Here is a 55,162-nt window from a genome sequence, read left to right as displayed (position 1 = left end):
GGAGAGCCGGGCCGCCCGGTGGAGTACGGGAGTGGTCCAGTCGAGGACCCGTTGCGTGGTGAAGCCGGCGGCGGATGCCATGCGTGGGTAGCGCTCGTACGGTTCGATGTCGTCGAAGCGCCAGGTGCCGCGAACGAGGCCGTTCGGGTCGAGCGTTCCGATCGGCTGATCCCCGCCGGACGTGACGTCCACGAGGACGAGCCGCCCTCCGGGGCGGAGCAGTCGGAAGCTCTCGCTCAGGAACGACGTACGGCCTTCATGGCCGAAGTGGAAGGCGGCTTCCAGGCAGTGCACACGATCGAAGGAGCCGTCCGGGAGCGGGACGTCCGCCGCCCGTGGCGGCAGAGCCGTCGCGTCGGCGACGGCGAAGCGCGCGCCCGAGCGGCTGCCGAAGCGGCGACGGGCCTGGTCGATCTGCGCGGGCTGGATGTCCACCCCCAGCGCCCGGCATCCGGCGGCGCCGAGCCGCGCCGTGGTGTCACCGCGGCCGCACCCGGCATCCAGCACGAGCTGTCCCGGCCGGGCCTCCAGCAGCGCCAGCGACCGGCGGGCCAGACGGCGCTGGAAGAACACCGGCCCCGCCAGGACGGCGACCGGAAGGGTGGGGAGGGTGAAGTAGCCGATGTTGGCCAGCGTGTCCCAGCCGAGGTGCCGCAGGACCCGGAAGAGCACGCTGTCGTCGCTGTAGGCACCCGTGAGGCTGTTGCTGTCGTCCATCCCGCATTCCCTGCTTCCCTCGGATACGACTGTGGTCCGCTGCCTGTCTCACCGCCCCGACCTGTATCTACACTGAGCTCATTGAGGATGTTCTTGACATACCGGAACCATCATGCGCTGTCAGCGGATGCTCGTACCGGTCCTCACCCTGGTCCTCGTCATGGTGCCCGCGGCCTCCGCGCAGGCACAGGGTGAGGAAGTCCCGCGCGGGCCCACCTTCGCCGCACGCGCTCTGCAGGCGCTGATCGACGGCATCCAGTTCGGAGTGATCATCGCGATCACCTCGGTAGGACTCTCGCTGATCTTCGGCACCATCCACCTGATCAACTTCGCGCACGGTGAGTTCGTCACCATCGGCGCCACCTTCGCGTTCTTCCTCAACGTCTCCCCGGCCGGTCCCGGATGGCACCTGATCCCCGCCGCCCTGGCCGCCGTGGTCTTCGGCGCCCTGCTGGGCGGGGCGGTCGAGCGCGGTGTCTGGCGCCCGCTGCGGGCCCGGGGCACCGGACTGATCAACATGTTCATCGTCACCATCGGGCTCTCGCTGCTGCTGCGCCACGTCGTCCTCGTGCTGTACGGAACCCGGCCCGCCTCCTACGCCCAGTACGACATCCAGAGCGCCCTCGACCTGGGACCGGCCGGTATCACCCCGCGGGACCTCACCGTCACCCTGCTCTCCGTACTGGTCCTGCTCGGCACCGCCGCGCTCCTGCAGAAGACCAGGATCGGCACGGCCGTCCGGGCCGTGGCCGCCAACCGGGACCTCGCCGAGGCATCGGGCATCGACGTACAGCGGGTTGTGCTCTTCGTGTGGATGCTCGGCGGCGGGCTGGCAGCGCTCGGCGGCGTCTTCTTCGGCCTGGTGGAGATCGTCACCTGGGACATGGGCTTCAAGCTCCTGCTGCTCATGTTCGCGGGGATCATCCTCGGCGGCCTCGGCTCCGCCTACGGCGCGATGGTCGGCAGCCTCGTCATCGGCATCGTCGCCCAGATGTCCACCCTGTGGTTCCCGGTCGACCTGCAGTACGCATGGGCGCTGCTCGTCCTCATCCTCGTCCTCCTCGTCCGGCCGCAGGGCATCCTCGGCCGGGCCGAACGCGTCGGGTGAGGGGTGTGCCATGGACTTCCCGGCCATCGTCTCCGACGCCCTGCGCTCGGGAATCGGCCCCATCGCCGCCGTCTACGCCCTCGCCGCGATGGGACTGAACCTGCACTTCGGCTACACGGGCCTGCTGAACTTCGGCCAGGTCGGATTCATGCTGGTCGGCGGCTACGGTCTGGCCATCACGGTGTCGACGTACGACGGCCCGATGTGGCTCGGCGTCCTGGGCGGAATCGCCTGCGCGATCGTGCTCGCCCTGCTGCTCGGCCTGCCCACGCTGCGGCTGCGCGCCGACTACCTCGCGATCACCACGATCGCGGCGGGGGAGACGCTACGGCTCTTCTACCGGTCCAGCTGGGCCGAACCGGTCACCGGCGGGGTGTTCGGACTGCAGCGCTTCGCCAACGACTTCTACGCCCTCAGCCCCATCGAACCCGGCACGTACGGCGTGTGGCTCGTGAGGTTCAGCTCCCGCGACCTCTGGGTGATGATCGTCGGATGGGCGCTGGTGGCCGCGGTCGGGGGCCTGCTCGCCCTGCTGATCCACAGCCCCTGGGGCCGGGTCATCCGGTCGATCCGTGAGGACGAGGTCGCCGCGCGCAGCCTCGGCAAGAACGTCTACGCCTACAAGATGCAGAGCCTCGCGCTCGGCGGCGTCATCGGAGCGGTCGCGGGCATGATGCAGGCCATCCAGGTGCAGTCGGTGAACCCGGACAACTACGACCCGGGCGTCACCTTCTTCCTGTACACGCTGCTCGTCCTCGGAGGCGCCGGGCGGATTCTCGGGCCGGTCGTCGGCTCGGTCCTGTTCTGGTTCGTCCTCAGCTTCCTCGACAGCGCGCTGCGCCAGGCCATCGACGCCGGGCACATCTCGCCGGAACTCATCAGCACCTCGGAGGTCGGCGCCGTGCGTTTCGCCCTGGTCGGGGTCGCCCTCATCCTGCTGGTCGCGTTCCGGCCACAGGGCATCCTCGGCAGCCGGAAGGAGATGCTGCTCAGTGGCCGCTGACCCGGCCGTGCCCCACCCGGGCCGGCCCTCCGCGATCCATCCCGAGCCCGGGGTGCGCAAGCCCGACCCCCTGCTGGTCCTGGACCAGGTGACCCGCACCTTCGGCGGCCTGGTCGCCGTGCGGGTCGAGCACCTGGAAGTGCAACGCGGTGCCATCACGGCCCTCATCGGCCCGAACGGCGCCGGCAAGACCACGTTGTTCAACGTGGTGAGCGGGTTCGACCGGGCCGACGGCGGCCGCTGGTCGTTCGCAGGGCAGCCGCTCACCGGCTCCCCGGCACACCGGGTGGCAAGGCGGGGACTGGTCCGTACGTTCCAGCTCTCCAGAGCACTCGCCCGGCTCACGGTGCTGGAGAACCTGCTGCTCGCCGCGCCCGGGCAACGCGGCGAAGGGGCCCTGCCCGCGCTGCTGCGACCGCTGTGGCGCGGACAGGAGCGGGAGTCCGAGCGCCGGGCCGACGAACTGCTGGACCGGTTCCGGCTCGGGCCCCTGCGCGACGACTTCGCCGGCACCCTCTCCGGCGGACAGCGCAAACTGCTGGAACTGGCCCGCGCGCTCATGACCCGGCCGGTGATGCTCCTGCTCGACGAACCGATGGCCGGGGTGAACCCCGCGCTGGCCCAGTCTTTGCTCGGACACATCACGCGGTTGCGGGACGAGGGGCTGACGGTGTGCTTCGTCGAGCACGACATGGACGTGGTGATGGGCATCAGCGACTGGGTGGCCGTCATGGCCGACGGCCGTCTGGTCGCCGAGGGCCCACCGCACACGATCGGCCGGAACGCCGCCGTCGTGGACGCCTACCTGGGCAGGCGGCACGACGAGCCGGAGGCGACCGGCGAACAGGGCGAGGAGGGGTAGCGATGTCCCTGGAGGAGCAGGCGCCGGTGCTGGCGGCCGACGAGATCGTCGCCGGCTACGTGCCGGGCGTCGACGTACTGCGCGGATGCAGCGTCGAGGTGCGGCCGGGCGAGGTGGTCGGCGTGATCGGTCCCAACGGCGCCGGCAAGTCGACCCTGGTCAAGGCCGTCTTCGGGCTGCTGCGGGTACGCGGCGGGACCGTACGGCTGCACGGTGAGGACGTCACCGGACGGCCCGCGCACGAGATGGTCCGGCGGGGCGTGGGCTACGTGCCGCAGCTGCAGAACGTGTTCCCCACGCTGACCGTCGAGGAGAACCTGCGGATGGGCGTGTATCTGCGGCCCAAGGACCAGGCGCGGCGGGTCGCGGCGGTCGAGGAGCTCTTCCCCCTGCTGGCCGGCCGACGCAAGCAGAAGGCCGGCGCCATGTCCGGCGGCGAGCGCCAGATGCTCGCGATGGCCCGCGCCCTGATGATGGAGCCGCAGCTGCTGCTGCTCGACGAGCCGTCGGCCGGCCTGTCACCCGTGCACCAGGACCACGTCTTCGACCGGTGCAGGATGATCAACAGCGCGGGCGTCGCCGTGCTCATGGTCGAGCAGAACGCCCGCAGGTGCCTGCAACTCTGTGACCGCGGCTACGTTCTCGACCAGGGCCGCAACGCGTACACCGGCACGGGCACGGCCCTGCTGCACGACGAGAAGGTGATCGAGCTCTACCTCGGCACTCTCGCCCGCGTCCGTTGATGCCGGCTGTCCGTCCTCTCCGTCAGTCCTCGGCCCTGCTGGTCTCGGTGCGCAGGGTCTGGAGCTTGCCTTCGTCGTCGTAGCCGTACACCTCGATCGACGCCTGGCCCGGTTCGCCCTTGTCGGTGAAGTCGAGCGGGCCGCTCACACCGTCGTAGTCGATGTCCCTGCCGTCGGCGAGGAGTTCCTTGCAGGCGGCGAACGAGGTGCACTTGTCGCCGTCCTTGGTGATCCCGTTCATCTCCTTCACGTAGTCGCCCGGATCGTCGGACTCCGCCTTCTCGGCGGCGAGCGCGATCGTCGTCACGCAGTCGAACACCTGCGGTGCGAACTGCAGCTCCTTCAGATCCGGCGCGAATTCCTGGAGGTCCTTCACGTACTGCTCGTTCGACGCCGAGGCCGGCGCGGTTCCCTTCATCCCGGAGAGCCGCTCGGGCTGGCCCGGGGCGACGAGCGAGGGCAGTTCCTCGCTGCGCAGGCCGTCGGCGCCGTAGACGCCGATCTGGTCGGGCCCGAGTCCGGACTCGATCATGCCCTGCAGAATCTGGGTGCCCTCCTCGAAGGCGATCACGACGGCGGCTTCCGGCCTGCTGTTCTCGATCTGCTGCACGACCTGGTCGAAGTTGGTCGCCTTCGGGTCGTAGGTCTCGGCCAGCGTCACCGTCGCCCCGCGCTCCTCCAGCGTCTTGCGGGTGGCCTCCATCAGGCCGCGTCCGTAGTCGTCCGCGCGTGCCACCAGGGCCACCCGGTCGTGACCGTCGTCGCGGACGACGTCGGCCAGGATGGGCCCCTGCAACGCGTCGCTCGGGGCGGTACGGAAGTAGAAGCCGTCGTCCTCGTAGTCGGTGAAGGTCGGGGCGGTGTTGGACCCCGAGCACTGCACCACGCCCGCACCGGTCACCCGGTCGATGAACGCCAGCGACATGCCGGAAGCCGCGGCGCCGACGACCGCGTCCACGCCGGCCGCCAGGACCCGGTCCGCCGACTGTGCCGCGACGGCCTCCTGGCCCGCCTCGTCACTGGAGACCACGGCGGGCACCGACTTGCCCAGGACCCCGCCCGCGTCGTTGATCTTCTCTATCGCGAACTTCAGCGACTCGATCTGCGGCGGGCCGAGGTAGGCCAGCTGTCCCGTCTCCGGCAGGACGTAGCCGAACTGGAGCTCACCGTCGCCCGGCTCGGCCTGGGCGGTACCCGTCGTACCGCAGACGGCTATCACAAGAGCGGCCGCGCTCGCGAAGATCGCGGACCGCCGTATCGACGCTTTCATCTCCGCCTCCGCTCGTACAGGCGGCGGTGGTCGACTGGCCGGCCATCGCCCGCCATCTGTACATGAGGTTAGATCTCATTTGCAGTGCGGAACAGCGTGAAACGTACACTTTTTCGATTGGGTGGGTCCTCGCGGCATCGAAGACGTAGAGAGGTGGGCCGGGGTCATGACTCCCGCGCCAGCCGCACGATCGCCGCGACCGACCGGTCGATGTCGGCCTCTGTCGTGGCGTGGCCGGAGACCGAGATGCGCATCAGCCGTCGGCCGCGCCAGGTGGTGGCGCCCATCCAGCAGGTGCCCTCGTGCTGCACGGCCTGCACCACGCGGTCGGTGCGGGCGTCGTCGCCGAAGCCGACGAGGACCTGGTTGAGCGTCACGTCGTTCACCACCTCGAAGCCGGCCGCGGTCAGGCCGTCGGCGAAACGGCGGGCGAGGGAGCAGCAGCGGTCCACGAGCGCGGCGACTCCGTCCCGGCCGAGTTCACGCAGCGCCGCCCAGGTGGCGAAGCCGCGGGCGTGGCGGGACGACTCGACGGTGTAGTCGGCGCCACCGACCGGAGCACCGTCGGCACGGGTGAGGTAGGACGCGGTGTACGCCAGGGCATCGGCGTGCACGGCGGGGCGGGAGCAGAAGGCGTAGCCGCAGTCGTAGGGCACGTTCAGCCACTTATGGCCGTCGCAGGCCCAGGAATCGGCCAGCCCGACACCGTCGACGAGCGGGCGGGTCGCCGGGCTCGCGGCCGCCCACAGGCCGAAGGCGCCGTCGACGTGCACCCAGCCGCCGTGGACGTGGGCGAGATCGCAGACGGTGCGGAGGTCGTCGCAGGCGCCGGTGTTCACGTTTCCCGCCTGCGCGCAGACGATCGCCGGCGTGTCCGGGGCGGAGTCCAGCACGCGGCGCAGCTCCTCGGTGTCGAGGGCGCCGCGTCCGTCCGTGCGGACCGTCTCGACGCAGTCGGCGCCCAGGCCCAGCAGCCGCAGCGAGCGGTCGATGGTGGCATGACGCTCCTCACCCGCGACCACCCGCAAGCGCGGGGCGCCGCCCAGCCCTTTGCGCGCGACGTCCCAGCCGGCCTCGGTGAGCAGGTGCTGCCGGGCTGCCGCCAGCCCTGCGGTGTTGGCCGCCTGCCCGCCGGTGACGAACCCGGCGGACGCCGTGGCGGGGAGGCCGAGCAGGTCTTTCAGCCAGGCGCCCGCCGCCTCCTCCGCGGCGAGGGCGGCGGGGGAGAGTGCGGCGTTGAAGGCGTTCTGATCCCATCCGGCGGCGAGGATCTCCGCGGCGGTGGCCGCGGGCAGCGCCCCGCCGACGACGAAGCCGAAGAAGCGCGGTCCCGCGGTCGCGACGAGTCCCGTCTCGGCGGCGGCCACCAACTCGTCGACCACCACGATCGGGTCGGCGGGGGAGCGGTTCAGGGTGCGGGAGAAGGCGGCGCGCAGGGCCGCGTGGTCGACCGGGCGCGCCACCGGCCGCCCGGGCAGTGAGCGGCGATAGGCGGCGGCATGCTCGGCGGCGTGACGGATGACCCTGGTCAGCTCGTCCATGCCCGGACGGTAACCGCCCGTGCGAGCGGCCGGGAACGGCCAATGGAGGGAGACTGGCCTGTTCGTGAACCGGTTGAGGCGAGACGGTCCGTCTTGTTATGGTGAGGGCATGGCTTTCCTCTTCTTCGTCTGAGTCCGGGCACGGCCGATGCCGCCGTTTCTGCTGCCCGTAGACCTTTCGCATGCCACCAGGGAACGTCATATGCGCGACCGCGCCCGCTTCACCCTGCCCACCGTCGCCCCCGCCGCCATGACCCAGCTGTCGTTCAGGGACGTCACCAAGACCTACGGCACCCGGACCATCCTCGATCAGGTCTCCTTCACCGTCCGCCCGGGCGAGAAGGCCGCCGTCATCGGCGAGAACGGCGCCGGCAAATCCACCCTGCTGCGGCTGCTCGCCGCCGCCGAAACGCCCGACGCCGGGGAGATCACCGTCAGCTTCCCCGGCGGCACCGGCCACCTCGCACAGACCCTCGACCTCGATCCGTCCCGCACCGTGCAGGATGCCGTCGACCTCGCCCTGACCGAACTGCGCGACATGGAGTGCCGGCTCCGTGCAGCGGAGGAGTCCCTCGCCGACGCGTCGGACGAAGAGCTCGCCGCGTACGGTGAACTGCTGATCGCGTACGAGGAACGCGGCGGCTACACGGCGGACACCCGCGTCGACGCCGCCCTGCACGGACTCGGACTCACCGGGGTCACCCGCGACCGCCTGCTCGGCTCGCTCTCCGGCGGTGAGCAGTCGCGGCTCGCGCTCGCCTGCGTCCTGGCCGCCGCCCCCGAGCTGCTGCTGCTCGACGAACCGACGAACCATCTCGACGCGGCGGCCGTGCACTGGCTGGAGGAGCACCTGCGCGCGCACCGCGGCACCGTCGTGGCGGTCACCCACGACCGCGGCTTCCTGGAACGCATCGCCACCACGATCCTCGAGGTCGACCGGGACGAACACACCGTGCGCCGGTACGGCGACGGCTGGGCCGGCTACCGCGCCGCGAAAGCCGCCGCCCGGCGCGCCGCGGAGCAGCGGTACGCGGAGTGGGTCGCCGAGGTGGCCCGCATGGAGGAACTGCTCGACGCCGCGGGCAGACGGCTCGCCACCACCGGCCGCGACCCGAAGCAGGGATTCGGCAAGCACCGCCGCTCCAGCGAGGCGAAGCTCGGCGGGCAGGTGCGCTCCGTGCGGGAGCGCCTGGCCCACCTGCTGCGCCACCCGGTCACAACACCCCCGGCACCGCTCCGCTTCACGACGGCGCTGTCGACAGCGGACGGCGCGGACCAGGGAGCCCTCGCCGAGATCGACGACGTACGAGTCGGGGAGCGGCTGCGTCTGGACGGCCCGCTGACGATCGCGCCCGGGCAGCGCCTGCTGGTCACAGGAGACAACGGTGCGGGCAAGACGACGCTGCTGCGCGTCCTGGCGGGCGACCTCGAGCCGGACGAGGGCACGGCACGCCGCCCTGCCCGGATCGGCTATCTCCCGCAGGAACTGCCCGTGCACTCCCCACGGCTCCCGCTGCTCGCCGCGTTCGCCGCCGGGCGCCCCGGACCGCCGGACGAGTACGCCGAACAGCTCCTGACACTGGGCCTGTTCCGGGAGGAGGACCTCTCCGTCCCGGTCGCAGCCCTGTCCGCCGGCCAGCGACGTCGGCTCCAGATCGCACGCCTGGTCACCCGGCCCGCGGACCTCCTCGTACTGGACGAGCCGACGAACCACATCGCGCCCGACCTGGTCGAGGACCTTCAGGCCGCGCTCGCGGCGTACCGGGGGGCGGTGGTCGCGGTCTCGCACGACCGCGGCTTCCGTGCACGATTCGAAGGGGAGCGGCTGGAGTTGCGCGCGGGGCGCAGGTATTGACCGGAGGAGGTGTGCGCATCATCCGCGCCGGAGCCGCGGCGACGACGGTGAAAGACCAGGACGCGCTTCGGCCGCCCCCGAGCGCCGGTGAGACGCTCGGAGACGGCCGGGGCCGGTCGGACTGCCGGCGTCAGCAGGGCTGCGGGATGCCGTTGCCGATGTGGGTCGGCACCGGATCGGTCTCGCTGTAGATGTCCGTGTCCTTCATCCACCCCCACTTGCCGTTGTCGGCCTGCGTCCAGTGCCACCGGTTCGGGTGCGGGCCGCCGACGTAGGCACCGGTGTCCCTGCGGCACTCGAACCAGCTCGGGGTCGAGTACATCTTGCCGACCGGACGGCTGGTGTCGGGGGTGGCGTAGACCGTGGCCCCCGAGACGTTGTTGCAGTACATGCGCATGCCGCCATCACCCCACCATCAGGGATTGGCCGCCTCTGCCGTGCCGGAGAAGACGGTGGCCAGCGCGGTGAGTGCCACGCCGGTGACGAGGGCCGGGAGCTTGTGCGTGAGAGTCTTCATGGTGATCCCCCTGTGGTGGAGTCGGTGGGCCGTCGACCGGACGGCTGCTACCGGATCCCGCTCTGGACACCGGACCCTAGCGAGGGGACGGCTGCCGAACGTCCTGACAGATGTCAGGGCAACGGCGTCCCCGTTCACGGTGCCCCGTCGCCCCGCTGCCGCTCCTGGTGCAGCACGTCGTCGAGGTCGCCGAGCCGGTCCAGGCCCTGCACCGCGCGCCGCATCCGGGCGTTGCCGGACAACCGGTGCCGGTGCCGGTGGAGAAAAGCCCAGTACCCGGTGGTGAAGGGGCACGCGCGCGGGCCGGTGCGGTCGGCCGGCCGGAAGGCGCAGCCGTCGCACAGGTCGCTCATGCGGTGGATGTAGGCACCCCCGGAGGTGTACGGCTTGGTGGTCATCCGGCCCCCGTCCGCGTACTGGGACATGCCCACCACGTTCGGCACCATCACCCAGTCGTAGCCGTCGACGAAGCAGCGGTGGAACCAGTCGGTGACGGCGCCCGGGTCCCAGCCGCGCTGCAACGCGTGGCTGCCCAGCACCATCAGGCGGGGGATGTGGTGCGTCCATCCGGTGTCACGGACCTGGGCGAGCGCCGTGGCCAGACAGCGGGCGGTGACCGCGTCCGCGTCGAGCTCGCCGAAGTAGGCCGGCAACTCCCGGGTGTGTCCGAGTGCGTTGCCGTTCCGGTAGTCCTCGCCGAAATGCCAGTACAGCTGCCAGACGTACTCCCGCCAGCCCGCCACCTGACGGACGAACCCCTCGGCGCTGTTCACGGGGACGCCACCCTCCCGCCAGGCGCGCTCGGCGTGTTCCACGCACTCGGCGGGGTGCAGCAGCCCCAGGTTCATCGAGGACGACAGCAGACTGTGGGCCATCACCGGGTCGGCGGCCAGCATCGCGTCCTCGTACGGTCCGAAGGAGGACAGCCGGTACGCCACGAAGCGGCGCAGCGCCGACAGGGCCTCGCGCCGGGTGGCGGGGAAGCGGCGGGGGCCGTCCCGGCCGACGAACCGCACGCCGTCCTCGCGCTCCCACCGGTCGAGGTCCTGACGCACCTCTGCGTCGATGTCGTCCTCCCGCGGCCGGTACGGCCCCGGCACGTCCAGTGCGGTGGCGCCGCGCGGCGGAGGCTCGCGATTGGCGTGATCGTGGTTGAACCGGCCCCCGGCCGGGCGGCCACCGTCCATCAGCAGGTCGTGCCGTTCGCGCACCCAGTGGTAGAAGTTCTCCTGGAGCAGCCGCCGCCCACCGAGTCCCTCGGCCCAGCCGGTGAATTCCTCGTGCGAGACCAGGAAGCCGCGGGCGGGCAGCACCCGCACCCCCGGCAGGGAACGCACCAGGCGCAGCGCCGCGTACGAGGTGGGATGGCACACGGTCACCCCTCCGTCGCCCACCGCGCGGCGCAGCCCCGCGCGGTAGGTCTCCGCCCGTACGTACGTCACCCGCTCACCCAGCTCCGCCGCACGGTGCCGCATCGCCGAGAGCACCAGATGGGCCTTGGCGCGGTGGAATCGCCTGCGCCGGAAGACCGACCGTGCCTCGATCATCACCACAGGTGCGGCGCGGTCAGGGCCCTGTCCATGGACGGGCGTGAGGAAATGCGGGCCGAGCTGGTCGCCGAAGAGCCAGTGGGGGGTGGTCATGGCGGGAGGCCTTCTGTGGGGTGCGGGGCATGCGGACGGGCGGACGGTGAGGGGTTCGCCCGCTGGGGCGGTACCGGATGCGGTCGGCCGGCGAGCGTCCCTCGTTCGGGTGCCGGTGGGCGATTCCAGACCGGTGGCAGGTCGCTACGGCGGGGGCGGACGGCCCGCGACGCTGTCCTGACAAGTGTCAGGACGACAGCGGAACCCGGGCGGGTACGTTCCCGGACATGCTTCCTGAGGAAAGGCAAGGCATGTCCATCCTGAAGCGGTACGCATCCCTCGCAGCCACGGCGTTGGCCCTGCTGTCCGTCGGGTGGGCGGGACCGGCATCCGTGGAGACCGCACAGACCTCGGCGGCCTTCGGCAAACAGGCCCACGCTGCCGGCCTCAGCCGGGACGAAGCCGACGCCCTCCAAGCCAAGGTGGACCGCTACCTCGCCCGCCAGGACGGACGGCAGGTCTCGGCGAACGAGATCGTCCTGGCCGATGGCGCCAGGCTGACGGTGACCGTACCCGGCGAGCGCTACGTGCGTGAGATGAACACGTCGGCCACCACCGCAAGCCGGGCCGCCGCGCAATGGGAGTGCGACTACACGTACTTCTGCATGTTCCGCCAGACACTCGGCATGGGCGACCGGCTCGCTCTTTACCACTGCCAGGACTATGCGCTGCAGAACTGGACCGGCGACGGCTCCTACTACAACAACCAGACCCCCGGTACCCGTGCAGTGTTCAAGAACCGGAACCGCAACGTCATCCACACCACCCTGGCCGCTCCCTTCAGCGTCGCGAGCTATGACTGGACCCCCGTCTGGTTCGTGAGGCCCTGCTAGGACGTGGGCTGGGGTCGGCCCGGACCGTCTTGGCTCAGGCCAGCGTGCCCATCAGGGCGGTGACGTAGGCGTCCAGTCGCTCCTCCACAGCCCGCGTCGTCAGCTCAGTCCTCCCTGCCTCCCGCCATGGCTGCGACACCGACTGCACTTCTTCCGAGGCGGCCAATGCGTCCCGCACCAGCCAGTACCGTCGCTCACTCGCGGCCGCGGTCAGCACCCCGCCGGCCTCCTCATACGCCTCGGGGAACCGCAGACCCCACTCCGGTCCGTGCAGCAGTGCGAGATTGACGGAGCAGTGCGCTACATCGAGATCCGCCGGGCCCCAGGAGGTCGCTGCCCAGTCGACGACGCCGGTGATCCGGGCGTCTTCCGGCCTTGAGGGCGGTACGTCGAACAGCACACGGGGCCGGTGCTGGCCACACCAGGGAAGTGCCTTCAACCACTGGAGCTCACCGCGCCCCGTACACCGGCTCCGGCACCCTAGCCTCCGCGAGGAGCTTTAGCGCCGCCTCCCCGGCCCCGGCCGGGGACCACCGGGCGCCCTTGTCCGCTGTGGGACCCGGGCGCCACCCCTCCATGACCGTGATGCGACCGCCCTCCGCCTCGAAGACCCGCCCCGTCACACCGGCCGAGGCCGAGGAGCCGAGCCACACGACCAGCGGGGACACGTTCTCCGGGGCCATGGCGTCGAAGCCGGTGTCAGGTGCCGCCATGGTCTCCGCGAACGTCGCCTCGGTCATCCGGGTACGCGCCGCAGGGGCGATGGCGTTGACCAGGACGCCGTAACGGCCCATCTCGGCGGCGGCGACCAAGGTCAGCCCGATGATTCCGGCCTTGGCCGCGGAGTAGTTGCCCTGGCCGACGCTCCCCAGCAACCCCGCCCCGCTGCTCGTGTTGACGACCCGGGCCGCCGGCGCACGGCCCGCCTTGGCTTCGGCACGCCAGTGGGCCGCCGCGTACTTCAGCGGAAGGAAGTGCCCCTTGAGATGGACACGCATGACGGCGTCCCAGTCGTCCTCGCCGAGGTGCACCAGCATGCGGTCGCGCAGGAACCCGGCGTTGTTGACCAGGGTGTCGAGGCGGCCATAGGTCTCGACGGCGGCGCGGATCAACGAGGCCGCGCCGTCCGTCGTGGCGATGTCCCCGCCGTGAGCGACCGCCTGCCCTCCGCGGGCAACGATCTCGTCGACGACGAGCTGGGCGGGCCCCGTACCGGAACCGGTCCCGTCCAGGCCGACACCGAGGTCGTTCACGACCACCTTCGCCCCTTCGGCGGCGAGGGCGAGGGCGTGCGCCCGGCCGAGTCCGCGCCCCGACCCCGTGACGATCGCGACGCGTTCGCTGCACAGTCCGGACATGCTCAGGGTCCTTCCGCTGGAAGTCGGGGAGCGAGTTCAGTTGTCGGCGGTTGCAGCGTCGAGGAAGGCCGGGCGTTCACCACCGCCGTGGACGAGCAGACTCGCACCGCTGATGTACGCCGCGCGATCGGAGGCGAGGAAGACACAGGCGTCGCCCACCTCGTCCGGATCGGCGAGCCGGCCGAGCGGCACCGTGCGGCCGACGGCCGCGACGCCGTCCTCGTCGCCGTAGTGCAGATGCGACAGCTCGGTGCGCACCATGCCGAGGACGAGGGTGTTGACCCTGATCAGCGGGGCCCATTCCACGGCCATGCTGCGGGCCAGCTGCTCCAGCCCCGCCTTGGCCGCGCCGTAGGCCGCCGAGCCCGGTGACGGGCGGCTGCCGCCGACACTGCCGATCATGACGATGGACCCGCCGCCGGGCTGGGCGCGCATCTGCTCGTAGGCGGCGAGGGAGGCGGTCAGGGGAGCGAGCAAATTCAACTCGATGACCCGTGCGTGCCGTTCGGCCCCGCCTTCGTCGAGCATCCGGTACGGCGTGCCCCCGGCGTTGTTGACGAGGACGTCCAGCCTGCCGTACTCGTCCCTCACGTCCGTGAAGAAGGCGCCGACGGCGTCCGCGTCACGCAGGTCGACCGGGAGGAACCGGGCGGTGCGCCCCGCCGCTCCGACAGGCCGGTCCGCGGGGCGCCGGGCGCAGGTCACCACCTCCGCTCCGGCCTCCAGCAGGGCCCGGGTGATGCCCGCGCCCACGCCCCTCGTCCCGCCGGTGACCACCGCGACACGTCCGCTCAGGTCGGTGATCGTTGCCATGGGGGACCTCCCGCGAAGCGTACTCCGCTGCTACCTTCATGCCTAACAAACGTTTGGTGGAAAGGTAGCTGATGCGCTCATGGGTGTCTCCACCGCAAGCCCCGAAGAGGGCATCGCCGTCATCTCCGTGGACTTCCCACCGGTCAACGCCCTTCCTGTACAGGGCTGGTACGACGTGGCCGCCGCGGTGCGCGCGGCCGGGTCCGATCCGGGCGTGCGCTGTGTCGTCCTGACCGCGACGGGGCGCGGGTTCAATGCCGGCGCCGACATCAAGGAGATGCAGCGCACCGAGGGGTACACGGCGCTCGTCGGCACCAACCGCGGCTGCTACGAGGCGTTCGCAGCGGTCTACGACTGCGAGGTCCCCGTGGTCGCCGCGGTGCAGGGCTTCTGTGTGGGCGGCGGCATCGGCCTGGTCGGCAACGCCGACGCGATCGTGGCGAGTGACGACGCGACCTTCGGCCTGCCGGAGCTGGACCGGGGTGCGCTCGGCGCGGCCACCCACCTGGCCCGGCTGGTCCCCCAGCACCTGATGCGGACGCTCTACTACACCTCGCGCACCGTGACGGCCGCCGAACTGCACCGCCACGGCTCGGTCTGGCGGGTCGTCCCACGCGAGCGGCTGCACGCCGCGGCGATGGAGCTGGCCAGAGAGATCGCCGCCAAGGACGGGCTGCTCATCCGCCTCGCGAAGGCGTCGATCAACGGCATCGACCCGGTGGACGTCCGCCGCAGCTACCGCTTCGAGCAGGGCTTCACGTTCGAGGCCAACCTCAGCGGCATCTCGGACAGGTACCGCGAGGCGTTCGTGTCGTCCCGGGCAGCCAAGCCGTCCGAGCCGCACACGTCATCCGAGTCGTCCGGGCCGTCCAAGTCCTCCAAGTCCTCCAAGTCGTCCCAAGGGGGATCGCGTTGAGCGACAAGACGATGACCGCCGAGCACGTGGTCGGCCGGCTCCGCACCGGCATGACGCTGGGCATCGGCGGCTGGGGGTCCCGCCGCAAGCCGATGGCCCTGGTCCGCGCGCTGCTGCGCTCCGACATCACCGACCTGACCGTGGTGTCCTACGGCGGTCCCGACGTCGGCCTGCTCGCCGCGGCGGGACGGATCCGCCGCCTCGTGGCCCCGTTCGCCACCCTGGACTCCATCCCCCTGGAACCGCACTTCACCGCCGCCCGGCAGCGCGGGGCCTTCGACCTGGTGGAACTGGACGAGGCCATGTTCATGTGGGGCCTGACCGCCGCCGCGCAGCGGCTGCCCTTCCTGCCGGTCCGGGCCGGCCTCGGCTCCGACGTGATGAAGGTCAACGCCCACCTGCGCACCGTCACCTCGCCCTACGAGGACGCCGAGGAACTCGTCGCGGCCCCCGCTCTGCGCCTGGACGCCGCGCTCGTCCACCTCAACCGGGCGGACCCGCAGGGCAATGCGCAGTACCTCGGCCCCGACCCGTACTTCGACGACCTCTTCTGCCAGGCAGCTGCCGCCTCCTACGTCTCCTGCGAGCGGATCGTGGACACCGCCGACCTGCTCAAGGAGGCGGGTCCGCAGACCCTGCTGGTCAAACGGGCCTTCGTGAACGGCGTCGTCCAGACCCCGAACGGGGCGCACTTCACCTCCTGCGTCCCGGACCATGACCGCGACGAGTCGTTCCAGCAGGCCTACGCCCGGGCCGCCCGCGACCCGCAGGCCTGGCAGAGGTTCACCGAGCGGTTCCTGTCCGGCGACGAAGAGGCGTACCAGGCCGCCGTCAAGGCCTTCCACGAGGAGCAGCAGGCATGAGCAGCGGTGCGACGACCACCGGCGTGACGCGCGCCGAGTACTGCGTGGTGGCCTGCGCGGAGGCCTGGCGGCACGCCGGGGAGGTCCTGGCGAGCCCCATGGGCACCGTCCCCGCCATCGGCGCCCGGCTGGCGAAGCTGACCTTCGCGCCCGACCTGCTGCTCACCGACGGCGAGGCACTGCTCATCGGCGACGTCCCGGCGCTCGGTGCCCGCGCCCAGGTCGTGGAGGGCTGGCTGCCCTACCGTCAGCACCTGGCGCTCGTGGCCACGGGACGGCGGCACGTGATGATGGGCGCCGGCCAGATCGATCGCCACGGCAACCAGAACATCTCCTGCATCGGCGACTGGGCCCGCCCCGCCCGACAGCTGCTGGGCGTCCGGGGCGCCCCCGTCAACACCCTGAACAATCCGACCAGTTACTGGGTGCCCAAGCACTCCCCGCGGGTGTTCGTGGAGCAGGTCGACATGGTGTGCGGAGTCGGGTACGACCGTGCGGCCGAGGCCGGCCCGTCGGCCACCCGCTTCCACCACGTCCCGGAGGTGATCAGCAACCTGGGCGTCTTCGACTTCGCCACCCCGGACCACTCGATGCGGCTGCGCTCACGCCACCCGGGGGTCACGGTCGAGCAGATCCTGGAGGCCACCGGTTTCGCCCTCGCCGTCCCGGACGACGTGCCGTGCACCCGTGAGCCCACCGCCGAGGAGCTGCGCCTCGTCCGGGAGGTCATCGACCCGAACGGCGCCCGCGACCGTGAGGTGCCCGCATGAGCGAGACTGCGGTCGCCACGGCCCTCACCGAACTCGTCGGAGTGCGCACCCCCATCGTCCAGACCGGCATGGGCTGGGTGGCCGGACCCCGTCTCGTCTCCGCCGCGGCCAACGCCGGAGCCCTGGGCATCCTGGCGTCCGCCACCATGACCCCGGAGCAGCTCCGCTCGGCGGTGCGCGAGGTCAGGTCCCGCACCGACGCGCCCTTCGGAGTCAACCTCCGGGCCGACGCCTCGGACGCGGGGGAGAGGGTGCGGATCATCCTCGACGAGGGCGTCAAGGTGGCCTCGTTCGCGCTCGCACCGCGACCGGAGCTGATCGCCCGTCTGAAGGACGCGGGTGTGGTCGTCATCCCCTCGGTGGGCGCCCGGCGACATGCCGAGAAGGTCGCGGCCTGGGGCGCCGACGCCGTGCTGGTGCAGGGTGGCGAAGGCGGCGGTCACACCGGCAGCGTCGCCACCACGGTACTGCTGCCGCAGGTCGTGGACGCCGTGGACATCCCCGTGATCGCCGCCGGCGGCTTCCGGGACGGACGCGGACTGGTGGCGGCTCTGGCCTTTGGCGCCGCCGGGGTGGCCATGGGCACCCGCTTCCTGCTCACCTCCGACAGCACCGTCCCCGACGCGGTCAAGGCCCGCTACCTCGCGGCGGGCGTCCAGGACGTCACCGTCACCACCAAGGTCGACGGCCTGCCCCACCGCATGCTGCGCACCGACCTGGTGGACGCGCTGGAGCGGTCCGGCCGTGCGGCTTCCCTGCTGCGCGCCCTGCGGCACGCCTCCGCCTTCAGACGGGAGTCGGGTATGAGCTGGACCGGCCTGGTGCGCGACGGCCTGGCCATGAAGCACGGCAACGAACTGACCTGGAGTCAGGTCCTGCTGGCCGCCAACACCCCGATGCTGCTCAAGGCCGCGATGGTCGACGGCCGCACCGACCTGGGCGTGATGGCCTGCGGCCAGGTCGGTGGGATCATCGACGACCTGCCGTCCTGCGCCGAACTCGTCGACGGCATCATGGCCGAGGCACACGCCACGCTCGGCAGACTCACGACTGCCGTGTGAGGACGGGCCACCGGCTTCACCACACCGCTCCGCCCGCAAGTACCCGGGCCCGGCACACGGCCGGAGTGCCCCAGGCGGTGCGCAGGGGGCGGGCCTTGCGGATCCACAGGGACAGGTCCGGTTCCTCGGTGTAGCCGACGGCGCCGTGGAGCTGGAGGGCCGTACGCGCCGCCCCGTACGCCGCTTCGCAGGCCGACAGCTTCGCCGCGGCCACCTCCCGGCCCGCCGCCGTATCGTCCGCCGCCAGGGCCAAGGCGGCGGCGTAGACCAGCGGCTGGGCGAACTCCAGGGCGATGAGCGTGTCGGCCAGACGGTGCTTCACCGCCTGGAACGAGCCGACGGCCACCCCGAACTGGGTGCGCTGCCGCACGTACTCCACCGTGCGTTCCAGCAGTGCCCGACCCAGCCCGAGGGCCTGGGCCGCTGTCGCCAGCGCCGCCGCATCGGCGGCGTACGCGGCGGCCGCCGTCACCGCGGGCCCCTGCGCGAACACGACGCCGCCGAGCGGGCGGGCCTGCCTGCGCGCCGGGTCGGCCGACGGCTGCACCGGGCCGTGCGAGTCCGCGAGCCGTACGGTGTCGCCGTCCACGACGAACAGCGCGTCCGCGGCGTCGGCGTCCAGCGCGTACGGGCTGCCCCCCGGCGACAGGACGCACAGGGACACCACGGCCTTGCCCGACGCGAGCTGCGGCAGCCAGCCGTGGGCCGTATCGCCCCCGAGCCGGCCCAGCAGGGCCCCGGCGGCGACCGTCTCCGCCAGCGGACCGGGCACGGCATGACGGCCCAGCTCACCGAAGGCGACGGCCAGTTCGACGGGCAGCATCCCCACACCCTCGTGCTCGTCCGGGACGGCGAGGGCGAATACGCCGGCTTCCGCGAGCCTGGCCCACAGGGCACGTCCGGGTCCGTGGTCGCCGGAAGCCCAGGCCCGTACGACGCCGGGTGTGCCGGCCGATGCCAGCATGCCGTCCAGGGTGCGGGCGAATTCCCGCTGCTCGTCGTCGAGAAGGAAACGCATCACCGGCGTCCCTTCGGCAGGCCGAGCAGCCGCTCGGCGATGATGTCGCGCTGGATCTCGTTGGTGCCGGCGTAGATCGGCCCAGCCAGCGAGAAGGTGTAGCCCTCGGCCCAACTGCCATGCTCCGGCGCCTCGGTGGCCTCGTCGGACAGCTCGCCGCAGGGGCCGAGCAGATCGAGGGCGGTCTCGTGCAGGGCGATGTCCAGTTCGGACCAGAAGATTTTGTTGAGGCTGGACTCGGCGCCGATCGAACCACCCGCGACGATGCGCGAGGCATGCGCGTAGGTGAAGAGCTGGTAGGCCCGGGCGCCGATCACCGCGTCGGCGACCCGGTCACCCAGTGCGGTGCCACCGGAGCCGGGGTCCGTGGTGGAGTGCCACAACGAGGCGAGCCGGTCGGCCGCGGCGGTGAAGCGCCCGGGGCTGCGCAGGGTCAGGCCGCGCTCGTTGCCGCTGGTGCTCATGGCGACCCGCCAGCCCTGCCCCGGTTCACCGACGACGTCCTCGTCCGGCACGAAGACGTCGTCGAGGAACACCTCGGCGAAGGCGGGCTTGCCGTCCAGCCGTCCGATGGGCCGCACGGTCACCCCGTCGGCGTCCAGCGGGAACATCAGGTACGTCAGGCCCCGGTGCGGCCGGTCCGCGTCCGGATCGCTGCGGAACAGCCCGAACGCGCGGTCGGCGAAGGCCGCCCGGGACGACCACGTCTTCTGCCCGCCGATGCGCCAGCCGCCCACGGTCCGTACGGCCACGGACCGCAGCGAGGCCAGGTCGGACCCCGCCTCGGGCTCGGACCAGGCCTGCGCCCAGATCACCTCACCGCTCGCCATGGACGGCAGGATCCGCGCACGCTGCTCGGCGGTCCCGTACTCGAAGAGCGTGGGGGCGAGCAGGTTGATGCCGTTCTGCGAGACCCGGCCGGGCGCGCCGGCCCGGTAGTACTCCTCCTCGAAGATCAGCCACTCCAGCAGGGAGCAGCCCCGGCCGCCGAACTGCTCGGGCCAGGAGACCACCGACCAGCGGTCGGCGAACAGCGTGCCCTCCCACTCCCGGTGGGCGGCGAACCCCTCGGCGGTCTCCAGCGACGGCAGCGGAACGCTCGGCACACGGGCGGCGAGCCAGTCCCGGGCCTCGGCGCGGAAGGCGTCCTCGGCGGCGGTGAAGTCGAGGTCCATCAGCGGCGGGCCTCCTTCATCGCGCGCACGTCCATCCCGCCGAGCGAATCGTCGCCGGTCTCGGCGTTGTGGGCGTGGGCGAGATGATGCAGCCCGAAGACCGAGTCCAGCCCCGAGTGCAGGCCTTGGAGGTCCTCCGCCTGATTGACGGCACGCTTCGTCAGCGCCAGTCCCATTCGGGGCATCGCCGCGATCCGCTCCGCCAACTCCAGGGTTTGCTCGGTGAGTTCCTCGCGACGCACGACCCGGTTGACCATGCCGACCTCGTAGGCGCGCCGCGCACTCATCCGGTCGCCGGTGAAGAGGAACTCCTTGGCGATCCGCGGCGGCATCACCCATGGGTGGGCGAAGTACTCGACTCCGGGGATGCCCATGCGCACCACCGGGTCGGCGAAGAAGGCGTCCTCGGAGGCGACGATCAGATCACAGACCCAGGCGAGCATCAGACCGCCGGCCACGCACGCGCCCTGGACCGAGGCGATGACCGGCTTGGGCAGCTCGCGCCAGCGCCGGCACATCCCCAGATACACCTCGGACTCGCGGGCGAAACGGCTCTCGGCGCCCGGCTTGTCCGAGTGGTCCCACCAGAGTCCGGCCCTGCGGTCGAACGGCAGGTGTGCGTCCCGCTCAGGGGTGCCGATGTCGTGGCCGGCGGAGAAGTGCTTCCCCGCTCCGGCGAGGACCACGGCCTTCACCTCGTCGTCGTCCGCCGCACGGTAGAAGGCCCGGTCCAGGGCGTAGGTCATCGCGGAGTTCTGGGCGTTGCGGTACTCGGGCCGGTCCATCGTCACCAGAGCGACGGCGCCACGGCGCTCGTAACGGACGGGTTCGGGGGGCGCAGTGCGGGGGGCGGACATCCGCAACCTCCTTCCCTAACAAGTGTTTGGTAGGTTAACGTACGGGTCGTCAGCCGTCGAGAGCGGCCGGCAGCCGCGCGTGAGCACCGCGGAGGAGGTCGGCGCAGCGGCCCCGGGCCCTGATGCGGATCACCCTCACCGGCGCATTCGTCGCCCGGCGAAGCCGCGGTGAACCGGTGCCGGCGCCGATGCGCCCTCGGCCCGCCGAAGGAGGTAGGCCCATGACCTCGGCCCCACCGCCGTACCTGCCCGGCCACCGGCTGCTCACCGGCCGCTCCGCCGTCGTCACGGCCGCCGCCGGTGCCGGGATCGGCGGCGCCACCGCCCGGCGGCTGCTGGAGGAAGGCGCACGGGTCGTGATCTCCGACGCCCACGCCCGTCGCCTGAAGGAGTCCGGGGCGGAGCTGGCCGCCGAGTTCGGCCCCGACCGCGTCACCGCACTGCCCTGCGACGTCACCGACGACGACCAGGTCACAGCGCTGTTCGCGCACACCGAGGAGCACCATGGGCGCCTCGACATCGTGGTCAACAACGCGGGCCTCGGCGGAACCGCCGACCTCGTCGACATGACCGACGAACAGTGGGACAAGGTCCTCGACGTCACCCTCAACGGCACCTTTCGCTGCACCCGCGCCGCACTGCGCCGCATGAAGGCCGAGGGCGCCGGCGGCGTCGTCGTCAACAACGCCTCGGTGATCGGCTGGCGCGCACAGCGGGGACAGGCCCACTACGCCGCCGCGAAGGCCGGCGTCATGGCCCTCACCCGGTGCGCCGCCGTGGAGGCCGCCGCCTACGGAGTGCGGGTGAACGCCGTCTCCCCGAGCCTGGCCATGCATCCGCACCTCGCCAAGGTCACCACCCCGGAACTGCTGGAGGACCTGACCGCCCGGGAGGCCTTCGGGCGCTGTGCCGAACCGTGGGAGGTGGCCAACGTGATCGTGTTCCTGGCCAGCGGCTACTCGTCGTACCTGACCGGCGAGGTCCTGTCGGTCAGCAGCCAGCACCCGTGAGGCGAGAATGGCCCCGTGCCGAAAAGCAGCAACAGCGCCCACAAGAAGACCACGGTGAGCCCGCCCGAGCGGCGCGAGGAACTCCTGGCCATCGCGGCCCAGGTGTTCGCAGCGCAGGGCTACAACGCCACGACCGTCCGGAAGATCGCGGACGCGGCCGGGATACTGGCGGGCAGCCTCTACTACCACTTCGACTCCAAGGAGTCGATGCTGGACGAGATCCTCTCCGGCTTCCTGGACGAGCTCTGGGCCCGCTACGACGCCGTACTCGGCGCCGGGCTCGGCCCCAGGGAGACGCTGGAGGCCCTCGTGACCGAGTCCTTCCGGGAGATCGACCGGCACCTCGACGCGGTCGCCATCTACCAGAAGGAGTCCAGACACCTCGGGACCCGGCCCCACTTCGCCTACCTCGTCGAGTCGCAGCAGAAGTTCGAGAAGGCGTGGCTGGGCACCCTGGAGCGCGGAGTGGCCGCCAAGGTCTTCCGTGCAGACCTGGACGTACGGCTCACCTACCGCTTCGTGCGCGACACCGTCTGGGTCGCCGCGTCCTGGTACCGGCCGGGCGGCAGGCACAGCCCCGAGGAGATCGCCCGGCAGTACCTGTCGATGGTGCTGGAGGGCATCGCACTGCACGACTCATAGGCAGCCCTGCACAGCGCAGGCACAGAGGAGGAGACGCCATGGCCGAGGCCTACATCGTCGAAGCGGTGCGCACCCCGGTGGGACGGCGGGGCGGCGGACTGTCCGCCGTCCACCCGGCCGACCTCGGCGCACACGTGCTGACCGCGCTGATGGAGCGTTCCGGCGCCGACCCGGCAGCCGTCGAGGACGTGGTGTTCGGCTGCCTCGACACCGTCGGACCGCAGGCCGGTGACATAGCGCGCACCTGCTGGCTGGCCGCCGGGCTGCCGGAGGAGGTGCCCGGTGTGACCGTCGACCGCCAGTGCGGCTCCTCGCAGCAGGCCCTGCACTTCGCCGCCCAGGGCGTCCTGTCCGGCACCCAGGACCTGGTCGTGGCCGGCGGCGTGCAGAACATGTCGCAGATCCCCATCGCCTTCGCCACCCGCCAGGCCGCCGAACCTCTGGGCCTGACCGAGGGCCCGTTCGCCGGCTCCGAGGGCTGGCGGGCCCGCTACGGCGACCGGCCGGTCAACCAGTTCCTCGGCGCCGAGGAGATCGCCCGCACATGGGACATCACCCGGGAGGTCATGGAGGAGTTCGCGTTCCGCTCCCACCAGCGGGCGATCCAGGCCATCGACGAAGGCCGCTTCGAGCGGGAGACGGTCGCGTACGGCGACGTGACCCACGACGAGGGCCCGCGCCGCGACACCAGCCGGGAGAAGATGGCGGGACTGCAACCCCTGGTCGAGGGCGGCCGGCTGACCGCCGCTCTCTCCTCACAGATCTCCGACGGCGCCTCGGCCGTGCTCATCGCGTCGGAGCGGGCCGTACGGGAGCACGGTCTGACGCCCAGGGCCCGCGTCCACCACCTCTCCGTACGCGGCGAGGACCCGATCCGCATGCTGTCCGCCCCGATCCCGGCCACCGCGTACGCGTTGAAGAAGTCCGGGATGACGCTCGACCAGATCGACCTGGTCGAGATCAACGAGGCCTTCGCCTCGGTGGTCCTGGCCTGGGTGAAGGCGACCGGAGCCGACCCCGAGAAGGTCAACGTCAACGGCGGGGCCATCGCCCTGGGCCACCCCCTCGGAGCCACCGGCACCCGGCTGATGACCACGCTCCTGCACGAGCTGGAACGCACCGGCGGCCGCTACGGCCTGCAGACGATGTGCGAGGGCGGCGGCCAGGCCAACGTGACCGTCGTCGAACGCCTCTGAACCCGGACAACGGCCCCGACCTGTGTAGTCTGACGATCAGTTCGACCGATGAGAGGCTGAAGGTGGACGTCGGAAGACGGCATGCCGGGCTCCAGCTCCCTGAAGGGTCCTGGTGGGACTGGGACGTGGTCGCCTGGAGCGCCGGGCAGCTCCGCCTCGCTGCCGGACAGGACCTGACCTACCGGCATGACCTGGAACTGGTCATCGCCGACCCGGCCTTCGTCAGCTGCCCGACGAGCTTCCACGATCCGACGTTCCGCGCCCCGACGCCCGACGAGCTCCTGAAGGTCGATCGTCACCTCGGTGACCACCTGCCCGTCGTGGTCGCATTCGAGGCCGACGCAGGCGGACAGGAGCCCGTCTCGTGCCTCATTGCCGCCGAGCGACTCGACATCGTCCGGGAGCCGGTCCTGCGGTACTGGCGTGACGACACCCCACCTGGCCAACGCTTCGTTCCCTGGGTGCGGTCACCGGGCCGATAGCCGCCGTGCCTCCCCGCTGCGCGGCCTGACGGAGAGAGAAGGCGCATGCGGTCGCGGCTATGCTGCGGCGGTGCGCACGGTCGAGCTGTTGTTGGACGCGGCGGCGGAGCAAGCGGTCCGGGAGGCCTGGCGGCGGCTGGCGGACGCGGGGCTGCCCAGTCAGGCGCGCCACCGCTCACCGACCAACAGCCCGCATGTCACTCTGGCCGCATGCCCGGAGCTGACCGCCCCGATCCGCTGGGAACTCGCCCGGGTGACCACCACTCTGCCGCTGCCCGTGCGGTGCACAGGCGTGGTCCGCTTCGAGCGGCCCACCTCGGTGCTGGCCTGGGCGCTGGAACTCGACCCCGCCCTGGCCGGGCTGCACCGCCGGGTGTGGGAGGCGGTGGCCTCGGACAGCCCGCCCCGGACCCTCAACCCGTTCCACGAACCCGGACTCTGGGCCCCTCACATCACCCTCGGCCGGACCCGGCGCGCCGGTGCCTTCGCCGACCGGCGGGTCCCTGAGCTGCTGCCCACGCCGCCGCTGTCCGTCCGCCTCACAACCCTGCGCAGCTACGACACCGAGACCGGCGCCCTGGAGGTGCTGGAACCCCGCCACTGAGCCCCGTACGGCGCAGCGAGAAGGCGTCCATGCGTGCCTCGGTCGCCCGTCCCCGGGCGGGATGCGCCGACCCAGCACTGAACGGCAGGCTGTCGCGCCTTGCCCGTCGTCATCCCCGGAGCCGGGCCCGCCCGGGCACCGGTGCCGTGCTCGTCAGGCCCTCGCCGTACCGCGGCTCATCCGCCGTCCGGCGGTCACGGCCACTCCCGCCAGCGTGGCCGCGACGGCGGTCCGGCGCAGCGCGGTGCGCCGTCGCCCGCCCCAGCCGCCGTGCACCGCCCCCTCCCCTTGAGCCGGTACGTGCAGTGTGCCGTGCGTGGCCGGGGCCTCCTCGTGGCGGGACAGATGGGTCTTGTCCGTCTGCCGTGCCATGGCCCGCTCCGCGAGTCCCGGTGCCATCCGGGACTGACGCACCAGCGCGCGGCCCGCGGGCCCGACCACCACTTCGCGACGCGGCCGGCGGACGAGACGCACCACGGTCCTGGCGACACGCTCGGGGGTGTAGACGGGCGGCATGGCCACCACCTTGCGCCCGGTGTAGTTGGCCGCCTGCTCGAAGTGCGGAGTGTCGATGGTGGCCGGCAGCACGGTGCAGACCTGGACGCCCTTCACTCCTTCCACCCGGAGCTGCTGTCGGAGGCCGGAACCGAGGGCGCGTACGGCGTGCTTCGACATGCCGTACGGGTGACTGTACGGCTGGGCCACGGCACCCACGATGGACGAGATGTTGATCAACGTGCCGGCTCCCTGCTCCCGCATCACCGGCAGAGCCGCCCGCACCCCGTACACGTAACCCATCACATTGACGTCCAGGACCTTGCGGAAGTCCTCCAGAGGCACGTCCTCGAAGCGGCCGAAGGCGTTCACGGCCGCGTTGTTGACCCAGACGTCGATCCGGCCGAACTCCTCCACCGCACGTCGCGCCAGGTCCTCGACCGCCTTGACGTCCGTCGTGTCGGTCGGCACGACCAGTGTCCGTGCTCCGCGATGCCTCGCGCACTCGCGGGCCGTGGCTTCCAGCGCCTCCTCACGCCGTGCGGCCAGCACCACGGCGCAGCCCTTGCGCGCGAAGGCCACCGCCGAGGCCCGTCCGATCCCGCCGGACGCTCCGGTCACCACCACCACGTGGTCTCGCAGTCGCATCTCGTTCCCCTTCGCCTCTGCCCGAGCCGGGCGCTCCTACCCGCCTCCGCGGCGGAACGAGTACCCGGCAGGGCCGGCTCACCTACGCCGTGGCGCGCGGTGGAGTGGGCGCAGACGGCCGAAGGACACGTACGCCCGGCGGATGTGCCCCGGAGCGGTACTGAAAACCCCTGAGCGGGACACACGGCCAGACAGCGGCGCCTGGCCGTCCTGCGCCGCCCGGGACAGAGGAACGAGGTGGGCGATGCGTGCGGTGACGGTGCGGCCCGGTGTCAAGGACTCCGTGGAGGTGAGGGAGGTGCCCGACCCCGCCCCGGCTGCGGGCGATCTGTTGGTGGACGCCCTGGCGATGGGGGTGTGCGGGACGGACAAGGAGATCGTCCGGGGCGAGTACGGCTCGGCGCCGCCGGGCGGTGAGTGGCTGATCCTGGGGCACGAGTCCCTCGGGCGGGTGCGGCAGGCGCCACCCGGCAGCGGCTTCTCGGCAGGCGACCTCGTCGCCGGGGTGGTGCGCCGCCCGGATCCCGAACCGTGCGGGGCGTGTGCCCGCGGGGAGTTCGACATGTGCCGCAACGGCCGCTACACCGAACGCGGCATCAAGGAGATCGACGGCTACGGCGCCGAGGCGTGGTGCGTGGATGCCGATTACGCGGTGAAGCTGGAGCCGCATCTGGACCGCGCCGGTGTACTCATGGAGCCGACCAGCGTGGTGGCGAAGGCGTGGGAACAGGTCGAGCGGGTGGGTGCCCGCTCATGGTTCGAGCCGCAGCGCGTCCTGGTGACGGGTGCGGGTCCCATCGGCCTGCTGGCCGCCCTCCTGGGCATTCAGCGCGGCCTCGAGGTGCATGTGCTGGACCGGGTGGCCGAGGGGCCCAAGCCCGGCCTGGTCCGGGACCTGGGTGCCGCGTACCACGTCGAGGACATCGAGCACGTCGTCTCCGCCGTGTGTCCGGACGTCGTCATCGAAGCGACCGGCGCCAACGAGCCCGTGCTCGCCTCGCTGACCGGCACGGCGCCCTACGGAGTGGTGTGCCTGACGGGGGTGTCGCCCGCCGGCCGTACGACGACCGTCGACGCGGGCGCCTTGAACAGGGAGATGGTGCTGCAGAACGACGCGATTGTGGGCTCGGTCAACGCGAATCTGCGCCACTACCGGCAGGCGGCCGACGCCTTGGCGGCGGCCGACCTGACCTGGCTTGAGCGTGTGATCACCCGGCGCGTGCCGCTGGGGCGGGCAGCAGAAGCGTTCAAGGAGCGACCGGACGACGTCAAGGTGGTCATTGAGCTATAGACGGCGGGGACGAGACTCGAAAGGAAGGTTCCGGATGTCGCACGACTCTGCTCCTCTGGTCGTGGTCATGGGCGTGTCAGGCTCAGGGAAGACCACGGTCGGCCGGCTGCTGGCCCGCAGACTCGGTGTCCCTTATGCCGAGGGGGACGACTTCCACCCCGCGGCCAACGTGGCCAAGATGCGGGCCGGCCACCCGCTGGACGACACCGACCGCCGCCCCTGGCTGGAAGAGATCGCACGATGGCTCGCCGCTCATGCGGACAGCGGAGGTGTGGTCACCTGCTCGGCGCTGAAGCGGCGCTACCGTGACCGGCTGGTCTCCGCCGCGCCGGGCACTTTCTTCCTGCACCTCGACGGCTCACCCGAGCTGATCGCCGAACGGATCACCGCCCGGCAGGGCCACTTCATGGCGCCCGAGCTGCTGAGCACCCAGTTCGCCGACCTCGAACCGATGGCGGAGGACGAAGCGGGGGCGGCCATTCCGATCGACGGTACCCCGGAGGAGACCGCCGCCCTCGCGCACGCCGCCGTCACTTCTCCCTGAGCGGTCACTTCGCGGAGCCGCGCGGCGGGGCGCAGGGTGCACCGCGGTACGCAGTGCCGGGACGTCGCGGCTGGACCAGCGGGGCACCCCCGTCGCGCTGGTGCCGGGGCTGGGGGCGCCGGGTTACCTGCTGCGGACGCTGGAACGGTGTGCGCGGTCGGGACCGGTGCGCCTGCTCGACGTTCCGGGCTTCGGCGATCCCGCCGGGCAGGCCTGCTCCGAAACACTGGGCTCGCTGGCGGACACGGTGGCGCGGTGGCTTGCCGTGGTGCCGCGGGCGCCCGTGGTACTCGCCGGGCACTCCACGGGCGCCCAGGTGGCGCTGCACGCGACCGTGCGCGCGCCCGAGCGGGTGCGGGCCCTCGTCCTGCTGGCTCCGACCTTTCCGCCCCGCCTGCGACGGATGCGTCCGCTCCTCGGCGCGCTCGCCCGCACGGCGGTCCATGAGGCCCCCGGTGCCGTGCCGACCGTCTTGCCCACCTACCTCAAGGCCGGTCCCCGGCGGCTGCTCACCTGCGTCCGGTCGGCCCAAGCGGACGCACCTGAGGACGTCCTGCCGTCGGTGACCTGCCCGGTCACCGTCGTGGCGGGGGAGAAGGACGCACTGTGCCCTCCGGAATGGATCCACCACCTGGCATCCCGGGCCGCAATTGGCCGCGCCCTGCTGGTACCCGGCGCACACGCGTTCCCCCATCCTCATCCCGCCGTCACCGCGGAGGTGCTGGCGCAGGCGCGGGCAGAGGCGCCGTGATGCCGTCACGTCCGATGAGGCGCGGGCCGGGGCAGGACGCCGAGCTGACCTGAAGCCGCGTCATTTACGCCCGGCGTCGGCGGGAAAGAGGGCCCTTGACTCAGGGAGGCTTACGTGAAGCGTGACCGGATCGAGCTGGCCGAGATACTGGCAGAGGCGGAGGCCGCCCCGCCGGTGCGCTCCCTGGATGTCGTGGCGCACAATCTGCGCGAACGGTTCGGCGCGCGTTACGTTTCGTTCCTGTTCGTCGACGTCGTCGGTCGACGCCTGCTGCGGGTCCACGAGGAGAGGGCGACACCGCAGGAGCGCGGCGCCGATCAAGTACCCCTGGCGGGCAGTGTCTACGACGAGGTCCTGCGCACCCAGAAACTCGTGCGGATGCCGGAGGGTGCACAGGAGCACCGGGTGCTGGCTCCGGTCACCAACCGCGGCGACGCCATCGGCCTCCTGGAGCTCCGACTCACCCATGTCACACAGGACATTCTGGAGCAGGTCGAGGAGGCAGCGCACGCGCTCGCGTACATCATCGTCACCGACCGCCGCTTCACCGACCTCTACCACTGGGGCAACCGCACCGCCATGGTCACCCTGGCCGCGGAGATCCAGCGCCAGCTGCTGCCGTCCGCTCCTTCCTGCGAGGCCGCCGAGTTCGCCCTCGCCGGCGCCCTGGTCCCGGCCTCCGACATCGCCGGTGACACCTACGACTACAGCCTCGACGAGGACACCCTGCACCTGTCCATCACCGACGCCATGGGCCACGACGTCGACGCCTCCCTCATGGCCACCCTCCTGGTCAACGCCTCCCGCGGCGCCCGACGCGCCGGAGCGGGCCTTGCCGAACAGGCCCGCCAGGCCCGCCAGGCCCTCCTCGACCACGGCCGCCGTACCTTCGCCACCGGTCAGCTCCTGCGCATAGCCCTGGACGGCAGCAGCGTCCAGCTCGTCAACGCCGGCCACCTGTGGCCCCTACGGCTGCGCGACGGATCGGTCGACGAGATCCAGCTGCACATCAACCTCCCCTTCGGCGTCCCCGCACAGGGCCCCTATCGGGTACAGGACATCGACCTGCGCCCCGGCGACCGCCTCGTGCTCTACACCGACGGCATGCAAGAACGCCAAGCGGAAGCCGTCGACCTGCCCGGCCTCCTCCGCGCCACCGCTGCCCGAGCACCCCCGTGAGGCCGTGCGCGCCATGGTCACCGCGGTCACCCACGCCTGCGACGGCCACGTGAAGGACGACGCCACGGTCCTGTGCCTGGACTGGCACGGCCCTCAGCCCGGCGGCCGCAGCGCGATCACCGGCGCCTGACCGAGCCCCTGGTCGACGGACTCGCGGCCCGGGCACCGCGTCCTGACAAGTGGCGCCGTCGCGCTCATGGCATGTGCAGCAGAAGCAGAGCGATGTCGTCACCGTGGGTGTGCTGGGGGACGGCTTGATGGATGAGGCGGTCGGCCAGGTCGTCGAGTGTCCGGTTGCCGCTGCTGGTGAGCTGGCGGGCGAGGGCATCGATGGAGTGGGTGATGTCGGTGCCGGGGGTTTCGACGAGGCCGTCGGTGTAGAGGGCGAGGAGCGACCCTGCCGGGATCGGTGTGGTGGCGACCGGGTAGACGGCCTCGAAGCCGGTGCCCGTGCCCGCGCCGGTGTCGATCCCGAGCAGCGGGCCGGGTTCGACCTCGACTGCGCGTGTGTGAGGGGTGGGTGCGGGGGTGCGCAGGAGCGGGGGCGGGTGCCCGGCGCTCGCCAGGTGAAGGCGGCGTTCGGCGAGGTCGATGTGGATGTAGAGGCAGGAGACGAACAGGTCGGTCTCCAGATCGAGCAGGACGCGGTTGGTGCGGGCCAGGACGTCACCGGGCCGGGCGCCGGCGGTGGCGTGGACAGCGGTGCGGACCTGACCCATGAGCGCGGCGGCGGTGATGCTGTGTCCTTGGACGTCGCCGATGACAGCGGCGGCGGTCGTGGAGCTCAGACGGATGAGGTCGTAGAAGTCGCCGCCGATGTCCAGGCCGTGGGCGGCCGGCAGGTAGCGGGCGGACACGGCCAGATGGGGGACGTGGGGAAGAGTCACCGGCAGGAGGGCCTGTTGCAGGCCGTGAGCGAGATCGTGCTTGGCGTCGTACAGGCGGGCACGGTCCATGGCCTGCGCGATGAGCCCGCCCAGCGAAACCAGGACGGCGCGGTCGCCGGCGCTGAACCGGTGGGGCGAGTCGTAGGACAGCACACAGCAGCCGACCCGGCGGTCGGAAACCACCAGCGGCAAGAAGGCCCAGGCCTGCTTGCCGCTCAGCGCGGGCGCCTGCGGAAAGGCGCGGGCCATCTCTCCAGGGTCGGCGAAGAAGGCCGGAATGCCGCTGTGCAGGACTTGGCCGGCGGGCGTGAGACCGGTGTCCAGCTGCAGACCGTCCAGGCGTGCGACGGCGCGCGGGTCGTAGCCCCGGTGCCCGAGGATCTTCAGGCGCCCGGCGTCGGCGGCGGAGAGCACCATGCCCTGTGCCCCGAAGGCGGGCAGGATCTGGTCGGCCACCACATGGATCACGTCGGCCGCGGTGACGGTCTGGCTCAGGGCTGCCGCCAGATGGGTCAGCTGGTGGATCCGCCCCGTACCGACGCCCTCGGGTGCGGCTCCCGAAGGAGTGATGCGGGGCGGCGGAGCGTTCGCCGGCTGCCGGTGGGGGTAGATGAGCGCGCTGATGCCGCTCTCGCTGGGGTAGAGCTGGAAGTCGAGCCACACGTCGGGCGGGCGCAGCGCGGTGAAGGCGGCGGGCTCGCGGGTGAAGACCGCCGTGCGGTAGTGCTCCTCGTGAACCGGGTTGTCGAGCCAGGGTACGGCCTGCCACGGCAGGGTGCCGAGGAGTCGCTCGACGCTCCGCCCGAGCAGCCGCGCGGCGGCGGCGTTGAGGTAGGTGATGCGCCCCTCCAGGTCGAGGCCGAGAGTGCCGACGGGCAGTCGTTGGACCAGGTCGGCGGCGGCCAGCCCCGTCTGTGAGGCATCCGGTACCGGCCGGCGCACCGGTACGGCACGCGGCTGGTCCGGAAGGCTGAGGGGGGCCGGAGAAGCGTCCAGCACCTGCGTGATGCGCCGCGCGCTGGAGAGGATGTGCCCGCGTTCGCGGCTGGTCAGGGACGGCGGGTGGCTCGCGGACCACATCAACGCCAGCGCTCCCCACCGGCTGGCACCGTGAAGCGGGGCGAACGCCATGGCGAACCGGTAGGGCAGCCCGGCTGCGGCGTTCGGGTACAGGCGGGCAAGGTCCTCCTGCCGCCCCACCCACACCAGACGGTCCTCCCGTACGGCTTCCGACAGCGGGCCCGCGGCCGACACCGCCACTCGCCACCACGGCGCCACGGCCATCACCGGCATCCCGGACACCGCCGTCAGGACGAGGACCGGCTCGGTCGGCGACAGCAGATACACGCCGCCTGCCGAAGCTCCTGTACGGCGCACGGTGGCGCTGAGCACCTCCTCCAGAGACGTCTCGCCGCCGATCCCACCGATATCATGTGCCACATTTCCGACGATATGTGAACAGGGCGGGATGTATCCGGGCGCGGGGAGCGGCGAAGCACCCACCGCGCGTCCTCGCCGGTCCACTCCTGCCGGGCGGCAGTGGGCGCCGTGCCTCGAAGAAGCCCGCGTAGAAGTGCCCGGCGTTGTTGATCAGGACGTCGATGCGGCCGAAGCGGTCGACGGCGGCCTGAGCGGCCGCCCGCGCTTCGCTCAGACTGGTGCCGTCCAGCTTGGTGACGAAGGTTGTCCTGCGGGCCGCCCAGAATCTCCTCGCCAGCCCGGCAGCCACCCCCGCCGGGGGGACCGAGGCCACCGACCACCTGCGCTGAGCAGCCCCAACGAGCAGAGTCCGGGGGCCGCTGCGCCCTCGCGGGCGTCGGCCCGGAGTGAGGCCGGGGCAACCGGCCGGTGGCGAAGCCCGGCGGCGCGGATGATCGGATCGGTCCGCAACGGTCGGGTGCGGCCGGGATGGCTGCTGCCAGGGTACAGGTCGAAGGGGAGGTCTCGTGATCTCGGCACTCAACCAGCTCGTCGATCTCGTCGAAGAGCACCTCGCGGAGGAACTCGACGTCCGCGGGCTGGCAGCGGGGCTCGGCACGACCGAGTACCACTTGCGCCGGATGTTCTCGTCGCTGGCAGGCATGCCGCTTTCGGAGTACGTGCGTCGGCGGCGCATGACCGTTGCCGCCGCCGACGTCGTCCGGGGCGAGGACGCTCTGCTGAGCATCGCGGTCCGGCACGGATACGGCTCAAGTGAGGCGTTCGGACGCGCGTTCCGGGCGGTCCACGGCGCCGGCCCCGGTGACGTGCGTCGCGATGGAGGCCCCCTGCACGCACAACCGCAGCTCAGGTTCCGCCTGACCGTCGAAGGGAGCAAACCCATGGACACCCGCCTCATCGACCGACCCGCGTTCCGGCTCGTCGGGCACGCAGCCCGCGTCCCGCTCATCCACCAGGGCGTCAATCCCCACATCCAGCAGCACATCTCCGCGCTGCCGCAAGAGGAACACCTGCGGCTGAAGTCCCTCGGCGACACCGAACCGGGAGGCCTGCTCCAGGTCTCCGACGACCTCGACCCGGACGCCGCGGAAGGCAGCGAACTGACCTATCTGCACGGGGTGGCCCTCGCCCACGACACGGAGGCCCCGGACGACCTCGACACCATCGAGGTACCGGCTGGGAGGTGGGCGGTCTTCCGCACCAGCGGACCGCATCCGCAGGCCCTGCAGACGACCTGGGCGGCGACCGCGACCGACTGGTTCCCCTCCAACCCGTGGCGGCTGCGGCCGGGTCCCTCGATCGTTGCGGTCCTCGAGCGCGCCGAGGACTTCAGCACCGCGACCTGCGAACTGTGGCTGCCTGTAGAACCGGCGTGAGGCATCAGCGAGCAAGGCAGGCCCACCCGACCGGCCCGGCTGGTGCCGGCTGATACCGAACTGGAATGTCAAGGCCCTGGCCCACGGTGTGAGCGCGGGGTCAGGCGGCGCTGTGCTTGCGGCGGCGACCGGCACGGGCGAGAGCGTCCACGAGTTCCTCGCGGCTCATCTTCGACCGGCCGGCAACGTCATGTTCGGTGGCCCGCCGGTACAGCTGCGCCTTGCTCAGCTGCCGCAGCTCCCTCTTGCCCGCACCGCGCTGGTCGCGAGAATGGGCCGATGGACGTGAGGTCTTCGACGCCGCGTTCCGGGCGGCCGGCCTCTTCGCCGTCCTCGCAGCAGACTTCCCCGCTTTCGTGCGGGCCGGCTCCGACGGCTGGGGCCCAGACCCGGTGGACTTCCTCGGGCCGCGGCGACCTCGGTCGATGCTGCCCCGCAACGCCTCCATCAGGTCGACGACGTTGGTGGCCGTCGGCGCCTCCTCGGCCGCGGCTACCTCCTGGCCCTCGGCCTTCGCCTTGACCAGCTCCTGGACCTTCTCGCGGTAGGTGTCGCGGTAGCGGGACGGGTCCCACGACCTTTCGAGGGAGTCGATCAGCTGGAGTGCCATGTCCAGCTCCTTGCCCCTGCCGGCCCGGCCGGAGGGCAGCTCGGGCAGCTCCTTGCCCGGGTCGCGGACCTCGTCGGCCCAGTGGAGGGTCTGCAGCACCAGGACCTCGTCCTCGGCGCGCAGAGCGGTCAGGTACTGCTTGCCGCGCATCACGAACGTCGCGACACCGACCCTGTTCGACTGCGTGAGTGCCGCCCGCAGCAGCTCGTAGACCTTGGTGTACTCCTTGCCGCGCGGGGCGAGGTAGTAGGTGCGGTCGAAGTAGACGGGCTCGATCTCCTCGAGGCCGACGAAGTCGGTGATGTCGATGGTCTGGGAGCGGCCCGGCGCGATCTCGTCCAGTTCCTCGGGCTCCACGATGACGTACTCGCCCTCGCCCACCTCGTAACCCTTGACGATGTCACTGGCGTCGACCTCGTCGCCGGTGCGCTCGTTCACCCGGCGGTTGCGGATCCGGTCGGCGGTGCCGCGCTGGAGCTGGTGGAAGTGGACGGCGTGGTCCTCGGTCGCGCTGTAGAGGCCGACCGGCACGCTGACCAGGCCGAAAGACACCACACCGGTCCAGATCGCGCGTGCCATGACCGCTCACTTCCATCCCTTGCCGCCGCCGGAGCCAGGGGGAACACGCCCTCCGCGTGCGGCGTGCCCTGCTGGTGTCACCCTCATGAGACACCGCAGGTCAGCGGCCCGCACCTTGTGACCATAGGCGTCACCCGCTACCGGGGCTTGTTACAGAGGAAGCAGCCTTCCCAGTAGGGGAGCCCGCTGAGGACGCGGTGAACCGTGCACGACGCCACCGCCGCCCCGTCCGGCCCCGGGAAGTACTGGAAAGGGCCGCTGCCGACAGGCGGGGTGAAATATTGCACCATGACCCTGAATCGAGCCAGGTAGTCACCCACGCGGGCTGGGTGGTAGCCCAACTCGCTCCAGCGATGTCCGCTCGCGGCGAGATCCGTGGCGCGCAGTACGAAGTCCTTGGACCGCGCACGCTCGGACTCGCCGGCGCCCCAGTCGACCTCCTCCAGGCGGAAGCCGACGGCACCACGGCCCATCATGTTCTGGTCCTGCAAGATCAGTAGCGCCGCGAAGCGAAAATCCCAGGCCTCCGATGCGAGTTCGGACACGGAGAGCATCAGCACCTCGACAAACGCCTCGGTGCCGCCGTTGGACAGATCCAGCTCGCGGCCTCCACCGGAGAACATGTTCGCCACATGGCCACCGTATGGGGTTGCTGGAGGAGCTGTTCATCGGTGGCGACAAGACGCAGTGCCCGTCTTTCGACGAGACGGGCCAGGACGCCGGCTGGTGCACCGACGGGTCCCACTGAAGCCACTGCTCACGCTGTACGGAGCCCAGTGCGCCCGAAGCAACGGCTGCCGCATGCCCGCATCCAAGCTCCTGTCACCCTCCAAGACGCGTGCGTCAAACGCCCTTCAGCACACGGTCAAGTGCCGCTCGGCCGGCAGGACCCCAATGCGGCTTGCCCCCGGGAAGACCCCGATCGCCGTTCTGCCCCATGAGCATCAGGAAGAGGCTCTTCATGGCGGCCAGCCCGCGGGCGCGCCGGATCGCCGCCTCGTCTGCGAGCGCGTACGTGTCGAAGAACCGTGAGGCCGTGCCATCGGGCAGAAGCACCCATGCGGCGGCGAGATCCCACGCAGGATCGCCGGCGAACATGGCACCGAAGTCGACGATGCCCGAGAGCGTTCCGTCCGAGACCACGACGTTCGCGGGATGGAGGTCGCCGTGCACCCACACGCGCGGGCCCTCCCAGGCCTGGGCGGCGACGGCGTCGTCCCAGACGGCCCGGACGTCGGCAGCGATGGCGTCGGGGACAACAGCCCGGAAGAGGTTCTCGAAGCCGTCCGTGCAGCTCCTGGGATGGGCACCGAAGTCCGTAGAGATCGGCGCCTCTGCGGGCGCCTCGACATGGAGCGCCCGGAGGAAGCCCGCCAACGCGTCGGCCGCGTGGGCGCCGCGGCTGATCGAGTCGTGGTCCAGCGGCTCGCCGGGAACCCACGTCATCACCGTCCAGTGCTTGGGGAAGCGCTCGGACGGCTCGCCGAGCCGAACCGGAGTCGGCACCGGGAGCGGCAGGCGCGGGGCCAGCACCGGGAGCCACTGCCGCTCCTTCAGCTGGAGCTCCGGGGTGGGGTCCATGCGCTGCATGCGCACAGCCAACTCGCCACCAAGACGCCACATTTGGTTGCCCCAGCCGCCTTCCACCTCCTGGATGGGCAGCCCTGCCAGGTCTGGATGCTGCTCCTCCAGCAGCTCGCGTACCAGGTCTGCGGTGATCTCGATCTCGGTGTCGGTCATGCGGACCTACACTACTGAGGCGGAAGGCGAAGCGGGTCTCACCGCCAGGCCAGCCGTTCGCTAGGAACGCCTCCGCTAGTGCGAATCTTCGGTCAGGGACGATCGGGTCCGGAGAGGCGTGTGGTTGCCTGATAGGCGTCGATGTCGGCCCGGCCCCCGGCGCCCAGAACCCCCGTGTCCACCGTGACCCGGCTCGGGGGTTGCCTGCGCAATTCCCGGCGGGCGAGGCGGGAGACGAGGGTGGGGAAGACGGGCCGCAGCGGCTGGCACCAGCGCAGCCAGGGGGGCGCGTAGATGTGACGGGCACGGCGTGTGATGCCAGAGGTGAGCCATTCGGAGACCTCGGCGGTGCTGTGCACCTTGCGAGCGAAGCGGGGCTGGTTGCGGCGCAGGGCCTGTAGCACGGGGTGGTCGTCAACGCCGGTGATCATGTCGGTGCCGGTCCAGTGCAGGTAGGCGATGCCGACGCCGACCCCGTCCGGTTCCACCTCTCCGCGCAGGGCCAGGGCGAAGGACTCCACCCCGGCTTTGGAGGCGCAGTAGGCGCTCATCAGCGGGGACGAGCCGAAGGCGGCGGTGGAGGCGATCTGGAGGAAGTAGCCGCGCGTGTGCGTGAGGTGGGGCAGGAAGGCGCGTGCGGTGTTGGCGGATCCGGTGAGATTGACGTCGATGACCCGCTGCCACAGGTCGGCCGGTGTGTGGACGAAGGGCCCGCCGGTGGCGATCCCGGCATTGGCTACGACGACGCTCGCGTGTCCCAGGGCCTCGTTGATCTCGCGGGCGGCGCGATGGAGCGCTTCCCGGTCGGTGACGTCGGTCTCGACGCAGAGGCTCCGGCCGGGCAGGGAGTCGGCGGCCCGCCGGAGGGTGGCCTCCTCGCGCCCTATCAGCGCGACGAGCATCCCGGCGTCCGACAGACGCCGCGCGAGGGCCGCGCCCACACCGCGGGCGGCTCCGGTCACGACCGCGACCCGCCCTGCCAGCGGCGAGCCGACCGCCTCCCGTGGCCGTCCCGACCCGGGGATCTCACTCATAGGGCCTCGTTCCCGTCGCCGCGCCGTCCCGTCGACGGCACCCTCGAAGCACTTCCGTCCTACGCAGCCGAACAGATGCGTTCGAGACTTATGGACTTCCACGACGGTGGTGACCGGCACCGTCACCTTGCGGGCGCAGGTGCTGTCGCGGTCGGCCCAGCGCGATGAGCAGGGGGTTCATGGTGCCGAGGCTCCCGGAACCTCGGAGCAGCCTGCCGCGGGGGTACGGGGCGATCCGGGAGCGCTTGCAGTTGGGTTCGACTGCGGAGAGGCCACCGATGTCCAAGTGACCGGCCGCCCGAGCGCTCCGGAGCACGGTTCGGGAAACCCCCTGCGGCATGGGGGGATGGCGGACGGGGGCGTACTGCTAGTGGGTCAATGTGTAGCAGGTGGCACGGGCTGCGCCGTGCTCGTTCCAGTCCCATTGGTCAGTGGGCCAAGTGAACCAGTGCGTGTCTCGCTCGGCGGACTCTGCCCGCCAGGTGTCGGGGGAGTTCGGGACGGCTCTGTCGCAGGCGGTTTCGGCTTGCTGCCGGGCTCTGTCGGCCCCGGGGTAGGTGGTGGTCAGTTCCGGCTGAGCCAGGATCCGGGCGCCGTGCTTCGTCCCGCACGGGCGGCTCACGACAAGGCGGCTGGAGCTGGTGCCGGTGTGCGGGTCGAAGCAGGCACCCGGCTCCAGTTCATCGATCTCCCGGATCGCGTCCCGTGCGGGGACCTGCCGGGCGGCGGACGGCAGCTTCGGAACGCTCGTGCCGTGCTGACTGATGGTCAACTCAACCCGGATCCCCTTCAGGCTCCGTAGCGAACCCGACTCCCGTGCCTCCAGCGCGCCCAGATCGGCCGAGGCGCGGGTGAAGCGTCCCTCACTGTCGGCGCGGAGCACGAGATCGACGGGCAGGGGGGCGGCGGCTTCGTCGGTCCCCCGGTGCAGCATGTCCCGAAGGTCCTTGGGGAAGAGGGCGAGGGCCGCGGGCGCGGTGGTGCGGATCGTGTACGTCCGGCCGGTCCGCGCCGGTGCGGACTTCGTCACCCGCCCTCCTGACGAGAGGAGCTCCAACAGGGTCCCGCCGAACGGGACCTGGGTGCCGGCCAAGTATTCGACGTTGCGGTTGCCGTCGAGGGTGAAGTCGCTCGGGGCATGGCGGATCCAGTACGGCGCGGCACCTGGCCGCACCAGCACGTCCGTCCCGTCGACGGCCACGCCCAGCTCCGACGGCTGGGGTGACGGTGCGGGGGAGGAGCCGAGCAGCGCCTCCCGCTGCGCCGTGTTGACGCGCTTGGTGAAGGTCCACGACCGGGTGCCGACGGCGTGCCCCGCCTTCGGGGCCATCCGGCCCTCGCTCGTCAGGACCGCCTCACCAGTGCCGAGTTCGAAGGTCATGGTCTGCCGGAATGCGAAAGCGTCCGTCGCCAGGGTCGCTTCGAGGGCCTTGGCGGGCTGCTGCGCCTTCGGGGCGGAGAAGACGGGGTGCGGTGGCTCGGCCGGTTCGCCGGCCATGCAGCCCGTGACAGCGAGGGCGGCCGCGGCCGCGGCGGCGCCGAAGCGGGACCGGGTGAGGGAAGATCGACCAGATATCACGACGGTACGACAGCGGCACTTGCCACACGGTTGCACGGCGGGCGATAACGGAAACACAACGCCACCGGGAGATGATCACGCGGGGGGACCCGTGCCCCTGCTCGGGGTGGCCTCGTGGCTGGTCCAGCCGCAGATTGCGATCATGGATACCGAGACCGCTGGCCGCTAGCCTGCCGATGTGGCTGAGTCCTTAAATGAGCGGCAGTTGATCGCGGACGGCTTCGAGCGTGCGTACACCGTCCTGGAGTGGTACGACGGGCCGCGCAAAGGACTCGCGGTCATCAGTGGTGTCCCGCACTACTTCGAGGGTTGGGACTATGACCCGGCCGATGCGGCCGACGAGTACGTCGTCTGGCCCGCGAGCGAGGCGGCCGTGGCGATGGAGCGCGAGCAGTGGGAGATTTACGTCAGGTACGAGGTATCCGCAGCCGGGAGGGAGGAGCATCCGGCGAACGGAGGGATCGATGCCCGCTTCGACGAACTGACATCGCTCCTCACGCCGTACCGCCAGGCGCCGGACGGTGCTCTGCGGCTTGTGGGTGAGGAGCGATTGGACGACGGAGACCGCTACCGGCCAGACGGGGGCGACCTCTGGTTCCGGTGGCGCCCGGTCAGTGAGGCCCTTGCTGAGCATTAGGTGGATGTTGATCGGTCCGTGACGACCTGCACGACTCGCAGCTGAATCTCGACGTCCTGGCCCTGCGGAGGCAAGGCGGCGTATTCCGCTCACTGCGTGACCTGCAGGACCGCTTTTCCGGAGACGCGGCGTCCGCGGAGCGCCTCGGCGGCCTCGGCGAAGCGGTCCCAGGGCCCTTGCCAGCCGATCTCGACGGTGATGGCCCCCTCAGCGGCCAGCTCCGTGAGAACGGTCAGGTCCGGCCCGGCATCGCCCTCGATGACGAAGGACGTCAGCGACTTGGACGGGCCCACGGTCGCATACGGCGGGAAGACCGCCGGCTCCCCGGAAGACCAGCCGACGCTCTGCACGCTGCCCCCCGGAGCGAGCAGGTTCCATGCCGCCACCAGCTGGGGACCGCCGACGCTGTCGATGACCACGTCGACGGCTCGCTCGAGTCCCTCCAGGCCGACCAGCACCTCGTCGGCACCGAAGCCGACCAGCCCCTCCCCACGGGCCGTCGAGCCCACGGACGCGATCACGTGGGCACCCGCCCTCGCCGCCAACTGGACGGCGAACCGGCCCACCCCGCCGGAGGCGCCGGTGACCAAGACCCTCTTGCCCGGCCCGAGCCCGGCGGCCCGCAGCGAGCGCAGTGCTGCCACTCCGGCGACCGGAAGGGCGACCGCCTCCGCCAGGGCCAAGCCCTTGGGAACCTCGGCAAGCGCACCCACATCGATCGCGACGCGCTCGGCGAACGCCCCCGAGGTCAGGGCCACGACCCGGGTGCCCACCGCAGGGCCGGTACCGTCGGCGGCAGCCCGAACCACCACTCCCGCGGCGTCCGACCCGAGCACCGCACCCACGGGCACCCGACCGGAGCGAGCGTCATTGAGGTCTCCGTAGTTCAAAGAGATGTGGGAGACGTCCACCAGGACCTGGCCCGGTCCGGGCACAGGGTCGGGAACCTCGGCGAGGCGTACGGCGGCGGGTGCGGACGCGTCGACGACGAGAGCACGAACAGGCATGTCTTCCCCCTTGGTTGACGACTTGTAACAGCAGTCATCATCGGTAACCATGCTGCCCAGCGGAAGGAGGCACATTTATGTCACGCAGTCACACCCGTGTTGCGGAAGCGGTAAGGGACGAAGCCTGCCCGGTCACCGAGGTGCTCGACCGCGTGGCGGGCAAGTGGAGCATCGGGATCCTGATTGCCGCCGCCCACGGCCCGGTCCGCTTCACCGAACTCGAACGCGCCATCAACGGCATCAGCCGGCGCATGCTCACCCTCAACCTGCGCCGACTGGAGCGGGACGGGCTGCTCATCCGCACCGTCCACCCGACCGTGCCGCCCAAGGTCGAGTACAACCTCACCCCCATGGCCCGGGAACTCCACGCCTCACTGACCGGACTGGTGGGCTGGGCCGAGCGCCACCGGTCCGCCATCGCCGAGGCCCGTGCCGCCTACGACACCGCGGCGGAGCAGCGACCGGACACCCACTGAACCGGGACGGTGACGTTCAGCTTGACGGCGCCCCCCACCGCCATCGCGCGCGGCGGGCCTACGCGTGGCGGGAGTCCTGTTCGCCCGTCTCTTCCTGTTGCGCGGGGGCTGTCTTCGTCCTTGCCGGCAGTGGCGGGGGAGGGCGTGGACTCGGCGTACCAACTGGCGAGGATGCGTGACTTTTCGAGGTCGTCGTCGGTCTTGCCGGCGTAGACGAACAGGATGTGGTCGGGGTCGCCCGGCAGGGAGAGGGCCTCGTAGGTGATGTCGAGGCGGCCGACGACGGGGTGGTCGAACCGCTTCGTGCCCCAGGTGCGTTCGACGACGGTCTGTTCGGCCCACCACGTGCGGAACTCGGGGGATACGGAGCGCAGCTCGGCCACGAATGCGGCAATCCGCGGGTCGTGGGGGTTGCGGCCGGCCTCGGCGCGCAGCACTCCGACGACCTCGGAGGCGACCTGCGCCCAGTCGACGTACCGGGAGCGGGCGGCGGGGTCGAGGAGCATCCAGCGCAGCAGGTTGCGCTCACCACGCTGCTCGTCGAGCCCGGCCCCCTTCCGCACCGACTGGGCCGGCCGGTCCGCCCACGAGACGCTGCTGGAGCGGAAGATCGCCGACTACTCCGGCACGGTCGGTGCGGCGCGTGCCGTGCGGACACCGGCAAGGAGCCCGGCGACCTCACGCCGCCGCCCGGGCGATCATCACCGCCCTCGCCGCCGAAGCCCACCCCCAGCGCCTGCTGCTGGGTGCTCCGGCGTACAGCATGGCGATCGAGCAGTTGAAGTCGATGCTCGCCGAGATCCGCGGGAACGAGGCGCTGACAAAGTCGGCCGACTTCGACGCCCCAGCCGCCCTGACCTTGCGTCAGATCCGCCGGCCGGTGACGGCCTCGCCCGGCCTGTCACCGGACGGCGCTCCCTGGCAGCCCCGCTGCCCCCAACCGCCCGTCACCGGCCGGCGCTCCCTGGCCGGCAGCCCTGCGGCCGCCCCGCACCCTGCGCGGCACCGCCCCGATCCAACACCTGCGCGGGCGCCGCCTGAACACCTTCCTGCGTGGGAGGAGCCACCATGGCACACAGTCACGACAACCACCTCCAGGACCGCGTCAGCGTCATCACCGGCTCCTCCTCCGGCATCGGCACGGCCACCGCCCGGGCCCTGGCCGTGCGCGGCGCCCGCGTCGTCCTCGCGGCCCGCGACGCGGACAAGCTCAACTCCCTGGTCGCGGAGACATGTGGCGCCGGGGGCACCGCGGCCGCCCGCTTCACCGACGTCACCCGCCTCGACGATGTCGAGGGCCTGATGGAGTTCGCGGCCGGCGAGTACGGCCCCGTCGACCACCTGGTCAACAAAGCCGGTCTGATGCTCTTCTCCAAGTCCCGTCCTGCCCGGCATGATCACCCGTCGGTCCGGCCACATCCTCAACCTCAGCTCGGTGGCCGGCATCCGCGTCGGGGACGCCCGCGGTGTCTACATCGCCACCAAGTTCGCCAAGGACCCCAACGAGGGCGCCATCCACCCCGACCGCGTGGCCGACGCCGTCGTCTACGCGCTCAATCAGCCCACCGACGTCACCGTCAACGACATCGTCATCCACCGCCACCCGCCAGGACTGGTGAACCCCCAGCCGCACACGGAAACGGAGCACCGCGCACGAGTAACACCGCCTCCCCCCTCGTCCGCTCGCCCTGATCACCGGGCCCTCGGCGGGGATCGGCTACGAACTCGTGAGGCTGTTCGCCATCAACGGCTTCGACCTGATCGTCACCGGCCGCAGCCAGCACACCGACCAGACCGCAGCCGACCTCACGCGGCACGGCGTCCACGTCGAACCCGTACGCGCCGACCTCTCCCGGAGCGACGGCGTCGAGACGGTGTGGCGGGCGGTGAGGAGACCGGACGGCCGCTCGACGCAGCGGTCCTCAACGCCGGCCGCAGCATCGGCGGCGCCTTCCTCGACACCGACCTCGACGACGAACTGTCCCTGCTGCAACTGAACATGGCCTCCGTAGTCCACCACGCCAAGCACGTCACCCGGCACATGGCCGGCAACGGCCGGGGCCGCATCCTGATCACCTCGTCGTCGTCGGCGACCCTGCCCACCCCCTGCGAGACCGTGTACGGGCCTTCCCGCGCCTTCACCCGCATGTTCGCCCTCGGACTGCGCGAGGAACTCAAGGAACACGGCGTCAGTGTTCGGAACGCCGATCGCTGCATGTGCCCCGGAGCCGGGTCGGCTCGCTTGCACCATTGCGCAACGAAGAGGAAGGGGGCATTATCAGGAATCCTGTTGCTTTAAAGTTGTAGTGATTGGATCCAAACGATGCCATTGAGCCCAAAGATCCAGGCCAGAGGGATCCAGCTGCTGCTCGGACGGATGATGACGCGCGTCCACAAGGACCTGCGTTTCACTGACATCCCGAAGCGCACCGAAGCCCTCTCGGTCGAGACGGACGCCGGTCCTGTGCGCTGTACGGTCTACCGCCCGCCGGCCGACACCGGAACCGCTGCTCCCGTGTACGTCAACTTCCACGGCGGCGGGTTCGTGGTCGGCCGCCCGGAACAGGACGACCACATCTGCCGGTACATAGCCGCCACAGCCGGCTGCGTCGTGATCAATGTGGACTACGCCACCGCCCCGCAGCGACCGTTCCCGGCGGCCCTCACCCAGGCGTACGACGTCACCGCGTGGGTTGCCGGGAACGGCCCCGCCCACGGATGGGACGGCTCGCGCCTCGCCCTGGGGGGACACAGCGCCGGCGCCAATCTGACGGCCGCGGTGTGCCGCATGTCCCGGGACCGCGGCACCTTCTCGCCCCGGCTCCAGATCCTCGACTCCGCACCGCTCGACCAACTCGCCGATCCGGCCACCAAGCGGTCCCTCATAGCCAAGCCATTGCTCAGCCCGCAGCTCATGCGGGTCTTCACAGCCGCCTACGTCCCCGACCCCGCCCACCGTGGCGACCCCCTTGTCTCGCCGGCACTGGCCGATGACCTGGCGGGTCTGCCTCCTGCCTTGGTCATCACCGCGGAGCACGACCGCCTGCGCGATGAGGGCGATGCCTACGCCAAGGCTCTGGAAGCTGCCGGAGTTCCAGTCACCCACCGTGTCTTCGAGGCGGTCGATCACTACTTCACCCACACCGGCCCGGTACCGGAAGGCAAAGCCGCCATCGACCTGATGGCCGCCGCTGTGCGCGACGCACTCAGCCGCTGACGCGCTCAGCCGATGCTGCTCATGACTTTGTACGGTCCTGCGTTCCCTGTATGCGCGTTCGGTGACAAGGGCGGCCTTTACCGGGCCGCTCTGGAGCACTACCGCGCCACCTTCACGGCGGCTGCCCTGCGCAGCCTCGAAGAGGGGGCGGATGCCCGGTCGGCGATCCGTGCGCTGCCGGTCGAGCGGATCCGGATCGCCGTCGAACGCGGCGGCCGGGGATGCCTGTTGGTCAATGCCGCCACCGAGCGCCTGCCGGAGGACCAGCCGACCCGGCGAACCGTTCGGGACGTGCTGGACGCCAACCAGGATGCCCTCGCCAACCTGCTGCGCGCGGGGGCGAGGAGCCGGGCTCGCGAAGCCGGCCGAAATACGTGATCACGCGTAAAGGTGTGGATCTGGTCCCGGCCGTGATGGGGCTCCTCCAGTGGGGCGACCGCTACCGCGCCACCCCGGAGGGCCCGGCCATGCTGTCCCGGCACCGTGGATGCGGCGCGCACGTCGACGCCCAGGTCAGCTGCGAAGAGGGCCACGCCGTACGGCCGGAAGACATCGAGAGCATCCCCGGCCCCGCCTTTCGCCTGAGGCCCGCCGAGTGAACTGAGCGCGATGGCGATTGTGAGCGGACCCAGGAGGGGACGACGCGTCGCCGGCAGTCGCGGTCGAGCCCACCGTCGACGTGTCCGAGCGCGACTACGGTGACGCCCTTCACCTGGGATTTCTGCGGCAGTCAGCCGAGGTAGAAGTCCTTGCGTCCGGCGACGAACTCCCCGACGCTCATGGGCTGCTTCCCGGTGATGCGCTCGACGTCGGTCGTCGCCCTGTCGTAACGGTTCGCTCGGTGCAGTTGCGCCATGGTCGCTACATGCTGCTCGGTGTGCTGTGGCAGGCCCGCGTTCGCGAGTACCTCGGTGCGCCACCAGTGCAGGGGGACATCCAGATAGGTCACCGTGCGGCCGAGTGCTTCGGAGAACTCCTGGGCTGCTTCGGTCATGTCGAGCGCCCGCGGTCCGGTCAGCTCGTACACCTTCCCGGCGTGCTCCCTGGGATCGCGAAGGATGGTCGCGACCACCTGGGCGACGTCGTCGGCAGCGACCGGCGAGGTGCGTCCCGTGCCGAACGGCAGTGCCAGCGTGCCGTTCTCGCGGATCGACCGCGCCGCGAGGGCGGTGAACAACGGGTTGTCCAGGAACGTCGTCGGGCGCACGTGCACCACGGGCAGGCCCGACCAGTCCAGCACCTGCTCCGCCAGCCAGTGCAGCCGCTGCTGGTGGGATTCCGCGGTGCTGGTGGCAGTCATCTGCGACAGGGTCATCTGCGACATGTCCACCAGCACGTCGAGTTCGCCGTGCGCCTTCGCGACCGTGGCCATGACGGTCGCCGCCAGCAGGTGGTCCGGGGACACGCTGAGCCCGAAGTACGTCCGGCGGACGCCGTCGAGCGCGGACGCCACCGTTTCGGGCCGGGTCAGATCCCCGGTGACGACCTGGGCGCCCAATGCCCGCACCTCGGCCGCACGGCCGTCCTCAGGGCGGACCAGGACGCGGACCGGCACGTCCTGCGCGCGCAGCCGCTCGGTGACGAGGCGGCCCACGCCGCCGGCGCCGGTGACGAGAACGAGGTCGTGATCAGCCATCGGTGGCTTCCTTCCAGAGGTGTTCGCCTCGGCCAGGCCCTGGCCGCTGCACGGGTGGTAGTGCCTCCTGGTGCTCGACGTCGCCACTCGCGGTGAGCACCACATTTGCCGATGCGCCGACTAGCTGCCCTCGGTGTGGCTGAGCGCGGGGAATCCGCCGATCGTGGTTGCCCTTCTCGCCGGCGCCGAAGCCGCCGCAGGGGAGGCCGTCCTGCGCGACGTACATGATGGTGCCGCTGCCGGATGCCGTGCGGTCGAGGAGCCTGCGTCGGTCGCGGCCGTCGTCGCCGAAGTAAGAGAGCGCGAGCGGCCGCTGTCGCGCGTTGACGTAGTTGATGGCGTCGACGATCAGGCCCGTGAGGATCTTCTACTGCCTGCCCGTTGCCGTCGGTGACCGAGGTGTAGTCGTCCTGGTGAGGCCGTCGGGGTAGGGGGCCTCACCAGCCTGTCGCAGCCGGCGATGAATGCGTCGATCTCGGATTCATGCACCAGGGCGTTCCTCAGCTGTTGGTGCGGGCGACGGCGAGCTGCGGGCGCCGGCGGCGGGCCATCCAGCCCATGAGCCGGACCATGGGGCGGCGTGGCAGGAGTTTGCCGGCGAGGGCGAGCGGCCGGCCGTTGGTGATCACGGACGGGGGCGCGGATCGGCGGTCGAGCGTGTCGAGGGCGATCGTCACGACCTGCTCGGGGGTCGCCCGTTTCGTGCCGTAGTCGGCGGACTGGCTGCCGGCGACGTCGTAGAACTCGGTCCGGGTGGCGCCGGGGCACACGGCCAGGACACGCAGGCCGGTGCCGCGGGTCTCCTCCCACAGCGATTCGGTGAAGCTGAGGACGAAGGCCTTGGTGGCGCCGTAGACGCTCAGGTATGGGGTCGGCTGGAAGCCCAGCAGGCTGGCGACGTTGATCAGGACGCCGGTGTCGGTGGAGGTCAGCGGGTCGATGTAGGCGCGGCTGAGGTCGACCAGCGCGCTGACGTTCAGCGCGATCATGCTTTGCAGGCGGTCGGGATCCTCGTCGGTGAACGCGTCGTGGGTGCCGAAGCCGGCGTTGTTGACCAGTCCGGTGGCGTAGATGCCGCGGGACTCGAGTTCGGCGCGCAGCGTGCGGCCGGCGTCGGGCAGACCGAGGTCGCGTGCGACGGCGGTCACCGTGACGCCGTGGGTTCGGGTGAGTTCGGCGGCCAGGCTCTCGAGCCGGTCCGCCCGGCGGGCCACCAGTACGAGGTTCGCGCCGCGGCGGGCCAGTTGGCGGGCGAATTCGGCGCCGAGGCCGGAGCTGGCGCCGGTGACGATGACGGTCTGGCGGTGGTAGTCGATTCCGTTCATGCATTCACTCTACGCACGCTTTTGCACTGAGTGCAAGCTGCTGCATCGAGTGCGACGCCGTACCATCGGTGCATGGCTCAGAAACCGACACGTATCCGGGAACAGACCCGCTCGGTGGTCCGATCGCTGCTGGCCCGGACCGCCATCGAGCTGTTCGCCGCCAAGGGCTACGACAAGACGACCCTCGACGAGGTCGCTGCCGCCGCGGGCGTCTCGCGGCGGACCCTGTTCAACTACTTCCGCAACAAGGAAGACCTCGCCCTCAGCGGACTGGACGAACAGGGCGAACTGATCGCCGCGCGCCTCGCGGAGCGCCCGGCCGACGAGGATGCCTGGACGGCACTGCGCGCGGCGTTCCAGGTGCTCGAGGAGATCGACATGACAGCCGAAGGGCGCCTGGAGTTCATCACGCTTCTGTTCGGCAACGATTCCCTACGTGCCGGACACGCCGAGAAGCAAGCCCGCTGGCAAGACCTGTTCGCACCGCACCTAGAGGAGCGACTGCCCGACTCCGACCGCCGGACCCTGCAAGCCCGCGCGATCGCAGCCGCAGCGATCATCTGCCTGCAGGCAGCCAACGAAGAATGGGTACGCCTGGGCGGACAGGCCGACCTGTTCGACCTCTATGACACCGCCGTGCAGGCCATCCGCCGCCCTACCTGAAACCGGCCGCATCGACAGGCCGGTCCGTGGCCTGGCCCTCGGAATGTGCCGGTCAGGCCCTTAACGGGGGTGCTGCTGACGGAAGATGCGGGCAGAGAGCAGGTCCGCGCAGTGAAGTGTGGACCTCAGAGCCGTCCCGGCGATGGTCCGCGACCTGAACGGAATCGCGAGCGTGTTCCTGACGGACTTCGCCCGGGATGCCGCCGTGGTCGTCCGCGAGGGCGGGGCCAATCGTTTCGGTACGGGCACCTTGGTGAGGTCGGGCGAACCGGCCGCGCCCCCGATCCTCAAGGATTCCCTCCTGGCTCTGCCCGCCCCTAGGGGGAATAGCCGGATCATCGGCGGGGACGACATCCTGGCTGCCGCAACGATTCAGTTGTTCGGCGGCAACCTCGGGCAGCGAGCCCTCACCGAGGCGCGCGAGGCGGTACATACCACGTCGGCGGCCGCGCCGCCTGTGTCCAGCACGGCCCTTGCCGAGCCTGGCTGATCCGGAATCTGCAGGCGGTGTTGGCCGGGCATGGCCGGTTCGCGGACGCGACCGCACGAGCACCTCGGCGCTCGGTTGATTCTCAGGGGTTCGACGCGGTCAGGTACCGCTGGATCGTCGGTGCCAGCCATGCCACGATCTGCGCCCGCGTCAGCCCCATCGCAGGCGGTATCCGTAGCACGTATCGCGTGAGCGCCAGCCCTAGCAGCTGCGATGCCATGAGTGCCGCCCGTGCCGGAACCTGCTCGGGGTCGGGGCATACCTGCTGGGCCACCGGCAGGAGCTGCTCCCGCAGGATGTCCTGCATGCGTTCGGCCCCCGCCTGGTTGGTCACGCCGACCCGCAGCAGGGCGGTTAGGACCTCGTTGTTCTCCCACATGTCGAGGAAGTGCTCGACGAGGATCCGCCCCGCGTCCTGCCGGCGGTCCGCCCCGCTCATGTCAGGCAGCCGCAGGTCGATGGCGACGGCCGCCGCGAAGAGGCCCTCCTTGTTGCCGTAATACCGCATCACCATCGACGGATCGATGTTCGCGTCCCTGGCGATGGCGCGGATCGTGGCCCGCTCGTAGCCGTCGGTCGCGAAGCGCTCGCGGGCCGCCGCAACGATCGCCCCGCGAGTGGCGTCGGAGCGTCGGGGAGTGCCGGAGCCGGGGAACGGCGAGGTGCTTTCGCTGCGGTTCATGCCAACAAGCGTAGGCCAACGAGCGTAGGTCAACGAGCGTAGGTCAACGGACGTTCGCCAACATCTGTTTGCCAACAATCGTTGACATGCCCTCCAGTGCCTCGCTACGGTTGTCAACAACCGTTGGCCAACATCCGTTGGCGAGCAGTTGATGACAAGCAGGCGTTGGCGACTGGAGGCCACCATGAACGGCACCGCCACCCACCGCACGGTGATCGTCGTCGGTTCCGGCCCCACCGGCCTGCTCCTCGCCGGTGACCTCGCCACAGCCGGCGTCGCCGTCACGCTCGTCGAGAAGCGGCCGCGCAAGATCAGCAACCTCTCCCGCGCCTTCGGGGTGCACGCCCGCACCCTGGAGCAGCTCGACGCCCGCGGCCTGGCCGACGAACTCCTCGCCACCGGCGACACCATCACCGGTCTGCGGCTCTTCCGCCGCCTCTCCCTCGATCTGAGCACGCTGCCCTCGCGCTTTCCGTTCCTTCTCATCACTCCGCAGTACGAGGTCGAGCGGCTCCTGGAGCGGCGGGCCCGGGAGGCCGGGGTGGAGTTCGCGTACGAGAGCGAGGTCGTGGGGCTGCGTCAGGACGACGAGGGGGTCGACCTCGACGTGCGCGGCGCGGACGGAGCGGTCGTCACCCGCAGGGCGGCCTACGTCGTCGGCGCCGACGGTCACCGCAGCGCCGTGCGGGAGGCGATCGGTCTGGACTTCCCCGGCGTCTCGGTCATCAGGTCGCTGATCCTGGCCGATGTCCGGCTGGCAGAGAAACCCGAGGGCGTCCTCACCGTCAACGGCCGCGGCGACGCCTTCGCGATGATCGCCTCTTTCGGTGACGGCTGGTACCGGGTCATGGGCTGGAACCGCCGCAACGAGGTCTCCGACGATGCCCCGCTCGCCCTCGACGAGGTCAGGGAGATCACCCGCCGCGCCATGGGCACCGACTACGGCATGCTCGACGCCCGCTGGCTCTCCCGTTTCCACAGTGACGAGCGCCAGGCACCGCACTACCGGGTCGGGCGGGTCTTCCTCGCCGGGGACGCCGCGCACATTCACTCTCCGGCCGGCGGGCAGGGCATGAACACCGGTCTCCAGGACGCCGCCAACCTGAGCTGGAAGCTCGCCGCGACCGTCCAGGGCAGGGCGTCCGAAGGGCTCCTCGACAGCTATGAGGCCGAGCGGCACCCGATCGGCAGGGCCGTGCTGCGCAGCAGTGGGGGACTGGTCCGGCTGGCCCGCGCGCGGAATCCGCTGCTGCGTGCCGTCCGCGCCCTGGTCTCCGCGTTCATCGACGTGTCCCCGCCCGTCCAGCGCAAGGTGCTGGGCCAGATCACCGGGATCGGCTACACCTACCCCGCCCCCCGCGGCTCCCACCGCCTCACCGGCACCCGCCTCCCGGACGTCTCTCTGAAGGACGGCCGGCTCCACGAGGCGCTGCGCGGCGGCCGGTTCGTACTGATCACGCAGGGGACGTACGAAGGTCCCGGTGTCCGTGAGGGGTGGCTGACCGTCAAGCGCTGGGCGAGTAACCGCCCGACGACCGTCCTGGTACGGCCCGACGGATACGTGGCCTGGGCGGCGGAGGCTTCGGACGCAGCGGCGATCGAGAGGGCGCTGGCCGGGTGATCGCGGTTGAGGAATGGCGCGAGGGCCAGCAGGCGCCGGACGAGGCAGCACGGCTCAGATTGTGCGGGAGTTGTGCGAGGGCAAGTCGGTCGACCTGCACGGCGAGCACCTCCGGGTGACGGACGCGACGCTGGCCCGCGTACCCGACCCGATCCCCGAGGTCTACTTCGGAGGCTCCTCGCCGATCGCCGGACAGATCGCCGCCCGGCACGTCGACGTGTACCTCACCTGGGGTGAGCCGCCGGCGCAGGTCGCCGAGAAGATCGCCTGGATCCGGAAACTGGCCGCGAAGGAAGGGCGCACCATCCGGCTCGGGATCCGGCTGCACGTCATCACCCGTGACACTCCCGAGCAGGCCTGGGCGGAGGCGAACCGGCTCCTGGACGGCTTCGACCTGGAGACCGTGGCGTCCGTGCAGGCGGGGCTGGCCCGCAGCGAGTCGGAGGGTCAGCAGCGGATGCTCGCCCTGAACCGCGGCGGCAGCCGGGACGCCCTGGAGATCCACCCCAACCTGTGGGCCGGTATCGGCCTGGTGCGCGGCGGGGCGGGCACCGTGCTGGTCGGCAGCCACGACGAGGTCACCGAGCGCATCAAGGAGTACGCGGCCCTGGGTATCGAGGAGTTCGTCCTCTCCGGCTATCCGCACCTGGAGGAGGCGTGCTGGTTCGGCGAAGGCGTCCTGCCGAGGCTCCAGGCGCAGGCGCAGGCGCAGGCGCAGACGCAGACGCAGACGCAGGGGCTGTGGCAGCACCCCTTAGGCAAGCAGGACGCACCCTCCGTGCAGGTGCCGTTCGCCGGAGCCGGGAGTCGATGATCGCTCACATGGTCGCCGAAGCCGACGGCGAAACCGGCCCGCCCTCCCCGCGCCGGCCACCGACACCACCCACCGACACCACCCACCTATCGTCGCCGGGGCCCCGCGTCTCGCGGGCGCCCTGGGCGCGGCACGCACCCTGACCGGGCGCCGCGCCTTTACCACTGAAACGGCGTTGACTGAACGGCCCCCTTGACGCGGCCGGAACCCCGGCCTGACACTCGACCAGGAGAATCCCAGTGAACTGGTAGGGAAATCATGGATCGTGCTGGACAGGACATCGGCAATGACGCTGTCCGTGCCGCCGTCCGGCAACTGCCCCTGCTGACCTCCCGCCGCCACATCGACCTCGCGCGCGTGTGCAGTGCGGCGAGCCTCGCGAGCGGTCGGTACCCGGTTTCCGGCCACGCCTGACCCTCCCGCAGGACCGCATTCCGGCCGTGCCAAAGTCGCGCGTGCCGTCGCCTCCGCGCTCGCCTGCATGTGACCGACCACCCTTGGGAGACGCATGTCCGCCACATCCCCGACAGTCGCGCCCTCCTTCCGAGGCAGGATCGGCTGTGACGCCCGCAGCGGCTACTACGCGGCATCGCACCGCTACCGGCTCCACCTGGCGCTGTCCTGTCCGTACTCTCTGCAGATCGCCGTTGTGCACAGCCTCCTCGGTCTCGACGACACCCTTCCGGTGACATTGCTGCCTGCCGTACCCGACGTCCCCGGCGGGGGACACCGGGCACTGCGCCCGCTGTACGAGGCCAGTTCGCACCAGCACCCTGGCCCCGCCACGGCACCGGTCCTCAGCGATGACTGGACCGGAACGATCGTCAGCACCCACACCCCCGACATCCTGCGAGACCTGGCCCGGCGGTTCGGCGGACACGGCCCCGATCTCCACCCGCACGGCGCCGAGGAGGCGATCGAGTCTGCAGGCCGGCTCTGCGAGCTGGGCATCACGGCGACTGCCCAACGAGCCGGGCGCTCCGGCGGCGCCCCGGCGGTGCGCGACGCCGCGCTGGCCGCCCTGCTGCGCACGCTGGACGTGATCGAGCGGCGCCTCGCCTCCCGGGAGTACCTCCTGGGTGACGAACTCACGGTCGCGGACGTGCAGTTGTGGGTGACACTCGTTCAGCTGGACATCGTGCACCGCCACCACCTGGACGCCGCCGCGGTGCACCGGATCACCGGCTACCCCCGCCTGTGGGCCTATGCCCGACGGCTGGCGACGTACCCCGCCTTCGGCACTCACCTCGACCTCGACGGCATCGCCCGCAGACACCACGCCCACTGCCGCGGCCAGGAGGCCGCCGGCTCGGCGGTCCAGATCGTGGACTGGTGCGCGTACACAGGGCTGGGCGAACCGGAACCGGCACGACAGCCCGGCTGACCGGCCGGACGGCTGGTGTGACGCTCTTCCTGGATTCTCACGCGGGTCGTGGGCGGCAGTCCGGGGAGAAGAGCGTCCGCCCTGGGAGCCGACGCCAGTCAGCAGGTCAGTGGGTCCCTGTCGCCGTCCTGACCGGCCGAGTGAACCAGTTCGATGACACGTTCCTCATACCGGACGCGGGCGGGAGAGAAGTCGTACGGCATCTTGCCGATGGCCTCCATCGCACTCATCCCCGCCCCGTCTTCTTGCTCGCCGGCGTGCTTGTCCTGCCGGTCCAGGAGGACGTTGAGGGCCTCTTCCAGGCCGGATCTTTCGATGGCGGCTGCCAGGGCGGTCTCGTGAGCACATCGCTGGGCGGCCAGGTCTTCGATGCGGGGGTCGCCGGGGGACATGGCGTCGTCCAGGGCCGCCTCGGCCTCGGCCAGCCGGTCCTCCTCCGCCCGCAGCTCTGGGTGGGTGGCCAGGACGATGAACCGGTCGGCCTGGAGGGCGGCGCCCAGAGGGCCGAGGATGCGCTCCGTGACCAGGAGGGTATCGAGGTCGGCGGTGCGCAGGGCCCCGGGCGGTAGATCGCGTAGGCGGCCAGTGACCAGCGGTGAGAGCAGGCCCAGGGGGCTGCCCACCTCGCTCAGACGGTTCACGGCGGCCCGCTGGGCCTCGATGGCTGCAGCCTTGGATGCGAGGGACTCCTCCAGGCGGGCCAAGGACTGCTCGATGCCGGTGGTGCCCTCGAAGGCGGCGTGGATGTCATCCAGGGAGATACCCGCATCGGCCATCCTGCGGATCCACAGCAGGCGGATCATGTCGTCGTATCCGTAACGGCGGCGGTCATCACTGCCGCGTTCCGGTTCGGCTAGGAGACCGATGGCGTGGTAGTGGCGGATGGCGCGGGGCGTGGTCCCGACGAACGCGGCGGCATCGCCGATCTTGACCCGGCGGGGAATCGCAGGAAGGGGCATGCGAGGGAACCTCTCAGTGGCGTGCTCGCCGCCTACTGGACCACATGCCGCTACGTCACATGCAAACCCTCTGCCGTGAGGGCGCGCGAAGGCGTACCAGGTGAGCAGAGGGCAAGATGAGCCAGAACTCGCAAAGGACTGTCGACAGCAGCACGAAGACATCGCTCGACACCCGCGCAGCCGCTTACAGCATTTGATCAACGCATGACAGCGCCCTGGCCTAGGGTTTCACGAGCTGTGACGGCATTGCGAGGGAGGACACGAGGAGATGGCCGCCGCCGACTACACGTTCGACGTCTTCATTGCGGGTGAGCCCGCAGACTCGGGTACCGAACGAGCCGTCAGACGCCGGCTGCACGAGTTGGGCGTCCGCACCGAAGTCGCCGACCGAGAGACCTCGCTGGCCTTCCACATCGAGCAGATGGACCGCTGCCGCAACTTCCTGCTGCTCGCCACACCAGACTCCGCCAGGTCCCACCCCGTCCGCGAGCAGGTCGACTACTGGCGTGATCACCGCGGCATGCGGAAGTCGTTCCACATCCTCGACGTCTCGGGAAACACCCTCCGCCAGGAGACTCCCGGACATCCCGGAGGCTGGCACCACCTCCTGGACTTTCCCCCCTTCGGCCCGGGCGACAAAAAACCTGCGGGTATCTGGCTCCCAGCCGCCCTCGACGACCCGCAGCACGCAAAGAAGCTGGCCGCCACCCTCACTGCCGAAAGGGCCCCGGTCGCGCCAACAGACAGCCCTGCGACGGCAACGATGCGGGCGCGATCACTACTTCTCGGGCTGCTCCTACTGGCCGCCCTGATGAGCACCGCCTGGATCAGCACCAGAAGCCTCCTCGAAAGCCACCAGCAGAACGAGCTGGGCCCAACCGACGCACCCGCCGCGGTCGCCTCCGTAGTCAGCATCGGAACAACCATCGGCGTACTCGTCGGCGGCACCCTCGCCGGCCTCGCCAAGCTCATCCAGGCCCGCGGCCAGCGAGACGCCGACCTCGTGCGCGCGAACGCCGAAATGGTCCGAGCACAAGCAGACATGATCCGCGCCAGGGCAGGGCTGCCGCCCAGCGACAACCCCGGCCCCTCCGGCCCGCTCCCTGCCCCCGAGGCAGAACCACCGGCCGAGCCGCCCGCCACCTAGGACTTGTCCGGCCGATCATGCGCGGAGCCAGATGACGAGGGCTGCGGCAGTCGCGGTGCCGAGGAAAACGTAGCCGCGCTTGTCATAGCGGGTG

53 protein-coding genes and 6 pseudogenes (1 of these 59 cut by a window edge) are annotated in these 55,162 nt (G+C 70.9%); 34 read left to right on the top strand and 25 right to left on the bottom strand.

What is annotated here, in order from left to right; all coding sequences use genetic code 11:
• A protein-coding gene (locus tag OO68_RS35480; RefSeq protein ID WP_078625653.1) for a class I SAM-dependent methyltransferase crosses the window boundary here: on the bottom strand, positions 1-717 show its 5' portion. It extends 207 nt beyond the left edge of the window; 717 of the gene's 924 nt are visible here — the first part of the coding sequence; its start codon is at positions 715-717; the stop codon falls past the left edge of the window.
• A gap of 112 nt (positions 718-829) precedes the next feature.
• Here OO68_RS35480 and OO68_RS35475 point away from each other — a divergent pair, with 112 nt between their 5' ends.
• From OO68_RS35475 to OO68_RS35460, 4 genes are read left to right on the top strand one after another with little or no spacing between them, the layout of a single operon-like run.
• On the top strand, positions 830-1,825 hold the full coding sequence (locus tag OO68_RS35475) for a branched-chain amino acid ABC transporter permease (protein ID WP_078625651.1): 996 nt from the start codon (positions 830-832) through the stop codon (positions 1,823-1,825).
• A 10-nt stretch (positions 1,826-1,835) separates the two neighbouring features.
• On the top strand, positions 1,836-2,828 hold the full coding sequence (locus OO68_RS35470) for a branched-chain amino acid ABC transporter permease (RefSeq protein ID WP_033313459.1): 993 nt from the start codon (positions 1,836-1,838) through the stop codon (positions 2,826-2,828).
• Positions 2,818-3,690, top strand: a complete 873-nt coding sequence (locus OO68_RS35465) for an ABC transporter ATP-binding protein (RefSeq protein WP_078625650.1) — start codon at positions 2,818-2,820, stop codon at positions 3,688-3,690. The genes OO68_RS35470 and OO68_RS35465 overlap by 11 nt, the downstream gene beginning before the upstream one ends.
• Positions 3,691-3,692: 2 nt before the next feature.
• Complete coding sequence (locus OO68_RS35460) at positions 3,693-4,433, top strand: ABC transporter ATP-binding protein (protein ID WP_033313458.1); 741 nt, start codon at positions 3,693-3,695, stop codon at positions 4,431-4,433.
• Between the two features lie 22 nt (positions 4,434-4,455).
• Here the strand turns inward: OO68_RS35460 and OO68_RS35455 are convergent, their stop codons facing one another.
• Both OO68_RS35455 and OO68_RS35450 read right to left on the bottom strand, forming a co-directional pair.
• Positions 4,456-5,703, bottom strand: coding sequence for an ABC transporter substrate-binding protein (locus OO68_RS35455; protein WP_033313457.1), 1,248 nt, complete (start codon positions 5,701-5,703; stop codon positions 4,456-4,458).
• Positions 5,704-5,867: 164 nt separating this feature from the next.
• Entirely contained in the window at positions 5,868-7,244 is a 1,377-nt protein-coding gene (locus OO68_RS35450) for a pyridoxal phosphate-dependent decarboxylase family protein (RefSeq protein WP_033313455.1), read from the bottom strand.
• A 202-nt stretch (positions 7,245-7,446) separates the two neighbouring features.
• On the opposite strand from OO68_RS35450, the gene abc-f reads away from it, so the two are divergent.
• Positions 7,447-9,099, top strand: coding sequence for a ribosomal protection-like ABC-F family protein (gene abc-f / locus OO68_RS35445; protein ID WP_033313454.1), 1,653 nt, complete (start codon positions 7,447-7,449; stop codon positions 9,097-9,099).
• 130 nt (positions 9,100-9,229) lie between these two features.
• Here the strand turns inward: abc-f and OO68_RS42660 are convergent, their stop codons facing one another.
• Both OO68_RS42660 and OO68_RS35435 read right to left on the bottom strand, forming a co-directional pair.
• Positions 9,230-9,496, bottom strand: coding sequence for a hypothetical protein (locus OO68_RS42660; protein WP_245237290.1), 267 nt, complete (start codon positions 9,494-9,496; stop codon positions 9,230-9,232).
• 254 nt (positions 9,497-9,750) lie between these two features.
• Positions 9,751-11,259: a cryptochrome/photolyase family protein gene (locus OO68_RS35435; RefSeq protein ID WP_033313452.1), complete on the bottom strand. Its 1,509-nt coding sequence runs from the start codon at positions 11,257-11,259 to the stop codon at positions 9,751-9,753.
• A 251-nt stretch (positions 11,260-11,510) separates the two neighbouring features.
• Here OO68_RS35435 and OO68_RS43250 point away from each other — a divergent pair, with 251 nt between their 5' ends.
• Entirely contained in the window at positions 11,511-12,092 is a 582-nt protein-coding gene (locus tag OO68_RS43250; protein WP_051814918.1) for a peptidase inhibitor family I36 protein, read from the top strand.
• A 34-nt stretch (positions 12,093-12,126) separates the two neighbouring features.
• On the opposite strand, the pseudogene OO68_RS42655 reads toward OO68_RS43250, so the two are convergent.
• From OO68_RS42655 to OO68_RS35415, 3 genes and pseudogenes are all read right to left on the bottom strand, one after another.
• A pseudogene (locus OO68_RS42655) lies at positions 12,127-12,492 on the bottom strand (aminoglycoside phosphotransferase); the annotation flags it as partial.
• Positions 12,493-12,541: 49 nt separating this feature from the next.
• Positions 12,542-13,450 (bottom strand): SDR family oxidoreductase, encoded by a 909-nt coding sequence (locus tag OO68_RS35420; RefSeq protein ID WP_033313450.1) that lies wholly within the window; start codon positions 13,448-13,450, stop codon positions 12,542-12,544.
• A gap of 36 nt (positions 13,451-13,486) precedes the next feature.
• Complete coding sequence (locus OO68_RS35415) at positions 13,487-14,263, bottom strand: SDR family oxidoreductase (RefSeq protein ID WP_033313449.1); 777 nt, start codon at positions 14,261-14,263, stop codon at positions 13,487-13,489.
• Between the two features lie 79 nt (positions 14,264-14,342).
• Between OO68_RS35415 and OO68_RS35410 the strand changes: the two genes are divergently transcribed.
• From OO68_RS35410 to OO68_RS35395, 4 genes are read left to right on the top strand one after another with little or no spacing between them, the layout of a single operon-like run.
• Positions 14,343-15,179, top strand: a complete 837-nt coding sequence (locus OO68_RS35410; RefSeq protein ID WP_033313447.1) for an enoyl-CoA hydratase family protein — start codon at positions 14,343-14,345, stop codon at positions 15,177-15,179.
• Positions 15,176-16,042 carry a CoA transferase subunit A gene (locus tag OO68_RS35405; RefSeq protein WP_245237289.1) on the top strand — a complete coding sequence of 289 codons (867 nt, stop codon included), beginning with the start codon at positions 15,176-15,178 and terminating at the stop codon, positions 16,040-16,042. Before OO68_RS35410 ends, OO68_RS35405 begins: the two co-directional genes overlap by 4 nt.
• Positions 16,039-16,812, top strand: coding sequence for a CoA-transferase subunit beta (locus OO68_RS35400; RefSeq protein WP_033313444.1), 774 nt, complete (start codon positions 16,039-16,041; stop codon positions 16,810-16,812). The genes OO68_RS35405 and OO68_RS35400 overlap by 4 nt, the downstream gene beginning before the upstream one ends.
• Entirely contained in the window at positions 16,809-17,873 is a 1,065-nt protein-coding gene (locus OO68_RS35395) for an NAD(P)H-dependent flavin oxidoreductase (protein WP_033313443.1), read from the top strand. The genes OO68_RS35400 and OO68_RS35395 overlap by 4 nt, the downstream gene beginning before the upstream one ends.
• Before the next feature lie 16 nt (positions 17,874-17,889).
• On the opposite strand, the gene OO68_RS35390 is transcribed toward OO68_RS35395, so the two are convergent.
• From OO68_RS35390 to OO68_RS35380, 3 genes are read right to left on the bottom strand one after another with little or no spacing between them, the layout of a single operon-like run.
• Complete coding sequence (locus OO68_RS35390) at positions 17,890-18,891, bottom strand: acyl-CoA dehydrogenase family protein (RefSeq protein ID WP_033313442.1); 1,002 nt, start codon at positions 18,889-18,891, stop codon at positions 17,890-17,892.
• The gene (locus OO68_RS35385) at positions 18,891-20,066 is read right to left on the bottom strand and encodes an acyl-CoA dehydrogenase family protein (RefSeq protein ID WP_033313441.1); all 1,176 of its coding nucleotides are present in this window, start codon (positions 20,064-20,066) and stop codon (positions 18,891-18,893) included. The genes OO68_RS35390 and OO68_RS35385 overlap by 1 nt, the downstream gene beginning before the upstream one ends.
• A complete protein-coding gene (locus OO68_RS35380; RefSeq protein WP_033313440.1) occupies positions 20,066-20,923 on the bottom strand; it encodes an enoyl-CoA hydratase in 858 nt (285 codons plus the stop codon). Before OO68_RS35380 ends, OO68_RS35385 begins: the two co-directional genes overlap by 1 nt.
• A gap of 221 nt (positions 20,924-21,144) precedes the next feature.
• Between OO68_RS35380 and OO68_RS35375 the strand changes: the two genes are divergently transcribed.
• The 5 genes from OO68_RS35375 to OO68_RS35355 all read left to right on the top strand — a co-directional run bounded on the left by OO68_RS35375 (position 21,145) and on the right by OO68_RS35355 (position 24,857).
• Positions 21,145-21,933, top strand: a complete 789-nt coding sequence (locus tag OO68_RS35375) for an SDR family oxidoreductase (protein WP_033313439.1) — start codon at positions 21,145-21,147, stop codon at positions 21,931-21,933.
• A gap of 15 nt (positions 21,934-21,948) precedes the next feature.
• Positions 21,949-22,575, top strand: coding sequence for a TetR/AcrR family transcriptional regulator (locus tag OO68_RS35370; protein WP_033313437.1), 627 nt, complete (start codon positions 21,949-21,951; stop codon positions 22,573-22,575).
• 38 nt (positions 22,576-22,613) lie between these two features.
• Positions 22,614-23,771 (top strand): acetyl-CoA C-acetyltransferase, encoded by a 1,158-nt coding sequence (locus OO68_RS35365; protein ID WP_033313436.1) that lies wholly within the window; start codon positions 22,614-22,616, stop codon positions 23,769-23,771.
• A gap of 62 nt (positions 23,772-23,833) precedes the next feature.
• Positions 23,834-24,253 (top strand): hypothetical protein, encoded by a 420-nt coding sequence (locus OO68_RS35360; protein ID WP_051814916.1) that lies wholly within the window; start codon positions 23,834-23,836, stop codon positions 24,251-24,253.
• A 70-nt stretch (positions 24,254-24,323) separates the two neighbouring features.
• Complete coding sequence (locus tag OO68_RS35355) at positions 24,324-24,857, top strand: 2'-5' RNA ligase family protein (protein ID WP_033313435.1); 534 nt, start codon at positions 24,324-24,326, stop codon at positions 24,855-24,857.
• A gap of 153 nt (positions 24,858-25,010) precedes the next feature.
• Here OO68_RS35355 and OO68_RS35350 read toward each other — a convergent pair whose 3' ends face one another.
• Positions 25,011-26,000: an SDR family oxidoreductase gene (locus OO68_RS35350; RefSeq protein WP_033313434.1), complete on the bottom strand. Its 990-nt coding sequence runs from the start codon at positions 25,998-26,000 to the stop codon at positions 25,011-25,013.
• A 244-nt stretch (positions 26,001-26,244) separates the two neighbouring features.
• On the opposite strand from OO68_RS35350, the gene OO68_RS35345 reads away from it, so the two are divergent.
• From OO68_RS35345 to OO68_RS42650, 4 genes and pseudogenes are all read left to right on the top strand, one after another.
• Entirely contained in the window at positions 26,245-27,291 is a 1,047-nt protein-coding gene (locus tag OO68_RS35345; protein ID WP_033313433.1) for a glucose 1-dehydrogenase, read from the top strand.
• A gap of 34 nt (positions 27,292-27,325) precedes the next feature.
• Positions 27,326-27,835, top strand: a complete 510-nt coding sequence (locus tag OO68_RS35340) for a gluconokinase (RefSeq protein WP_033313432.1) — start codon at positions 27,326-27,328, stop codon at positions 27,833-27,835.
• 100 nt (positions 27,836-27,935) lie between these two features.
• A complete protein-coding gene (locus OO68_RS35335) occupies positions 27,936-28,586 on the top strand; it encodes an alpha/beta fold hydrolase (RefSeq protein ID WP_157852787.1) in 651 nt (216 codons plus the stop codon).
• 114 nt (positions 28,587-28,700) lie between these two features.
• A pseudogene (locus tag OO68_RS42650) lies at positions 28,701-29,895 on the top strand (PP2C family protein-serine/threonine phosphatase).
• A gap of 64 nt (positions 29,896-29,959) precedes the next feature.
• On the opposite strand, the gene OO68_RS35325 reads toward OO68_RS42650, so the two are convergent.
• Positions 29,960-32,092 (bottom strand): SpoIIE family protein phosphatase, encoded by a 2,133-nt coding sequence (locus OO68_RS35325; protein WP_078625647.1) that lies wholly within the window; start codon positions 32,090-32,092, stop codon positions 29,960-29,962.
• Complete coding sequence (locus OO68_RS48780) at positions 32,082-32,405, bottom strand: SDR family NAD(P)-dependent oxidoreductase (RefSeq protein WP_078625646.1); 324 nt, start codon at positions 32,403-32,405, stop codon at positions 32,082-32,084. The genes OO68_RS35325 and OO68_RS48780 overlap by 11 nt, the downstream gene beginning before the upstream one ends.
• A gap of 193 nt (positions 32,406-32,598) precedes the next feature.
• Here OO68_RS48780 and OO68_RS35320 point away from each other — a divergent pair, with 193 nt between their 5' ends.
• Complete coding sequence (locus OO68_RS35320; protein ID WP_033313428.1) at positions 32,599-33,468, top strand: AraC family transcriptional regulator; 870 nt, start codon at positions 32,599-32,601, stop codon at positions 33,466-33,468.
• Between the two features lie 100 nt (positions 33,469-33,568).
• Here the strand turns inward: OO68_RS35320 and ku are convergent, their stop codons facing one another.
• From ku to OO68_RS35295, 5 genes are all read right to left on the bottom strand, one after another.
• On the bottom strand, positions 33,569-34,657 hold the full coding sequence (ku, locus tag OO68_RS35315; protein WP_033313427.1) for a non-homologous end joining protein Ku: 1,089 nt from the start codon (positions 34,655-34,657) through the stop codon (positions 33,569-33,571).
• 137 nt (positions 34,658-34,794) lie between these two features.
• Positions 34,795-35,280 (bottom strand): hypothetical protein, encoded by a 486-nt coding sequence (locus OO68_RS35310; protein ID WP_033313486.1) that lies wholly within the window; start codon positions 35,278-35,280, stop codon positions 34,795-34,797.
• Positions 35,281-35,500: 220 nt separating this feature from the next.
• Positions 35,501-36,397: an aminoglycoside phosphotransferase family protein gene (locus tag OO68_RS35305; RefSeq protein WP_033313426.1), complete on the bottom strand. Its 897-nt coding sequence runs from the start codon at positions 36,395-36,397 to the stop codon at positions 35,501-35,503.
• A gap of 92 nt (positions 36,398-36,489) precedes the next feature.
• Positions 36,490-37,431 carry an SDR family oxidoreductase gene (locus OO68_RS35300; RefSeq protein ID WP_033313424.1) on the bottom strand — a complete coding sequence of 314 codons (942 nt, stop codon included), beginning with the start codon at positions 37,429-37,431 and terminating at the stop codon, positions 36,490-36,492.
• Positions 37,432-37,798: 367 nt separating this feature from the next.
• On the bottom strand, positions 37,799-39,010 hold the full coding sequence (locus OO68_RS35295) for a hypothetical protein (RefSeq protein WP_157852786.1): 1,212 nt from the start codon (positions 39,008-39,010) through the stop codon (positions 37,799-37,801).
• Between the two features lie 178 nt (positions 39,011-39,188).
• Between OO68_RS35295 and OO68_RS35290 the strand changes: the two genes are divergently transcribed.
• The gene (locus OO68_RS35290; protein ID WP_033313421.1) at positions 39,189-39,647 is read left to right on the top strand and encodes a hypothetical protein; all 459 of its coding nucleotides are present in this window, start codon (positions 39,189-39,191) and stop codon (positions 39,645-39,647) included.
• 89 nt (positions 39,648-39,736) lie between these two features.
• Here the strand turns inward: OO68_RS35290 and OO68_RS35285 are convergent, their stop codons facing one another.
• Positions 39,737-40,654, bottom strand: coding sequence for a zinc-binding dehydrogenase (locus OO68_RS35285; protein ID WP_209442654.1), 918 nt, complete (start codon positions 40,652-40,654; stop codon positions 39,737-39,739).
• Between the two features lie 77 nt (positions 40,655-40,731).
• Here OO68_RS35285 and OO68_RS35280 point away from each other — a divergent pair, with 77 nt between their 5' ends.
• Positions 40,732-41,130, top strand: coding sequence for a winged helix-turn-helix transcriptional regulator (locus OO68_RS35280; protein ID WP_033313420.1), 399 nt, complete (start codon positions 40,732-40,734; stop codon positions 41,128-41,130).
• Here OO68_RS35280 and OO68_RS43245 read toward each other — a convergent pair.
• Complete coding sequence (locus OO68_RS43245; RefSeq protein ID WP_051814915.1) at positions 41,091-41,693, bottom strand: MmyB family transcriptional regulator; 603 nt, start codon at positions 41,691-41,693, stop codon at positions 41,091-41,093. The two genes, OO68_RS35280 and OO68_RS43245, sit on opposite strands and share 40 nt — an antisense overlap.
• A 505-nt stretch (positions 41,694-42,198) precedes the next feature.
• Here OO68_RS43245 and OO68_RS44700 point away from each other — a divergent pair.
• The 6 genes and pseudogenes from OO68_RS44700 (at position 42,199) to OO68_RS35250 (ending at position 44,946) form a co-directional block, all read left to right on the top strand.
• On the top strand, positions 42,199-42,822 hold the full coding sequence (locus OO68_RS44700) for an SDR family NAD(P)-dependent oxidoreductase (protein WP_245237288.1): 624 nt from the start codon (positions 42,199-42,201) through the stop codon (positions 42,820-42,822).
• Positions 42,823-42,857: 35 nt separating this feature from the next.
• Positions 42,858-42,965: pseudogene (locus tag OO68_RS48375) on the top strand (SDR family NAD(P)-dependent oxidoreductase); the annotation flags it as partial.
• Between the two features lie 41 nt (positions 42,966-43,006).
• Positions 43,007-43,429: an SDR family NAD(P)-dependent oxidoreductase gene (locus OO68_RS42645; RefSeq protein ID WP_280922556.1), complete on the top strand. Its 423-nt coding sequence runs from the start codon at positions 43,007-43,009 to the stop codon at positions 43,427-43,429.
• Positions 43,430-43,453: 24 nt separating this feature from the next.
• Positions 43,454-44,347: an alpha/beta hydrolase gene (locus OO68_RS35260; protein WP_033313416.1), complete on the top strand. Its 894-nt coding sequence runs from the start codon at positions 43,454-43,456 to the stop codon at positions 44,345-44,347.
• 54 nt (positions 44,348-44,401) lie between these two features.
• Positions 44,402-44,689: pseudogene (locus OO68_RS35255) on the top strand (TetR/AcrR family transcriptional regulator); the annotation flags it as partial.
• Between the two features lie 50 nt (positions 44,690-44,739).
• Positions 44,740-44,946, top strand: a complete 207-nt coding sequence (locus tag OO68_RS35250; RefSeq protein ID WP_245237287.1) for a hypothetical protein — start codon at positions 44,740-44,742, stop codon at positions 44,944-44,946.
• Positions 44,947-45,077: 131 nt separating this feature from the next.
• Here the strand turns inward: OO68_RS35250 and OO68_RS35245 are convergent, their stop codons facing one another.
• The gene (locus OO68_RS35245) at positions 45,078-45,983 is read right to left on the bottom strand and encodes an NmrA family NAD(P)-binding protein (protein WP_033313414.1); all 906 of its coding nucleotides are present in this window, start codon (positions 45,981-45,983) and stop codon (positions 45,078-45,080) included.
• A gap of 500 nt (positions 45,984-46,483) precedes the next feature.
• Positions 46,484-47,308 (bottom strand): SDR family NAD(P)-dependent oxidoreductase, encoded by an 825-nt coding sequence (locus OO68_RS35240; protein ID WP_033313412.1) that lies wholly within the window; start codon positions 47,306-47,308, stop codon positions 46,484-46,486.
• Positions 47,309-47,380: 72 nt separating this feature from the next.
• Here OO68_RS35240 and OO68_RS35235 point away from each other — a divergent pair, with 72 nt between their 5' ends.
• Both OO68_RS35235 and OO68_RS35230 read left to right on the top strand, forming a co-directional pair.
• The gene (locus tag OO68_RS35235; RefSeq protein WP_033313411.1) at positions 47,381-47,971 is read left to right on the top strand and encodes a TetR/AcrR family transcriptional regulator; all 591 of its coding nucleotides are present in this window, start codon (positions 47,381-47,383) and stop codon (positions 47,969-47,971) included.
• A 130-nt stretch (positions 47,972-48,101) separates the two neighbouring features.
• A pseudogene (locus tag OO68_RS35230) lies at positions 48,102-48,461 on the top strand (hypothetical protein); the annotation flags it as partial.
• A gap of 82 nt (positions 48,462-48,543) precedes the next feature.
• On the opposite strand, the gene OO68_RS35225 reads toward OO68_RS35230, so the two are convergent.
• Positions 48,544-49,143, bottom strand: coding sequence for a TetR/AcrR family transcriptional regulator (locus OO68_RS35225; RefSeq protein ID WP_033313410.1), 600 nt, complete (start codon positions 49,141-49,143; stop codon positions 48,544-48,546).
• A gap of 184 nt (positions 49,144-49,327) precedes the next feature.
• Here OO68_RS35225 and OO68_RS35220 point away from each other — a divergent pair, with 184 nt between their 5' ends.
• The 3 genes and pseudogenes from OO68_RS35220 to OO68_RS35210 all read left to right on the top strand — a co-directional run bounded on the left by OO68_RS35220 (position 49,328) and on the right by OO68_RS35210 (position 52,962).
• Complete coding sequence (locus OO68_RS35220; RefSeq protein WP_033313408.1) at positions 49,328-50,764, top strand: FAD-dependent monooxygenase; 1,437 nt, start codon at positions 49,328-49,330, stop codon at positions 50,762-50,764.
• Positions 50,765-50,807: 43 nt separating this feature from the next.
• Positions 50,808-51,578, top strand: a pseudogene (locus OO68_RS35215) (LLM class flavin-dependent oxidoreductase); the annotation flags it as partial.
• Between the two features lie 508 nt (positions 51,579-52,086).
• A complete protein-coding gene (locus OO68_RS35210; RefSeq protein WP_033313407.1) occupies positions 52,087-52,962 on the top strand; it encodes a glutathione S-transferase C-terminal domain-containing protein in 876 nt (291 codons plus the stop codon).
• Between the two features lie 98 nt (positions 52,963-53,060).
• Here OO68_RS35210 and OO68_RS35205 read toward each other — a convergent pair whose 3' ends face one another.
• Positions 53,061-53,921: a MerR family transcriptional regulator gene (locus OO68_RS35205; protein ID WP_033313406.1), complete on the bottom strand. Its 861-nt coding sequence runs from the start codon at positions 53,919-53,921 to the stop codon at positions 53,061-53,063.
• Between the two features lie 268 nt (positions 53,922-54,189).
• Here OO68_RS35205 and OO68_RS35200 point away from each other — a divergent pair, with 268 nt between their 5' ends.
• Positions 54,190-55,068 carry a hypothetical protein gene (locus OO68_RS35200; RefSeq protein WP_033313404.1) on the top strand — a complete coding sequence of 293 codons (879 nt, stop codon included), beginning with the start codon at positions 54,190-54,192 and terminating at the stop codon, positions 55,066-55,068.
• The last annotated feature ends 94 nt before the right edge of the window (positions 55,069-55,162 follow it).

Source organism: Streptomyces iakyrus (assembly GCF_000717055.1).
Taxonomy (GTDB): domain Bacteria; phylum Actinomycetota; class Actinomycetes; order Streptomycetales; family Streptomycetaceae; genus Streptomyces; species Streptomyces iakyrus.
This window is presented reverse-complemented; position numbering and strand designations above follow the sequence as displayed.

Coding starts and splice junctions, on each gene's coding strand:
- OO68_RS35475 (WP_078625651.1), top strand. CDS start 830: ATGCGCTGTCAGCGGATGCTCGTACCGGTCCTCACCCTGGTCCTCGTC.
- OO68_RS35470 (WP_033313459.1), top strand. CDS start 1,836: ATGGACTTCCCGGCCATCGTCTCCGACGCCCTGCGCTCGGGAATCGGC.
- OO68_RS35460 (WP_033313458.1), top strand. CDS start 3,693: ATGTCCCTGGAGGAGCAGGCGCCGGTGCTGGCGGCCGACGAGATCGTC.
- OO68_RS35455 (WP_033313457.1), bottom strand. CDS start 5,703: ATGAAAGCGTCGATACGGCGGTCCGCGATCTTCGCGAGCGCGGCCGCT.
- OO68_RS35450 (WP_033313455.1), bottom strand. CDS start 7,244: ATGGACGAGCTGACCAGGGTCATCCGTCACGCCGCCGAGCATGCCGCC.
- abc-f (WP_033313454.1), top strand. CDS start 7,447: ATGCGCGACCGCGCCCGCTTCACCCTGCCCACCGTCGCCCCCGCCGCC.
- OO68_RS42660 (WP_245237290.1), bottom strand. CDS start 9,496: ATGCGCATGTACTGCAACAACGTCTCGGGGGCCACGGTCTACGCCACC.
- OO68_RS35435 (WP_033313452.1), bottom strand. CDS start 11,259: ATGACCACCCCCCACTGGCTCTTCGGCGACCAGCTCGGCCCGCATTTC.
- OO68_RS43250 (WP_051814918.1), top strand. CDS start 11,511: ATGTCCATCCTGAAGCGGTACGCATCCCTCGCAGCCACGGCGTTGGCC.
- OO68_RS35420 (WP_033313450.1), bottom strand. CDS start 13,450: ATGTCCGGACTGTGCAGCGAACGCGTCGCGATCGTCACGGGGTCGGGG.
- OO68_RS35415 (WP_033313449.1), bottom strand. CDS start 14,263: ATGGCAACGATCACCGACCTGAGCGGACGTGTCGCGGTGGTCACCGGC.
- OO68_RS35410 (WP_033313447.1), top strand. CDS start 14,343: ATGGGTGTCTCCACCGCAAGCCCCGAAGAGGGCATCGCCGTCATCTCC.
- OO68_RS35400 (WP_033313444.1), top strand. CDS start 16,039: ATGAGCAGCGGTGCGACGACCACCGGCGTGACGCGCGCCGAGTACTGC.
- OO68_RS35395 (WP_033313443.1), top strand. CDS start 16,809: ATGAGCGAGACTGCGGTCGCCACGGCCCTCACCGAACTCGTCGGAGTG.
- OO68_RS35390 (WP_033313442.1), bottom strand. CDS start 18,891: ATGCGTTTCCTTCTCGACGACGAGCAGCGGGAATTCGCCCGCACCCTG.
- OO68_RS35385 (WP_033313441.1), bottom strand. CDS start 20,066: ATGGACCTCGACTTCACCGCCGCCGAGGACGCCTTCCGCGCCGAGGCC.
- OO68_RS35380 (WP_033313440.1), bottom strand. CDS start 20,923: ATGTCCGCCCCCCGCACTGCGCCCCCCGAACCCGTCCGTTACGAGCGC.
- OO68_RS35375 (WP_033313439.1), top strand. CDS start 21,145: ATGACCTCGGCCCCACCGCCGTACCTGCCCGGCCACCGGCTGCTCACC.
- OO68_RS35365 (WP_033313436.1), top strand. CDS start 22,614: ATGGCCGAGGCCTACATCGTCGAAGCGGTGCGCACCCCGGTGGGACGG.
- OO68_RS35350 (WP_033313434.1), bottom strand. CDS start 26,000: ATGCGACTGCGAGACCACGTGGTGGTGGTGACCGGAGCGTCCGGCGGG.
- OO68_RS35345 (WP_033313433.1), top strand. CDS start 26,245: ATGCGTGCGGTGACGGTGCGGCCCGGTGTCAAGGACTCCGTGGAGGTG.
- OO68_RS35340 (WP_033313432.1), top strand. CDS start 27,326: ATGTCGCACGACTCTGCTCCTCTGGTCGTGGTCATGGGCGTGTCAGGC.
- ku (WP_033313427.1), bottom strand. CDS start 34,657: ATGGCACGCGCGATCTGGACCGGTGTGGTGTCTTTCGGCCTGGTCAGC.
- OO68_RS35310 (WP_033313486.1), bottom strand. CDS start 35,280: ATGTTCTCCGGTGGAGGCCGCGAGCTGGATCTGTCCAACGGCGGCACC.
- OO68_RS35305 (WP_033313426.1), bottom strand. CDS start 36,397: ATGACCGACACCGAGATCGAGATCACCGCAGACCTGGTACGCGAGCTG.
- OO68_RS35300 (WP_033313424.1), bottom strand. CDS start 37,431: ATGAGTGAGATCCCCGGGTCGGGACGGCCACGGGAGGCGGTCGGCTCG.
- OO68_RS35285 (WP_209442654.1), bottom strand. CDS start 40,654: ATGCCTGTTCGTGCTCTCGTCGTCGACGCGTCCGCACCCGCCGCCGTA.
- OO68_RS35280 (WP_033313420.1), top strand. CDS start 40,732: ATGTCACGCAGTCACACCCGTGTTGCGGAAGCGGTAAGGGACGAAGCC.
- OO68_RS44700 (WP_245237288.1), top strand. CDS start 42,199: ATGGCACACAGTCACGACAACCACCTCCAGGACCGCGTCAGCGTCATC.
- OO68_RS35260 (WP_033313416.1), top strand. CDS start 43,454: ATGCCATTGAGCCCAAAGATCCAGGCCAGAGGGATCCAGCTGCTGCTC.
- OO68_RS35245 (WP_033313414.1), bottom strand. CDS start 45,983: ATGGCTGATCACGACCTCGTTCTCGTCACCGGCGCCGGCGGCGTGGGC.
- OO68_RS35240 (WP_033313412.1), bottom strand. CDS start 47,308: ATGAACGGAATCGACTACCACCGCCAGACCGTCATCGTCACCGGCGCC.
- OO68_RS35235 (WP_033313411.1), top strand. CDS start 47,381: ATGGCTCAGAAACCGACACGTATCCGGGAACAGACCCGCTCGGTGGTC.
- OO68_RS35225 (WP_033313410.1), bottom strand. CDS start 49,143: ATGAACCGCAGCGAAAGCACCTCGCCGTTCCCCGGCTCCGGCACTCCC.
- OO68_RS35220 (WP_033313408.1), top strand. CDS start 49,328: ATGAACGGCACCGCCACCCACCGCACGGTGATCGTCGTCGGTTCCGGC.
- OO68_RS35210 (WP_033313407.1), top strand. CDS start 52,087: ATGTCCGCCACATCCCCGACAGTCGCGCCCTCCTTCCGAGGCAGGATC.
- OO68_RS35205 (WP_033313406.1), bottom strand. CDS start 53,921: ATGCCCCTTCCTGCGATTCCCCGCCGGGTCAAGATCGGCGATGCCGCC.
- OO68_RS35200 (WP_033313404.1), top strand. CDS start 54,190: ATGGCCGCCGCCGACTACACGTTCGACGTCTTCATTGCGGGTGAGCCC.